Source organism: Microcoleus sp. BR0-C5 (assembly GCF_036705045.1).
Lineage (GTDB): Bacteria > Cyanobacteriota > Cyanobacteriia > Cyanobacteriales > Microcoleaceae > Microcoleus.
In genome coordinates this window covers 92,830-150,500 of the sequence record NZ_JAUBTR010000002.1, presented here as the reverse complement: position 1 = coordinate 150,500, position 57,671 = coordinate 92,830, and the positions used below count along the sequence as shown (strand labels likewise).

The following is a 57,671-nucleotide window of genomic DNA, read 5'->3' as shown; positions in this document are numbered from 1 at the left end:
CGGGATTGCTGCGCGGATCGGCGGAATACAGCCGATCGACATCTGTGAGTACAAACAACCAATCTGCTTCTACCAAACTCGCCACCAGCGCCGAAAGCGTGTCGTTATCCCCAAATTTGAGTTCGTCTACCGCCACAGTATCGTTTTCATTGACGATCGGAATCACGCCCAACCTGAGCAGTTGTTGAAAAGTATTGCAAGCGTTAACATAACCGTTACGCTGCACTAAATCGCCCCTAGTGAGCAATACTTGAGCGATCGGCTGTTGCAGAGTAGTAAACAAGTCATCGTACACCCGCATCAGTCGCCCTTGGCCCACAGCCGCCACAGCCTGTTTCATAGCAATGTTTCGCGGGCGTTCCGTCAAACCCAAGCGCGCGCAGCCAACCCCAACTGCACCCGAAGAAACCAAAACTACTCGATGGCCTTGCTGCCGCAAATCAGCTAAAATTTCGACCAATGCAGCAATAGTTGAAAGAGCTAAGTTTCCTGTAGTCGATCGAGTCAGAGTCGAAGTTCCAATTTTAACAACAATAGTTTTAGTCTGTTGTCTGTTGACTGTTGTCTGTTGACTGTTGACTGTTGTCTGTTGACTGTTGACTGTTGACTGTTGACTGTTGACTGTTGACTGTTGACTGTTGTCTGTTGCCATTAGTTACCAATTCCCAATTCATAATTACCAATTCCCAATGCCCAATGCCCAATGCCCAATGCCCATTTTTAATCTTTAATTTTCAGAGATGCCCCCAAAGCTTGAGAAACCCAAACTTCAAAAGAGCGCACCGGATACTTGCGAAGCGCATACCCAGCATCAACCATTGGTTCCACTAAAATAGTGAACATACCCAAACGATTGCCTGCTAAAACATCAGTAAAAAGTCGATCGCCCACCATCGCCACCTGTTCCACCGGCAAATTCATCGCCGTCACTGCTGTTCGCAACTTGCGGCGCGACGGTTTAGCAGCACCAGTGATGTAAGGTAGATTCAAAGAATCAGCAATTCGACCGATCCGATTTTGACTTAAATTATTGCTTGCCAACCATAGCGATACTACGGGTTTAATTTCTTGTACCCACAAGCTGAGTTCAGGAGAAGCATTCATTGCCGTAATGGGAACAAGAGTTTCGTCCACATCCAACACTAATCCTTTAATCTGATATTTCTCCAGAATATCAGCCGTTAACTTCATGACTGAATCGCCTAGAACTAAGTCAGGCTGTAGTAGTTTACCCCAAGTCATAATGATTTTAGATTTTAGATTTTAGATTTTAGATTGAGAAATAAGAAATTGGGAGTTAAAGATTGAAAAAGTAAAAAATCAAAAGTGAATAATTATTGCTTTTCCTTCGTTACTTTTGACTTTTTACTTTTGTATTAGTCATTGCCCATCTATTGAGTCGAGCGCACTTTTTGGTCAACTTGAGCCACAGCAGCATTGTGTTCGGCCAGAGTGCGACTAAAAATGTGAGTGCCGTCATACCGCGCCATAAAATACAGGTATTCTGTATTTTCCGGAGTCAGAGTCGCTTCCAGACTGGCGATTCCCGGAGATGCGATCGGAGTTGGGGGTAGTCCTGGATTTATATAAGTATTGTAAGGAGAAGGCGTTTCTACTTGCTTAAAAGTCAGAGGCTTTTCCTTAGTTTGCCTGATGCCGAGAGCGTATTCAACTGTCGGGTCAGAGCCCAACGCCATACCCTTTTTCAGACGGTTGTTGAACACTCCAGAAATGCGGTTCCGCTCGGAAGCAACCACAGCTTCTTTTTCTACAATACTGGCCAAAGTCACCCATTCTTTGAGAGAGAGCTTCGTATTATTCTGATTTTTTTGATATACCGGCAAAGCTGTCTGCTCGAAACGGGTGAGCATTTGTGTGATCACAGCTTGAGGAGTAATTCTATCGCCGTCTAGCTGATAAGTATCCGGGTACAAAAAACCTTCCAAATGAGGCAATCCGCTCGGTAGCCAAGGGTATTGAGCGTAAGGAATTTGACTCGCGGCCGCCATAAACTCCTTCGCCGGGAAAAAACCTTGCGCTTCAAAATAAGCGCTCATTTGTTGCAGCGACCATCCTTCTGGAATCGTGAAACTCTGCTGTACGACTTCGCCCTTCCAAATTTTGTCAGCAACTGCACTCAGAGGCTGAGTCGGCGACAGTTGGTAAGTTCCTGCTTGAAAACCTCCCTCGCGGTTTTGCAGAGTCAGCCAGCGGGCCCACATATTCCATGCCGAGCTCGATCGAATCAACCCCGCTGCCTCTAAATCCCGGCCGATTTTTTGACTGGGAGTACCCTCCGGGATTTGGATCGAAATAGCAGCATCCTCTGCCGGATTGCCCGATGAGGATGTGATTTTAGGCGGCGCCGAAGCCCAGCTCCACCAAGCCCAGCCCTGCCAAGCGCAAACTCCCCAGATTGCCGGCAGCAACGCCAGATAAAACAACCATTTAGAGACTTGCGGAGTACCTTTTCGGCTCTCGCGCGCGCTGCCTTTTGTCATTTGTTCTTTATTCATCGAAATTTCTGGGTTTGAAACCCCGTGCTTCTAGCAGGGCTTTACAGATTAATTTGCGGAGCGCCACGAATTGTAAGACAAAAACTTACAATCTGTAGGCGCTGCATTTTGGCACAATCGCTTGCTTGTTTTTAGATCGTGCAAACTAATTGTTTTTCGGTGTGGGTCTTTCTTTGTTGGCGACTCTTGCCAACCCCCAACATAACAGAACCCATATTTAGGGTGTTTAACGATTGAACCGCGCTTAAATTCTGCACTTAAAGTTCCGCCGTACCGAGAGCGGACATGACCAGTGGAATGCTGCAAACGATGGAGCTGTCTGCGATGAAACTCCAAAGGGATTACTTCTATTAGCTTGGCGTTATCGGGCTGGATATGTCCTCCGATATACCAATTAGCTAATACCCAAGAGTCAACGCAATGAGCCTCAAACAAGTTTGACAGCTTTTGTTTAGACTTGAGGAGTCCTAAATCTTGACGCATTTTACAGGTGTCAAAGCCCTGCCTAATTTCCAGGTGAGCAATTTTCTCAATTTCCGAGTAGAACCATCGTTTACCTACCTCCAGAGGACTAAAACTTGTATTCCATTTCTTAGATCCCTTCCAGGTTTTTGCTTTAACGTCTTCTACAACAAATGTCGATATCGGAAACATCAAGGTCAACCATTTGGCAATCCTTAATTTCCACTGCCATCTCGCTTTAGTCGATGGGGGGATGCGATTTTTATTGACCGAGCGATTAGTTCGGTTTTGACGGCAGGGAGTATTGCGAAACCGCCTACCACGTCGCATATTTCGTCTGACCTCAACGCGATCTTTTACCCAATCAATTGCATGGGTTTGGATGTTTAAGTAGGTATGCGTTCTGGATTTAACGGTAAATCCTTCACGCTTACTACCTGGGTCAATGCCAACTGCAATTGGTTGATAGTTGTGGCTTAAAGGTTTTGCATTCAGTCGAACACAAAATACTCCTTTTTTAAAAAACGGCGTAGCTTTGCCCGATTCGATCCAACGTCTAGCCCGAGCAGGGGTAGTTGGCATCAGGGGACGGTTATTGCTGCCTACAACTGGTACAAACATTGACGGTAAGTCCTATTTCTAGGTGTATATTTCCCTTCGCCACTGACCACCAGAGAGGTTAAAAACTAGGGAGGCATTCTTAACGTCTTGCGGGATACCACTCCCAGGCAGTTCAGTAATTGGCTAGACACTTTTTTAGTCCTGAATTAAGAAGGTGGTGAGTCTGCCTCTTTTCAAGCCCCCCGTCTTCAGGCTGGGGTTAGTGACAGTCCGTTGTCCTGGATAAGCGGCGGTTAACTAGCGACTAATGACTGATGACCTGCGATTGATGACCGAAAAGTTACGAATACAAGCCCTTTAAAAGACCCAATTCACGCGGCCCAATTCAAAAGCCCGATCGCGGAGGCAGAAGCTGCCATCTCGAAAAAGTTCGATCGGGCGAGCAGTTTACTTTTTTATAAGATAGTAAAAAATTCTGCTGTTTGCCATCAGGCCTTGTGCCTGCAATTAATATCTAATCAAGCTCGTCAAAGAACTGGTCTTCCAGCATAGGTAACATCGGTTCCAGCCTTTGGAACTCTTCTTCCGAGAGCAATTCTGGCTTGCCGTCGTCATCCATTCTAGCCAAAATAAAGAACGGGTCTAGAGGCGTATAAATCGCATATTCCTGTTCTTCGTGGTAGAAACTGGTCAGCCACATCAGTTCCTCGAACTCCGACTCCTCATCTGGATCGACATCGGATGCCATATCCTCTTCGGGAAATTCCGGCAATTCGCCAACCACAGTCAGCGTCACCGCTGTGCGTCGGAGCGTCAAGTTCTGCTCTTGCAGGACAACTTTAGCTGTCTCAAAAATTTTGTCAATTTCGGTCTCGTCTTCTACAGGAATTGCGGCTTCGTCGTTATCGTCTCCCTGCCAAGTAAAAATTTCTACGGGTGAGTCAATCGGAAGCAGCAAAGCGTATTCTTGACCTTCTAGGTTCATAGAATATTCTATGTTGCAAGTCAGCGATCGCCCAACTTCATCCGTCAGGGTGACGGACTCTTCGTTGGAATTGCCATTCTCTTTTTTGCGGTATGGGGATGAGGACATCGCGTGTATCTTAGTTTTCCGTCAATAATTCAGTAACGTTTGCTTGACAATTGGGAATTTTCGTGGCGATATTCTGGCTAAGTGGGCGATCGCCAGTCCACCAGCTTAAACCGCGAGACTCGCGACCTTTTCCACAGGCGAGGAGTGCAGCGTTTAAATCTCAGTCGAGTCAGCAAGCGACACTGAGGACAAATCACGATTTTGTGCTTCTTCAGTACCGAGGTACAGCAGAATTTTCTCCATTTTGTCAAGGGTTACAGGTGTGCGTAGCAAACTTGCACAACCAGGATATCACGCCTTTGTTACCACCTATCAAGGATTGGGAAGGGCGGAGATATTTTGCCTCCGCTCGTCTAGCCACTGCTGCAAAATCAGGGCTGCTGCTTTGCGATCGATCGCACCCTTATTATTTTGCGACAGCGAAACCCCTGAAGCTTTCATCAATTCCTCTGCCTCAACCGAAGTCAGGCGCTCGTCCACGTATTCTAGGGGGATCTCTAGGGCTGTGGCGATGCGATTGGCATATTTCTGCACCTGTCGGGCTTGAGCGCCCAATTCTCCGCTCAGAGAGTAGGGCAAGCCTGCCACCAAAATTTGCACTCTGCGCTCTCGCACGAGTTCTTGGAGATAAGCTACGTCTCGATCGAAGGACGATCGTACCAGTGTTGTAATTCCCGTAGCTATTAAACCGGTGCCGTCACATCCGGCGATGCCGACTCGTTTGAGGCCGATATCTAATCCCAGTGCTGAAATCCATAATTTATCGTTGGACATTATCAATCAATCAATTTTAGATTTTAGATTTTAGATTTACTGTTTTTTTGCGGAAATAATCTTATTTAACGAACCGCGAAAACGCGAATAACGCAAAATAATAAGAGAATAAACTAAGAAGAAGATAGGTAATCTTAGGTTTGTATCAATAATCAAAAGCAGAAGGGATATTTTGGGATTATGACAGAAAAAATAAATTTATTGGATGACTAATTTTATTTTTTTCTGTCTTATACCTTTTACCTTCTGCTTTCACTTATTAAGAATTGAGTTCTCCGGGCCAGCCCCCGTCTAGAGGCAAATCCGACAAATTTAAAGGCAAAATGCTGCTGCCATCCGTTGCTGCTGATTCGGAATTCTGACCGCCCAAGGGGTTAACTTGATTCGTTTGGCTGTTTCCTGAGTCAGTCAACAGCGGTTTAATCTCAGACGACGCGGGCCCTGCTGTGGCTTCCCCAGCCATCGGGCCGAGCCAGGACATCCGGCCCGGTACTGGTTTGCGAGTTGGCTGGAAGCTTTGCAGCATTTCTGATAGCTGGAGTCCTTCGAGAGAGACCAACTTGGACTCGCGCAATTTGTGCCACACCGATCGCGACATCAGCAAACTGTGTTCCACGCGCACTGCTCCAAATTGCTCTAAATAAGCTTCCCGTTCCGGCTGATAGTCAGCGGAAGCCAGTTGCAGGCTTTGAACTGGGAAATCTTGAACGAGGCGCGCCATCTGGGACAGTAGTTCTGGGTAAAGCCAAGTGTAGGCCGGGTGTACAGTCAACTGGGCGACGTGCGGTTGCTGGCCGTTGCGGGATAGCTGCACCTGAAAATAGCCGATCGCGGCTTTGCGCTGTGGTTCAAACACGTAGCCGCTGACTACCTCGGTTTTGCCCAGCCACTGTCTGACACCTTCGACTAAAGCGCCGAAAAAACTGGTTTTGAAATCTTGAATATGGCGATCGAATACTTGGCGCACCAGCGGCGGCATAGACGCGGTATCCAGTTGGTAGAGCAACTGAGCGTCGGCGTTGCTGACCGGCAGCAGGTTGGGCAAATCTGGCGTCGAGTTGGCCATTTCTTGCAGGCGTTCTGGGGCGATCGTCCAGTAAGTCATCTGGGCCAAAGGCTGAAACCCGTTTTGCCGGTACAAAGCCAAGGAAGTTGTGTCACCGACATTCACTTCCAACAGCCACGTCCGCGCCTCCCAGACTGCCTCAAAGCAGTACCGCAGCAGCATTGAACCAATTCCTTTGCTGCGGGCTTCCGGGTCTACTCCGATGCGATCGATCCGCCAAGTGCTGCGGGTGCGGTTGAAAGGAGAAATCTGAATTATCCCCTTAACGCTCCCCTCTTCTTCGGCAACGTGGGCACGGAACAGGGACTGACAAGGGTTGGGAAACAAGCTAAAAATCTTTAGTAGTCCGTACCAGCGACGAATCTGCTGCAACTTTCTACCTAGTACCACGTCGCAGCTTGCGCCCTTGCGGTTTTCTGGCTCTTCGGCTGTTTCCGCGCACAGTTGTTCCATCACCTCGATGTCGCGATACTGAAACGGGCGAATCACAACCTGGTTTTGGTTTTGGGAGGGAAATGAAGTCATAGCATAAAAGTGGAGAATGGAAATTTAAAAATAAAAATTCAGAAAGGGGAAGAGTTAGAGAAGTTTTGAGTTTTGAATGGGTAAATTTTGAGTTCAAAACTTATAACTTTTGATTCTTCTCCCTTTCTTGCTCGATCGAAAATTAAAAATTTCAAATCATCTTTTTGAATTTTTAATTTTCTGTTTTCAACTCAAGATTTTTGTGGCAGAGGTCGAATTACAACGACTGGTGTTCGCTCGTCAGCATTCCCGGCGGGGTTGCTTCGCAAGGCTTCCTCTAAGAATGTTACCGATAAATCGGAGGTCGCTGCTAATATCTTAACTGCTTTCAAGTCATTAGCGTCTACGATCGCCGCCCCAAGTCCGGTTTCTCGTTGAATTTCTTCTACAACTTGCTGGGGATTGTCCGGGCCGAGGACAATAAATTGGTCGAAGGGAGGCAAAGTCCCGGTAACATCGTCGATCAGCCTTGCTTGTTCCCCTGCTAGTTGGTAAAAGACTCCCGGTTTACCGAATATTTTAGCCACAGCGCCGATCGCAAATGCCGCTACTACGCGCCAAGGGCCTACTACATCAACCAACGTCTGCATTCCGCAAGCCGTGGCCAAACTCGACATCGGCAAGAAAAACAAGCACACTCGCTTTGCCGCCCATCCGGGTTTGACTTCGCTGGGATGGCGATAGCGTCCCTGCATCAAAGCTAGGGGAGTTTCTGCCAGGGCGACAATATCGCCTTTCTGGGCGCGCGGCAGCACGTACCGCTTGACAATTTCGACGGGATTGTCCAATTCCGTCAGGATGTGGGTGCGAATCGGCAAGACTTCTGCAACTCCGACATTTCTGGCGATGGGTACCGTGTCCGAGTTGGGAAATTGTAGGGGAACTACTACGTTACGGACTTTCGGGATGCGGCCGCCTGGGCCGTAGGTGACGTAATGTATTTGCACCCAAGCTGACTGCAATTTGGTTAAATCTTGCCCTTGAATGTCTACAGAAACTTTAATTTTTGTGTTTTTTTGGGCTTTAACAATATAGCCGAACCAGTAATCGTCTGCTCTGGCTGCTGCGTCTTTGTGGCAAGGAATCACCTTTGTCTGGGAGGTAACGCCATCCAAACTTCCGTCTGACAATAGTTTCACCTGTGCCCGCACTTCCGGCAACATAATCTCAAACCGCTGTGTCAGGTTGCGGAACTCCATTTCCCCCACCAAAAGATAGCGGTTGGGTTCGGAGATGGCTAAGTGCCATTCTCCGGCTGTTAGTTCTAGTTTATTTGGACTTCCAGTCCGGCGATAGTTCAACTCTAGGCCCAATCCGCCCAATGCTAGCAGCGAACCGGCTGCTGCGATTCCTGTTGCTAAAGTCTCAATCACTCAAATCACCGCCAATAATATTTTGTGTTTACTGTAGTCGATATCGGGTACTTTGAGCGCTGATCCGGTAGTAATTGGATTTGTGGGGGTTGTTGCGGGCGGGGTTGCGGAGTGGGATGGGCGATCGGTTTTTAACAAAATCAACTAAATGTTAGAATTTTGACAAAGTTCTTCAACCGATTTCATTGGTAGATAAAGCTTCATCGGGTTTTGTTTAAACCTTTGAAAACCATATTTTTGATAGAAATTGGCTGCTGGCTCATCCAGAGCTTCTGCAATGACAGCTAGAGATGCAACTTGTGCAGTTGCCAAGAGTGCTTTTGTCAAAGCATCTATCAGAATCAACTCACCGAGATGTTGACCAAGGTCAAGTACGATCGACTGCCAAACGACCGAGCAATGTAGCAGGTAGAAGGGGATAGCGGGGCAGCTTTTTTGCAAATGCAAAAGATTCATTCAAATCTGCGAGTTCAATGGTGTATGCAGAAAGCGTATAATAGGCAATTACATCAGTGTTGGAAGACTCCACTAAAACGAATACGATTGCGACTTTCTTTTTGAGATCCTGAGAAGCTTGTTTACGGATGTAGTTGTCCAAACTATCTTGTCCACAACAAAAAAGCTCTCTGTGATGTCTGCTGCTATCTAAGAGTTCAATTGTGAGTACCATCGCCCATCACTTGTTTGTAGCGCAAGGCTGCTGCTTTGAGAGCTTGATTCGGCTGGGTTGGATTCAGGAGGGCATTTACGAAAGCCTCGCTGTCGTCAACGTCAAGTTTCAGTCTTTGGTGCTGTTCAATAACTTTGGAAGCGACTGCTTGAACGCTGGCGATGACGAAATCTGTTAAGGTACGTCCTTCTAAGTCAGCGGCTTTTTGCCAAAGGGCTTTAATCTCTGGACTGATACGAGCCTCCAATCGGGCTGACGGTTCCGATTTAGTAGTTTTAGTCATACAAAATACGGTTTATCTCATTTATCCATTGTATACGGCACTTTGCCGTATGTCACGCTAAAAGTTAGGGATCGATCGAACTTATGCAAAATTAGAGGTAAGTGCGATCGCCTCTGGCGGCTAAAGCGGTCAAGTTGCTGTTCCAAGAGATCGTTCGTGAGTTAGATCACTCCCAAATCGGGCGTTGCTTAATCAGGGTATGAAAAAAATCATTTGAAAATCCCCAAGCTGTGTCGATACTGGTTTTTATGACTTGCATATTTAGCCTTTCCTAGCGTAAATCAGCAACATATACAAAACAAATCACTTAATTAAATAATTAAATAGTAGATTTCTTTTTTGTAAATTTAAATATTTTTTTTATATTGACCTCGTGTTTTAAATTTAAGTTCCCACCTGGAAATCACTATTTATTTAAAAGATTTATTGAGAATCATTAAATCAGTAAACAAGTCTGTAGAGATGAGTTATTTTTGGCTCGCTAAGCTAAGACTTTGCCCGATGTCCGCTCGCGCGCCTTCAGCTTATTCAATGTCGAATGAACAGCGAGCCGCTAGCCCCGTAGTGGTCAGTACCTGTGAGAATCTACTTCTTAAGTAACAGTCAAAATCTAATTCTTAGGCAGTAGATTTTCTGAGAAGTATATAGTTAGCCTAGTAAATGTAGCAGTAATACCCAAGGATATCTATGACTGATAATAAACAGCCTTTTAAGCAACCTGAAGCCAATCCTGACTTCCAGAAAAAGAATGTTGACAATAGCGAAAACCAGCAGCTTCAGGCTCAGACTAACGAAAATGCAGAATCACAGGAAGATCAATCATCAGGCTCAGGCATTGGTGCGAGGATAGCTGGAGCAGCAGTCGGTGGTATACTCGGTGCTCGCTCTGGAGGCATTATTGGTGCTGTAGCAGGCTCAGTTGCTGGCGCTATGATTGGTAAAGGTACTGCTGATACTGTGAACCGTGCTGTAGATAATTTAGGGGATGCAGCACACACTGTAGCAGACGGTATTAAACACACTGTAGAAGAGCTAGGAACAGTAGCAAAGGAAACTGCTGAGGAAGTTAAACCATCTATCAAAGCTACAGCAGAAGCAGTCAAGGAGACTGTTGAGGAAACTAAGCCTTCGATTAAAAGTATAGCCGAATCTGTCGATCAGACAGTTAAGGAAGCCAAGCCTTCTGTAGTAGAAGCAGTCAAGAGCGCATCCGAGGAAGTCAAACCTACGATTAGAGAAGTCAAAGATTCTGTCAAGCAGACAGTCGAAGGTATCAAGCCTTCTGTACAAAGTGCAGCGGATTCTATTAAGAGCACTGCCGATGAAATTAAGCCTTCTGCCAAAGCTGTAGCTCAGGAAATTGAGGGGGCAACTAAGGATCTTAGATCGACTGTAAAAGATACAGCGAAAGCAGTTGAGCCATCTATAAAAAGTGCAGCCGAATCGCTTAAGTCATCTGGCAAGAGTGCAGCGGAATCAATGAAGTCATCTGCTCAAAGCGCCGCCGAATCTGCTAAAGGTGCAGCGCAGGATGTTAAGTCATCTGCTCAAAATGCTGCCGAATCTGCTAAAGGTGCAGCGCAGGATGTTAAGCAGGATGTTAAGTCATCTCCCCAAAATGCAACTCCATCTCCTCAAGGTGCAGGGCATGATTTTAAGTCATCTGCCCAAAATGCAGCCCAATCTGCTAAACCTCCAGTGCCTGATTTTAGGTCATCTGCCCAAAATGCAACCCCATCTCCTCAAGGTGCAGCGCATGATTTAAAATCATCTGCCCAAAATGCAGCCGAATCTGCTAAACGTGCAGCGCACGATTTTAAGTCATCTGCCCAATATCTAGCCGAATCCGACGCAGAGGGAAATAAGGATAGCGATATTCACATCTCCGGCAATCCTGAACTCAAGGACAAAGTGGTCATTCATGACAAGAGAATCATTAAGGACTAGGTAAAGTAAGGACTTAACTCTAGCTTGTTAAAGCTAGGGCTAAGAGAGTTTAACAGAGAGTGGATCTGAGAAAAGAGTCCACTCTTTTCTGTGTATGAGAAATGCGATCACCTACGGTTTAACAGAGAGTCTATTTATTGAGGAACTCTCCCCCTGAAGAAGGAGAGATTCCGTTTCTAGACTACTGGCAGAAGTGGTTAAAACGGCTAAAGTTTTTTGTACAAAAAGCTGCTTGATAAATCGAGAAAGAGTTAGGGTTAAGCTGATGTGGCCAGTTCAACCCTTAACTATTTAATATCCAAATTGCAAAGTCACAGAGGCTTCTACCTGCTGTTCCCCCCCCACCACAGGCGTTGTAGCATCAGCAGCAGCCATGCGAGGAGCAGCCAATTGTCGGTACATTGGAGGCGGCGCGATCGCACCGTTGACTTGAATGCCCAGAATGTCTCCCCGCTTGAGGTTCAGGGCGCTCAAGACTGCATCCGCTTGCGATTGAGCATCTTGAGTTGCTTTGCGGAGTGCTTGTTTTCGAGCTTGTTCGATCGCACTGTCGGTAGCGGCAAAACTCACGCCGTCGATGCGTGTAGCCCCAGCATTCACCGCATCGTCGAGCAAAGTGCCAGCAGATGCAGTATTAATCCGAAAACTGACGGTATTCGTCGCTGTATAGCCCGTCAAGCGCTGCTGGTTGTTTTCGTAGCTGTAAGTCGGGCTGAGGGTGATGCCTGCAGTTTCGAGTTTTTCGACTTGGCGCGATCGCAGCAACTCTACCACAGCGGACGATCGTCTCGCCGCTTCCTGCTGCACCTCGGCCGCCGTTTTCCCCTGCACCTCAACCCCCAGCCGCACTTGCGTTTGAGTTGTAGGAATCGCTTCGACACCCCGCCCAGTAACAGTCAGCGTTCTGATCCGCTGTTCTTGAGCAGCCGCCGGATCTAATCTCACGAAACTGACGAGAGTTAAGGTTAAACACAACGCTGTTAGCAGACTACGGAAATTAATGCGATCGCCACGTTGCAAATTTGAACTCATAAACTTGATTCTCCTCACATACAACAGATGCTATACTTTACCTTCCCACTGAAATTGCTAAATATCCGGGTGGTTACATTTTTAGCAACTAAAAAAAGTATTAGTCATTAGTCATTAGTCATTAGTCATTAGTCATTATATGCAATCCTTAAAACAAGTTGCCCGCCGACTAAAAAAAGAGACTTACGCTGTTTATTTAGCCAGTACAGACCAGAGAGTACCTTGGTACGCCAGAATTTTAGCAGGGCTTACGGTGGCCTACGCTTTTAGCCCGATCGACTTAATTCCTGACTTCATACCGATTCTCGGCTACTTGGACGATTTGATAATTGTACCTTTGGGAATTTGGCTGGTACTGAAGATGATTCCGCCACAGGTTTTAGCCGAGTGTCGGGAAAAAGCAGCCGCAGAAATAGAGCGAGGAAAACCGATAAATCGGGCTGCGGCTGTTGTGATTATTGCCATTTGGATTGGCTTGGGAATATTAGCAGCAATTTGGCTGACACGGATATTTAAACGTTAAAAAAAATTACCTATCTATTTATAGTGTAGGGTGCGCGCCGAGCACCTTACCTTAAACAAATCGCGTGACCAAAAAATATTTAAAGTTTAAAAAATCACCATTCTAGTTATAATATAGGGTGCGCTAGGCGCACCTTACGTTAAAAGAACTCCCGGTATCGCATACCAAGTATTATTTACCCCCTTAAAAAATTAAACTAACTTTCTACCTATGACTCAAACCACTGATTTCCTCAGCCACCTCAACCCATCTCAGCGCCAAGCAGTCGCCCATTATAACGGGCCGCTGTTAGTAGTAGCGGGCGCTGGTTCCGGCAAAACCAGAGCTCTAACTTACCGAGTTGCTAACTTAGTTCGCACCCATCGAGTTGATCCTGAAAATATTCTGGCGGTGACATTTACAAATAAAGCCGCCAGGGAGATGAAAGAAAGAATTGAGAAATTGCTGGCAACTCAGCAAGCTGAAGCGGAATATGGCAAACCTTTGGTAGACTTAGCCCCGGATGTACAAACCAAATTGCGATCGCAAATTTACCAAAGAATTACCAAGCACATTTGGATGGGGACTTTCCACTCTTTGTGCGGCCGCATTCTCCGCTACGATATTGAAAAATACCAAGACGAAAAAGGCCGCCAATGGAAGAAAAATTTTTCGATTTTTGACGAGTCAGATGCTCAAACTCTTGTCAAACAAATTGTTACCAAAGTCCTAAATTTAGACGATAAGAAATTTGACCCGCGCAAAGTCCGCTACGTTATCAGCAACGCTAAAAATAAAGGCTTGTCGCCTCAAGAATACCAAGCAGCAGAACCGGATTATCGCGGTCGTGTAATTGCCGATGTTTACAGTCGCTACCAAGATGCTTTAGCAGCCAACAATGCCCTAGATTTTGACGATTTAATCCTTGTTCCCGTTAAACTTTTGAGCCAAAACGAGCAAGTATTAAGTTACTGGCATAAAAAGTTTTGCCATATTTTAGTTGACGAATACCAAGATACTAACCGCACTCAATACGATTTGATTCGGATGTTGGTGACAAATAACGCCGACCCGAAAAACTTCGATAAATGGCAAAACCGCTCGATTTTTGTTGTGGGCGATGTCGATCAATCAATTTACAGTTTTCGGATGGCTGATTATACCATATTGCTGGAATTTCAAGAGGATTTCGGCGATGGTTTGTCAGACGAGAAAACTCGGACAATGGTAAAATTAGAGGAAAATTATCGATCGCGCGAAAACATCCTGCAAGTCGCGAACCACTTGATCGAACACAATACCGAACGCATCGAAAAAATTCTGCGCCCGACTCGCGAACCGGGAGCTCCGATTGTTGTCTGGCGCGCCGACAACGAATTAGATGAAGGGGAATTTGTAGCAGGTCAAATTCATTCCTTAAAGCGCCAAAACTCCGAATACGAAAACGGCAGTAACTTTGCGATTCTCTACCGCACGAACGCTCAATCTCGCTCCTTTGAAGAAGCATTAATGCGTTTAGATATTGCTTACAATATTGTCGGTGGCCTGAAGTTTTACGATCGCAAAGAAATCAAAGATATCCTAGCATACCTGCGGGTGCTTGCCAATCCCGACGATAGCGTCAGCCTCAAACGCATCATCAATAATCCCCGCCGCGGCATTGGCGATACCACATTTTCCAAAGTCGAAGACGCTGCAACTCAATTGGGGATTCCGTTGTGGGAAATCCTCAGCGATGAATCTTCTGTGAATACTCTAGCAGGGCGATCGGCAAAAGCTATTATTAAGTTTGCCGAAATGATTGGTCGTTGGCAATCGCAAGTTGAAACTCTGCCCGCTTCGCAAATTGTCCAAGGAATTATCCAAGATTCAGGCTACATTGAAGATTTGAAAAATCAAGGAACCGAGGAAGCCGAAAATCGCATAGAAAACGTCAGAGAATTGTACAATGCGGTGCTGCAATTTGAAGAACAAAACGAAGAAGCGACGCTGACATCATTTTTAGCAAAAGCATCTTTAGCATCCGATTTAGATGACTTGCAGGAAGAAGATTCCCGCGTATCGCTGATGACGCTGCACTCCGCAAAAGGGCTAGAATTTCCCGTAGTATTTCTAGTCGGAATGGAACAGGGTTTATTTCCGAATTTCCGCAGTTTAGACGACCCGAAAGCGATCGAAGAAGAACGCCGTTTGTGCTACGTCGGCATCACTCGCGCCCAGGAATTGCTATTTCTCACCCACACTCGCGAACGCCGCCTTTGGGGAGGTTTCCGGGAACACTGCACCCCTTCCCTATTCTTAGGGGAATTGCCGACACATTTGCTGGCTGGAAGTGCGAAGAAAACTAAAGCCGGGAAAACGGCTGCATCTAAAGGAAAAACTAATAATTCAGCAGCTAATTCTGGGAATTCTCAATCAGCAGAGTGGAAAACTGGCGAACGGGTTTTTCATCATGCTTTTGGAGTTGGAGAAATTACGCACGTTTTGGGAGAAGGTGATAAAACTAATCTGGCAATTAAGTTTTCCGGTTTGGGTCGAAAAATCATCGATCCGAGGACGGCTAAGTTGCAGCGAGTTTAATTAATAAGCTGTTCTGGAAATAGCTGTATTTTTTGGGGCGGGCTAGAAGCCCACCCCACAATAGTTATTGAAGATGTCTTATAAAAAAGCAGAAATCATATCGTTTCCGGTTGCATCGGAATAATAAAATCGAGTCAACAGTTAACACTCAACCATTCAGTTTTTCGACCCCTCCTTCTACAGTCAACAGTCAACAGTCAACAATCATTCCAGTACAACCGGAATTGATATCAAAACATAAACTCTTATGTCTTACAGTCAATTTACGACAATCGGCAAGGTTAAAGAAGCCTTCAATCTCACAGTAGTGGAAGGAATCAGATTTCTGCCGGAAATCGAACCGATCGCACCCGCAACAGCCTTGCAGACCATGCTGGAGACAAATTTGCCTTGGGCGATAGCCACTAGCACCGAAAAGGCCCGTTCTGAAGCCATTATTAACCCTGTACTGCTGGAAGTTCGCAGGATTCTGAACCAACAAATCAGCGTGTTTTCGGGTGAGGAATTTAATGTTGATGTGGCTGTTGGACTTACAGGAGTTTGCGATTTTATCATCAGCCGTTCCCCGGAACAATTAGACGTTGAGGCCCCGGTAATTGTGATGGTGGAAGCTAAAAAAGGAGATTTGAAAGTAGGTTTGGGTCAATGTATTGCTGAAATGGTGGCGGCCCAGAGATTTAATGAAGCGAAAGGGCGATCGATCTCAGCCATCTACGGCTGCGTTTCCAGCGGCACAGCTTGGCGGTTTCTCAAGCTGGAAGGGCAAATAGTGACGATCGATCTTACCGATTATCCGCTACCTCCCGTAGATAAAATATTGGGATTTTTAGTGTGGATGGTGCGCGAAAATTAGCATTATATCCCCATCGCACCCCGCATTGCTAATAACGCCGTCCCATAAGCAGCCGCAGTATGAATTGGCGTTTCCACAGGGACTTTTAAATAACGCTTTCTAATCGCATTCCAAACCGCATTTTTAGCGCCGCCGCCAGCAGTATAAACCTTTGTCAAAGGAGTTGCACCCAATTCTTGCAATAATTGATATCCCCGCGCTTCAATCCGCGCTATGCTTTCTAGCAAACCGTGCAGAAATTCCACTGAATCAGTTGGACGCGGTTCGAGTCGGGGCTGCAAATTCGGGTCATTAATCGGAAAGCGATCGCCCTTGTTCAACAATGGGTAATAATCCAGCAAACTCTCTTGTGCTGGATCAATTTGTGTGCTATAATTATCTAACTCAGCATCCGTAAAAAAGTTTCGCAGCACCGCACCTCCCGTATTAGAAGCGCCTCCAACTAACCACAAATCGCCTAATTTGTGACTATAAATTCCGTATGTTGAATCATCAACGCGGGTATGACTTAACAGTTTGACTGCTAGTGTAGAACCGAGAGAAGTTACTGCTTCCCCTGGTGAATTGACACCGCTGGCCAGAAATGCTGCAATGCTATCGGTTGTCCCAGCACAAACCATACAATCGCGGGGAAAACCGAAGCGATCGCCCACTTGAGCTTTCACTTCCCCCACAGGCGTGCCCGGTGCGACAACTTGCGGCAATTCAGGAGTTGCAGCGCCCGCAATTCCCTGTGTTAGCCAATTCGGATAGCACAAAGTATCAACATCAAAACCGAGTTTCAAAGCATTGTGATAGTCGCTAATTCCTAATTTCCCGTGCAGCATCCATGCCAGCCAGTCAGCTTGATGCAGGAAAACCGTAGGGGCGGTGCCCCCGTGCCCGCCCCATCCATCGAAGAGGGCGGGCACGGGGGCACCGCCCCTACAAAACCACAAGAGTTTAGCCAGACTGGATGTAGCGCTTAATACTGTGTGGTTGGCAGGGGCGATCGCCCGCAACTTCTCTGTCACCGCTGCACCGCGCGCATCATTGTATAAAATGGGTTCGCATACTGGTATACCGTTGGTATTGCACAGCATGACAGTGGAGGATGTGCCGTCAAGGGCGATCGCGCTTACCTGATTGCGGATGGTTGGGGGGATTTGCTCAATTACAGCCCACAGCGCATTTTGCCACACGGAGGGCAATTCCGACTGTTGTGCGTTGGCAAAAGTATGTTCTGTCTCGCAATGGATTGTACCCTGGGAGTCGATGATTGTCGATCGAGCGCCCGTGGTGCCAAAATCTATTCCCAAATAAAGATTCATTTATAGCAGTTGACAGTTGACAGTTGACAGTTGACAGTTGTTGTAGGGTGTGTAATCAAGAAACCGGGTTTCTGAGATTATCGTGCTTCTACATAGTCACAAAGCGTAGTTGGTTCGGGAATCGGTAAACCTTCTTCTCGCAATCCTGCTAAGTGAAATTCGATCGCTTCTTTAATTTGCTGCTGTACTTCCGCAAGGGTAGCGCCTGTGGCTGCACATCCGGGTAAATCGGGCGCGTAAGCTGAATAGTTATTGGGTGTTTTTTCAATTAGAATGGCATAACGCATTAGTTGATACCCACGGGTGGTCAGAAACCGGGTTTTTACGAACATCTTTCGTTGTCACCCACAGATTAGGCAAAAAACCCGGTTTCTTTGGCCTTAGTTGGTAAGTCGTGTCTTTGTGAAACCCATCCAATTAGCAGGTAATGAAATGACTAAAATCGATAATTTCGTAAAAAAAGGTTCGAGCGAAAAGACTTGAAAAGGGGCTGAAATCGCTATAGATTACAGCTTACAGCTCTCGATGCGAAAGAAGAGAGAACCATACAACCAACCCTAACCACCCCAACACCCCAACAACCCAACCCAATCCTCCTCCCTCCCACGCAAACACACGCGCACACGACGGGAGGTGCCCCCGTGGTGCTTGCTTTAGATTAAACGTCAGGTCATCGTACTTCAACCAATCTTTCCTCCCCTTACTCCTCTTTCGCCAACCGACACGATCGCCTAGCTTGCATTCAGTGTCGTAATCAACTTTACCGCCTATTTCTAACCAGATTTTTTTCTGGACGCTAAAGCCAAATTCACCCTGACTGTATTTTACCCACAATTGGTCGATCGTCCGCAAATCATCGCCAGGAAAATTCTCGATCGAGTCTTTAGTGAAATAACCTTCCTTCTCCCGTCTAGCAGCTTTCAGCATCACTTTGAGTGTTTCGTGATCCGCCTCTTTCCACTTCCCTGCTGCTAATAAATCCCGCAGACGAGTATAGTCAACACCCAGCGCAGATTTAAGGGAGTCTGTTGACGGTGGAGGTGTTTGAGGTGATGATTGAGGTGATGATTGAGGTGATGATTGAGGTGATCGAGTACCAAGAGCCTGCAACACTTCAGTAGCAGATTGATAACGTCGCTTACTAGCAGGTAGTATCATTTTATCTAAAATCACGCCCAGTTCCGAACTGACAGATGCTTTTAAGTGTTCTCGCCACACCCATTCCATCTCGCTTGTATCGAATAAATCAATCGGTTCAACCTGAGTTAACAGATACAGACAAGTGACACCCAGACTATAAATATCACTAGCATAAATGGCTTTGCCCGCGGCTTGTTCCGGTGCCGTATATCCAAGAGTCCCGATCGCAGTTCCCGTTACAGATAAAGCAGTTTGTGTAGCATATTTCGCTGCACCAAAGTCAACTAAAACCAGTTGCCCATCTTGCCTAAGAATAATATTTTCGGGCTTGATATCGCGGTGAATGACTTGGCGAGAGTGAATAAACTCGAAGGTGGGTAGTAAATTATTAAGCAACTCGCGAATCTGCGTTTCCCTAAAATATCCCTGAGATTCTAGTGCTTGGGATAAATTTTCACCGTCGATGAATTCTTGGACTAAATACTGCCGTCCATCTTGACTAAAATATGCTAATAAATCGGGAATTTGAGAATGTTTACCCAACTGTTCTAGGCGTACTGCTTCAAGCTCAAATAACTCAGCAGCTTTCTGGATACTATAAGTGCCTTGAGCTTGGGGGTAAAATTGTTTAATAACGCAGGGTGGTTTTGAGGGTTTATACTCGTCAACAGCTAGAAAAGTGCGCCCAAAGCCTCCTTGTCCAATGATTTTTTGGGCTCGGTAGCGATCGCCCAACAGCAGTTTATTCCCACATTTTTGACAGAATTTTGTATAGCCAGACGGGTTTTGCCATAGGCAGTCAGGGTTTAGACACTGGCTCATAAAATATGCTTATAAATTACAGATTAAAGCTCTCGATGCGATGCCAGCGGAGATGGTTTTCAATGTGAAACAGCAGATCCGGGTAAAGAGACGGCATTGCCGATATGTGTCAACTTAAGTCTGAAACCTTTGTATCTCTCGCTGTTATCCGAGGCCAGATCCCCCCTAGCCCCCCTTAAGAAGGGGGGAACCGGAGCGATCTCAAAGTCCCCCTTCTTAAGGGGGATTTAGGGGGATCTGGCCTCGCCGATAAACAGCAGTCTAGGACTACGTTTGACCTTAAGTTGAGACTAATAGGCACAGCCTAAGTCCCCACTCAAAACTCGTTAAACTTTTGTCCCGCACTCAGGACAAAACTTATTGCTTGAAACATTCTTAGCCCCGCAACTTGGACAATAAATCAACTCCGCAGATTGCAACTTGCTGCGTTCGGGCAAACCAACCATTTGAGCGTTGCTCTTACCTGGAACTACCATCGGATAGCAGTTTTCGTCCCTCGTCACCTTGACGTTCATCAGCACCGGGCCCTGGTGAGCGAGCATTTGCCCGATCGCATCTTTGAGTTCCTCCGGCCGCGAAACCAGCATCCCCTTCACGCCATAAGCTTCAGCCAGCATCACAAAATCCGGCATCCCCACAGTCATATTCGACGACGAATAACGCTCTCCATAGAACGCCTGCTGCCACTGCCGCACCATGCCTTGCCAGCCATTATTTACAATCACAACCTTGACATTAATGCCGTATTGTGCTAAGGTTCCCAACTCTTGAATATTCATTTGCACGCTAGCATCGCCAGCAATACAAATCACTTGCTCATCGGGTAGGGCCATTTTCGCGCCCATCGCCGCCGGCAGCCCAAAACCCATCGTGCCCAAACCAGCGCTGGAAATCCAGCGGCGCGGCCCGTTGTTCAAGAATTGAGCCGACCACATTTGATGTTGACCGACATCTGTTGTGTAGTAAGCATCCGGCGCTTGAGTAGCCAACTCCGAAATCACCTCTTGCGGAGACAAAATGTCTGGGTAATGAGGCACAACTAACGGATAGTCCTCTTTCCAGCGATCGATCCTGTGCAGCCATTCCGCAGTCTGTCCGGTCTTCCCCGAAACTCCAGTTTCCCGACAGCGGCGCAGCAAATCGAGCAAAACTTGGCGGACATCTCCGACAATCGGCACGTCAGGGCCGCGATTTTTGCCTACTTCCGCCGGGTCGATATCGATGTGAATCACCTTAGCGCGCGCGGCAAACTCGTCTAATTTGCCCGTCACGCGATCGTCAAACCTCGCCCCGACAGCAATCAGCAAATCGCACTCGGTAACGGCAAAATTAGCGTAAGCAGTGCCGTGCATCCCCAGCATTTTCACCGACAAAGGATGGTTTTCGTCAAAGGAACCTTTGCCCATCAGCGTTGTCGTGACCGGCAATTGGAAAAGTTCGGCCAGTTCCTTAATTTCCTCGTGGGCCCCCGCTGCGATCGCCCCGCCGCCTACATACAGCAAAGGACGCTTTGCTTCCTGCAGCAAATGAATTGCTTGATTAATTTGCCGAGGATTTCCCTTCACCGTGGGCCTGTAGCCCGGAATTCTCACCGATCCGGGTTCCACGGGCAGATAGTCAAATTCTTCTAAACCCACATCCTTGGGCACATCAACCAAAACAGGCCCCGGCCGCCCTGTACTCGCGATGTGGAAAGCTTCTGCCACAATTCGCGCCATATCTCTCGGGTCGCGCACTACATAGGAATGCTTGACAATTGGCAGGGTAATCCCATAAATATCAGTTTCCTGAAACGCATCAGTGCCGATCGCCGGACGGGGCACCTGACCGGTAATAATTACCATCGGGATCGAATCCATGTGGGCCGTCGCAATCCCCGTCACTAAATTAGTTGCGCCGGGGCCCGAAGTAGCAAAACACACCCCAACTTTTCCGGTAGCGCGGGCGTACCCGTCGGCCGCGTGAGCAGCACCTTGCTCGTGCCGCACCAGAATATGTTTGATAGCGCCAGTTTCTTCTGCGCGGTAGAGTTCGTCGTAAAGCGGCAGAATTGCACCGCCGGGATAACCAAAAATATGCTTGACACCGTGGCGGATCAAGCTGTCAATCAGAGCAAATCCACCAGTTGCACGCCTGATGGTCACTTTAGTTTTTAGTTGCACAGAATTTCCTTCCTTAAACTAATTATGATTTTTAATGAAAGCTTTTATACTACTTTAATCTCAATTAATGAAACTATGAAAATTTAAGTGGTGAGATTTTACAAAAGATTTCGCGATCGCAGAGGGTTCGCCCGATCGAGAAATTGTGGAACAGCAGAGGAAGAAAAGAAACAGAGGAAATAGTGGCCTCCATGCCTGTTTACCACGATCTGACGCTTGTAGAGCATTCGTGATTCGGCATTCGACAAGAAAAACAATCGTTTGAGCAATTAAGAACGTCCTAATCATCAGGGCGGTTGCTATGTTATGGATCGATCGCGAAAAGAAAGCCATTTTCCCTCTTACCATTGGTGTCAACACTAGCCTAAAACCGTTGATAAATCTTGTTGAGACGCGAGTGTCGAGCCCGCTGGCATTCCCGTTAAGAATGGAAACTAAAGAGAATGGTCCGGTTCCCCCCAACTCTCAGGGGATCTGGACAATCATCGTCAAACAGTAGCTCGGTACTAAATTTGACCTTAAGTTGACACCCATCCCCTCTTCCTTCTTCCTTCTTCCTTCTTCCTTCTTCCTTCTTGGCAAAGTTTACAAAACATCCTGCAAGACTTTACGAGTATGTTTCCAAGCTGCCATGCCCATCACCGAGACCAAAAAGCCCAAACTCAGCAACACGATCCGCAAGCCCTTGTCATTCGAGCCGACGGCTTGGCTGACAGCATCAGTCAGCGGGCCAGTAATCGCTAAAGGCAGGCTCAGAGCAATATTAATCGCATTGTTTTCCAATCCAAAGACCTTGCCCCGCATAGATTCTGGAGTTTTTTCTTGAATCAGAGCCTGCATCGGCCCGTTAATTAAGGAAGCACCAAAACCGAACAGAGCGCTCAATCCGAATCCCACCCATAACTGTCGAGTAAAGGCAAACATTGCTAATACAAAACCCATCATCAAGAAACCGATTAAAGGCAGAGGTTTGTGGTGCATTCGATGACCCCAGTGTCCCAAAAAGGCTGCGCCGAAGACCATTCCAACTCCCGCAGCAGCCAGCAAAAAGCCAAATTGAGTTTCTTTGAGACCTATTTTGCCTGAAAGTGCGATCGCCAGCACCTGAAGCGCGGCAAACACGGAATACAAAATGGTCAACTGCACCATTGCGTTGCTGACAAGGTGATTGTGTTTCAAATAGCGCAAACCTTCTTTAAGATCTTGCCAAGGATGGACGTTTTTACCACTGCTGCCGGCATGACCTTCTTTGATCTGCATGGCATAGATCAAACCTGCTGAGATCAGGTACAACCCGCCCAGCAAAAACTCTTGAGAAGCTGCTCCGAAGCTGTGTTTAACCCAACTAAACAGCGGTTCGCCGATCGTCATCCCGACAATAATCCCGCCCATTGTGGACGAGGCGAACAGCGCATTTGCCGACATCAGTCCCTCTCGCCCTACGGTCAGGGGGATTGCAGCCTGCTCTGCCGGAGCAAAAAATTGCGTTACGGTAGAGATTAAAAACGTCATCGTCAACAAAACGACAAAAGCTTTGGGCAAAAACGGCAAAGCTACAATCAACGCGGCTCGAATCACGTTGCAGGCGACCAGCATTTGCTTTTTGGAAAAGCGGTCTACCACGATACCGGCTACGGAACCAAAGACGATCGCTGGCACGGTGTAGGCGATCATCACCGCTGACAGCATAGAATTTTCCGAATGTTGCCAAGAAACCGGCCAGGGTCGGTAGTCGCCGGTTTTCAGCAGAATAATCAGCAATACGTAAAAGATTTTATCCGCCACTTGGGCCAATAACTGGCCCGTCCACAAGGCGAGGAAGGGGCGATTTCTCAGTAGGGCATCAAGCCCGCTGCGGTCAGGGGGAGGGCTGGCTGGGTGCATAAGAATAGTTTAACTGACCGCCTCTGGCAATTATAGTTTTCAGCAATATGTGCAAATCTGACATAGCAAAGCGGAAACTCGGAAAACTCCTGTCTCCTGGGTTCTTTTTCTGTTTTAGCAGATCCGTGGCGGAGGGCTTGGGTCTTTTTCACTCTACCGCGATCTATCGGAGCGGAGATCCCGCGCCTCGGGCCAATGGGAGAATATTGTTAAAGATTGGCGTGCCTCTCATCGCGAGTACAAAATAAGGTAGTATATTTTACAAAATACTTAATACTAGCAGTGATATTAAAAGATGTCACGCGATTTAAGTAATATAACGAAGGTACTAACTGTTAGGAGTGAAAAACTTGAAAAAGGTTGAAGCTATTATTCGCCCCTTTAAACTAGACGAAGTGAAAATCGCACTCGTCAATGCTGGTATTGTGGGGATGACTGTTTCTGAAGTTAGAGGTTTTGGCCGTCAGAAGGGCATGACAGAACGCTATCGCGGTTCTGAGTACACCGTTGAGTTCTTGCAAAAGCTCAAGGTCGAGATTGTTGTGGAAAACGATCAGGTTGACATGGTGGTTGATAAAATTATCGCGGCTTCCCGCACGGGCGAGATTGGCGACGGCAAGATTTTCATCTCTCCTGTAGAACAAATTATTCGGATTCGGACTGGGGAAAAGAACTTGGAGGCAATCTAAGATACTGGGGCATTGGGCATTGGGCATTGGTAATTGGTAATTGGTCATTGGTCATTGGTAACTAATCATTGCCAAGGAAAAACCTCTTTCCTGTTTAGTTCTGATACCTAAGTGTCAATATCCAATGCCACAGTTACCCCCGCTTTTGGCTTTTTTCCTCATTAGGGGTTGACAATGCTCGCCATTTGTGGTATAAGAGCGTGGAAGGCTCGGCCGCGGTGAGAGTGCGATCGCTTGATATCCGGTGTCATTTCTGCAAAAGTCTGTTGCTGTGCGGGTACGTAGAAAATGGGGTCATATCCGAAACCTCCTGTACCGCGAGGAGTGTGGAGAATTTCGCCCCGACAAATTCCTTCTACTTGCAAGGCAATTGTACCGTCGGGACGGGCGATCGCGATCGCGCAAACAAATTGTGCTTCCCGGTTTTGTTCGCGAACCAATTCTTTGAGAAGTCGAGATATCCTGTCAGCATCGGTTTTCCCGTAGCGCGCCGAGTAAATCCCAGGTTGGCCGTCGAGTGCATCTACCATTAAACCAGAATCATCGGCGATCGACCATTCGCCCGTTGCTTTTGCCACTTCAGACGCCTTCAAGCAAGCATTAGCAATAAAAGTTTCGCCTGTTTCCTCGATTTCCAACTCTTCCGGTTTTAGCTGTAATTCCCATCCCAAATCCTGAAGATAAACTTGCATTTCCTTAAGTTTACCCGGATTGCCCGTAGCTACAACTAGCAATTTGCGATCGGTCATTATTTCTCTTAAAACTTACGGATCTATATTAACAAAAGATTGGGAGAAAGGTTGCAACAAAATTCCCAAAATCTTATCAACATCTTGAATATAGTATTCAATCGGATCGATATAAACAGTAGTTTCCTCCAAAATCAAGAATTTCCAGTTAGTACCCGTCGTCACCGCGCCGTAAATGCGATCGACCTCAGTGTCTTGGTTTTGATTGAAACATTGGGCCGCTACCATTGCAGCCACGCATTGACCCAAACCGCCAATAATATCTTCCTTTTTTGCCTCAAAAATTGTTATAACCGGAGCACTGATGAACAATTGTTCTGAAGAACCGCTAATAATATAATCGCAAAATCCTTGCAAACCTCTTTCTGGATCGACAGTAAAATCCTTACCGGAAAAAAGAGAAACTCGTTTTTTTAACAATCTCCGAACTTCTGCTAATATCGGGGCAATCAAAAATTCTGAGCGAGCTTTTTCAGTGGAAATAAAAGTTGCTAGCGGTACATAATCAATCAGGATTGTTGTTAAAATTTCTGATGGTGAAACTGGTTTTGTGTCGGCAAATAAATTGCGAGTTTCATCTAAGGTTAATCCAAAATCTTTTTTGACTCTCGCAAGGCTGAAATCGCTGTATGCCATTTGCTTTTATCCTAAAATTAACCTGATATAGCCGCCCTACTATTTGATTTCTGAACAAGATTTTTTTACCGCAGAGGGCGCAGAGGACGCAGAGAAAGAGAGATTTGAGATCGAGTCATCCGCGTTCATCTGCGTTTATCTGCGGTGGAAAAGTCCGATTAATTATGCGCCCAATTTTTCGCCCAGTTTAAGTTTTGCATGACTTCTTTCAATGTCGCTGCTTCTGAATACAGCCGCAACACGGGTTCGGTGCCACTAAACCGAATTAACAGCCAACTTCCGTCAGCCAAACGGAATTTATATCCGTCAACTTTGTTGCAATCTACAACTGCTTTGCCTGCGATTTCTGTTAAGGGTTGATTTTGCAGCAGCGACAGCAAACGCGACCTTTCTTCCATGTTTGCTAGGTGCAAGTCGATTCTGTCATAAGCTGAGGTAAACCCAGTTTCTTGTTGCAGTCGGCTGTAAATTTCGCTTAAGTCTTCCCCGGATTTGACAACTGCTTCTAATAAGTACAGCGCTGACAGCAAAGCATCTCGTTCGGGGATGTGTGTACCGTAGCCAATTCCTCCCGATTCTTCGCCGCCGACTAAGACTTGGGTGGTTAACATTCGATCGGCTATATACTTGTAACCGATCGGCGTTTCAAATAATGGCAAGTTGTACAGCTTGGCAATTTTGGGAATTATGTCTGAACCGCTAACTGTTTTGATGACTTCCCCGGTCAAGCCGCGCCGTGAAGCTAAATGTTCGATTAAGATGGGAACTAGGATTTGTGAACTGAGGAAGTTGCCGCTAGAGTCAACGGCTGCAATTCGATCGCTATCTCCGTCAAATACAAATCCGATGGACAAACCAGAACTTTTTCGCTGGTGAGTACGCATTACCCGAAATAACTGCGACAGGTAGCGCGGCAAAGGTTCCGGTGCACCGCCACCAAACAGCGGATCTCGATCGCTGTTGACTTCCTGCACTGTTTCTTCTAAAATTTGAGCTAATCCTCCGGCGGCGGCACCGTGCATTACATCTACAAATACTGTAATTTTGCCGCTGGCGATCGCTTCTTTAATCGCCTCAATATCTACCATTTCCCGCAAGGTTTTGCAGTAAGCCGGCCAAGGATTGAAATTCTCCAACTTGCCGGGATTTGCTGAAAGTGCCGCCGGATTTTCGAGTTTTTCTTCTATTTGTTGAGTAACTTCGGGCGAAACTGAACCACCAAATCCGCCCTTGACTTTTAACCCTAAATATGCACCGGGATTGTGGCTGGCTGTCAGAACGATCGCACCCAAAGCATTTAATTGTTTGGCAGCTAAACTGAAAGCGGGAGTGGGGGCGTAGGATTCGCTCAGCAGCACGTCAAATCCTGCGTTTTGGACGGCAATAGCTGCTGTTTTGGCAAATTCTTCAGCCAGAAATCGGCGATCGTAACCGACAATTACGGTACCGCTGCTGCCATCGCTACCGCCGGTTTGTGCGAGAACTTGTGCCGCTAAGGGAGCGACTAACGCTACGCGATCGAATGTAAAATCGTCAGCAATGATGCCGCGCCAGCCATCTGTTCCGAATTTAATAGGATTCATTAGTCACAAGTCATGAGTCACCCGTCTATTTTATGGGTTTATCAGTCGATCGTCATCCGATTTTAGATTTTAGATTTTAGATTTTAGATTGCGACTGCGGATGAATCTGGGGGCTAGTGACCAAATTGCTTAATTGCTAGCCACCAGCCAAAAAGTGATTGGCTAATGACTAATGACTAATGACTAATGACTAATGACTAAAAGAATGCCGGTTGGTGGCGGATCAAATTCAGGAATTCTTCGCGAGTTTTCTGTTCCTCTTGGAACACGCCCAACATTGCACTCGTAACCGTCCAAGCACCAGGTTTTTGCACACCCCGCATCGTCATGCACATATGGCTGGCTTCCATTACTACAGCCACTCCCTTCGGTTCCAATATTGTCTGAACTGCTTCGGCAATTTGGCGTGTCAAGCGTTCTTGCACCTGCAACCGACGGCTGTACATCTCCGAAATTCGGGCTAATTTGCTCAATCCAACTACTTTTTGGTTAGGAATGTAAGCAATGTGAACTCGGCCCATAAACGGCAGCATATGGTGTTCGCACATACTGAATACGCTGATGTCTCGCACCAGTACCATTTCGTTGTGGCCTTCGTCAAAGATAGCGCCGTTGAGGAGTTCTTCGAGGGATTGACTGTAACCACTGGTGAGAAACCGCATTGCTTCTGCTACCCGTTTTGGGGTTTTGAGCAATCCTTCGCGTTCGGGGTCTTCTCCTACTCCCAGCAGCATTGTGCGAACGGCCTCCATCATTTCTTCCATGCCTACTTCTGAGGGTTTGGGCACGCTGGATTCTTGACCGTTCGAGGAATTGCGATCGGGTCGAGTGGGTATGCGCGGGGTGTTGTTGTCTGCGGTTTGTAACAGTTTCATGCTGTCAGTAGAGAGTGAGTTCGAGCCATTGGAATCGGCGGAAGATGCAATTGTCATAACAAGTTGGTGTGAGGGTGAATCGATTTTGGATTGGGGGATATAGCTAGAGATTCAAAGATTGTTGAATTCGAGAAAAATCCAGCAGTCTAAAATCTCAAGTTCACAAAACTCCTGCGTTGGACATGAGCGTGATTTCTTCAATTACTGCACTCGCTGGTAACTGAACTGCGTGCAGAATTGATTGGGCGACAATTTCTGGGGTTAACATGGCGGTGCGATCGAAGTCGGCGTCCACGGTGTCTGTGTCCCACATGGGAGTATTGACAGAACCCGGACAGATTGCTGTTACGCGAATTCCGTGAGCCCGTTCTTCGGCGGCTAAGGTTTTAGACAAAGCCATGAGACCGAATTTGCTGACGCAGTAGGCTCCCCAGTTGGGGAAGGTTTGGCTGCCGGCGATCGAGGAAACGTTGATGATGATTCCCGATCCGCGATCGCGCATCGACGGCAAAACTCCTAGAATGCACTGCCAAACGCTAGTCAGATTGAGGTTTAGAACGTTCTGCCAGTCGGCTAGGGACGTTTCCGTTAAGGAGCCGGTGTAGCCCATACCCGCGCTGTTGACCAGGATATCTACGGCACCCAATTGAGCTGCGATCGCGCTGATGCTGCTTTGCACTTGCTCAATTTTTGCCAAGTCTAAGGGATAAGCTTCTGCTTTCACTCCGACTTCTCGGGCTGCGGCGGCAACGGCTTCTAAGTTTTCCGACTCTCGGCTAACTAAGGCCAGATTTATGCCCTCGGCTGCGAACGCTAAAGCCGTCGCTTTGCCAATACCGCTGCTGGCTCCGGTAATCAGAGCCTGCTTTGTTGTTGGATGGTTCATTCAGTGTCCTAATACTTTCGCTCGGCAACTCCCTACAGCGTTGCAGCCTTCTGAGGCAAATTAGACAACTGTCTGCTGCGGGTGATAACAGTTAATTATGAGATGAACATTAAGAACTGTTAAGCCGGTGTCACCTGAGAAATTATAACACTGCTGACAGAGCCGCAGAATAATGAGCTGTGAGTTATGAGTTTAAAGTAAGAGATTTTTAACTCATCACTCACAGCTCTGAATCGATCGGCTCAAGCCGCAATTTCAGTGAATACGCCGATGTCGCGAAACTTTTGATACCGGATATCGCGTCGCTGCTGGCCAGTAAGCTGTGTCAGTTCTGCTAAGTTTTCTAACAAAGCTTGTTTGAGTATGGAGGCAGCTTTGAGGGGATTCGAGTGAGCGCCACCGATCGGCTCTGGTACTATTTGATCGAGAACGCCGAGGTTTTTCAAATCCCAGGAAGTAATTTTCAGGGCTTCTGCGGCCAAGTTAGCTTTGCCAGAGTCTTTCCAGAGGATAGCCGCACAAGCTTCGGGGGTGGCGACGGTGTAGACGGAATGTTCGAGCATCAACAGCCGCTCGCCGACACCGATACCCAATGCGCCGCCGGAACCGCCTTCGCCGATGACGGTGCAAATAATGGGAACGTCGAGGCGAAACATTTCTCGGAGGTTACAGGCGATCGCCTCTCCCTGTCCAAGCTGTTCTGCTTCTAAGCCCGCCCAAGCTCCGGGAGTGTCGATAAAGGTGAAAATCGGCATTCCGAAGCGATCGGCGTGTTCCATCAACCGCAGGGCTTTGCGGTAGCCGCCGGGAGCAGCCATGCCGAAGTTGCGGGCGATATTGTCTTTTGTGTCGCGCCCTTTTTGATGGCCAATGATGACTGTGGGACGCCCGTCTATGCGGGCAATTCCACCGACGAGGGCCGGGTCGTCTCCGCCGCGCCGATCGCCGTGAAGCTCGATCCACTCGTCGCTAATTGCCTGAATGTAATCGAGGGTGCTGGGGCGGCGCGGGTGACGGGCGAGTTGCAGCCGCTGCATGGGGGACAAGCTGCTGAAGATTTCTTGTCGCAGTTGGGCTGAGCGAGCTTCTAGTTTGCGAATTTCGTCGGTGACATCGACGCTGTTTTCTGCGGCGAGTTCGCGAATCTGGTGAATTCGGGTTTCGAGTTCGGCCAGGGGCTTTTCAAAATCTAAGAGTAAGGGTTTACGGTCTGGGTTTGGCACGCGGATAATTTCTATAAGGTTTTGTCAGGTTTTGTCGATCGACTATTTTCCGATCCTACCCTGTCAGGGGATGCTGAAAAAGAGAGGAAATTTGGAAATTTTGAGTTTTAAATTTTGTATGATATCAAATTGGGTAACATCCTCATTATCATCTAGCGCCAGCTTCCCGCTCGCGCTGCACTCCGAAAAATATTATTCCGATGCCAAAGAAAAAGTCAACTATTAAATTTTCAAATTTAACAGTTGACTTTCAACATCAAACTGACATTAATAAAGGTCGGAAACCGTGCTTGACAGAAATATGACCGATTTGCTCCATCTTTTCCACAGTAATTTGATTCCGTCCCCAAGAAAAATTGGTATACATTTTTTCAAATTCCAGTAGCATTGATTCAGCAAAACAGGCAAACAACTGTCGGCCCGGCACATCCATATTGACAATCTTCATAATTTTCCACTCAATATCGAGGGAATGCTCCACAATGCCGCCATTGAGTACGTAAATTTCTGGATGCTGAACCTGAGTTGCCAGATTTTTCGGATAGCCACCGTCAATCAATAAACAGGGTTGCTTCAAAGTCTTAGGGTCAATTTCTACGCCCTTGGGCATACTGGCTACCCAGACTACAATATCCGCTTGGGGGAGGGCTTCTTCCAAATCCATAATTTTGCCTCGGCCCAATTCCGATTGCAAATCTTGTAATCGTTCTTTGTCGCGGGCAATGAGCAACAATTCTGCTACATTTGTTTTAACATTGAGCCAGCGACACACAGCACTGCCAATATCGCCAGTAGCACCACAAACGGCTACCGTGGCTTTTGAAAGTTCAATCCCCAATTTAGGGGCTGCTTCTTCTACTTGGCGGCAGAGGATGTAAGCTGTGTGAGTGTTACCAGTGGTGAAGCGTTCAAACTCCAACTTGAGATTGCGAATTTGCTTAATTTGCTGCAAGTTGAAAGTCTCAAAAATGATCGAAGAAAAGCCGCCTAAAGCCGTGATGTTAATCCCGTTTTTTTGAGCGTGTGCCATTGCATTAAGGATTTTGCGAGTGGCTGCTTTTATCCGGCGAGTGGCTAGCATTTCTGGCAGAAAACAGGACTCCACATAGCGGCCTTCTATTTTTTGTCCAGTGATGCTTGTTACCGTGATCTGATCAACTATTTGGGGCGGTGCGCTGCACCAAAAATCTAGACCTTGATCGGCATATTCTGGATAGCCCAGCTCGTTAGCTACTGATTGGGCGTGTTCTAAGCTGGTTAAGTGACCGATTAGACCAAACATTAAGTTGTCAAATGAAGGAAGATTGAAGATGGAAAGATGGGAAGATGGGAAGATGGGAAGATGGGAAGATTAAAAATTTATATTTTAAAATGAGGTATCCCATTTTTAATTTTTAATTTTTAATTTTTTTCCCATTCCTTATTTCCAAATTAACTAGGCTGCGAGGCCTTGTGCTGACATCCGCATGATATCGCGGTTGTTAAAGCCTATGTTGCCTAGGGCTTCGCCGTAGGCAATCATAAAGTCTTCGATTAAAGCGTCTTTTTCCATTCCCAAGACGCGGGCATCGTCTGCGACAGAGTTTAGCAGTCTCCAGATGATGGGCAGGTTTTGGCGGTTGGCAGCTTCGAGTTCGCCTTTGGATTCCTCAAAGTGAGCTTGCAGCCAGACTTCCCCAAAGTTGAGGTGGGTGTATTCTTCTTTGACGACGCCTTCGGTGATTTTGCGAGCAAAGTCATCGGCGACGGGGATGTAGATGTTGTAAGCTGCGATCGCAAAACACTCGATAATTAGCGATTGAATCAACAAGCAAGTTACAATCTGACCTTGGGCCGCTGCCGTCTGGAAGTTTTTGTGCAGTTCCGAAAAGAACTGCTTGGCAAATGCCATGTCCGGCGTGACTTTCAGATTCCGGCCACAAGCTTGGAAGCCTTTCATGTGGCGGTTCTCCATCTTGGACAAGCCAATTAACTCTGCTTTTTTGTCAGCCAACAGTTCGGCCAGTGTCAGGTAATTGTCGTGAGCTTCTTGTTCGCCTTCAATCACAATGGCGTTGATGCGGCTGTAAGCATCTTTGTAAGTTTCGGTTTGAAAGTCAATTGTTGGGCTGGCCTCAAGCTGGGGCATAGATATGTAGTCTCCTTATATAAGCTTCCGGGATGTTTGGAAACCCCTTTAAAATGGGGGGTCAGTGACAGTACACTTTACCTATTTTGAACGCACCCCATCTAAATCACAGATTATAGCTGAGGATGCTTTCGACAAAGAACTTTTCTTTGACGTTCCGGGAAAAACTGGCGTCAAGCGTGCGTGTTTGGCGGACTTTTGCCGTCGAACACTCCAGAAAGACTATCGCTAGAATGCTATCTATTTACTAATTACTTGAATTAGTCGTTAGTCGATCTTTTGCCCGGAAATAGATGATAGAAATACGGTCTATGTCTCCACCTTTCAGGGTTTTACAGTACCAACTCTATCTATAACATTATATCCTAATCACAACTTCCTCCCTAGGTACTCCTTCTTTCCTTCTACGACTATTATGTTGTTGTATGGGAATCGGGGATGCGATCTGGTGGGAGAACCTCACAGGCTTATTATTTTAGGTTAATTCACAAATTTATGGGTAAATCCTTTGACAGGTCTCAAGCGCTGGAACTGCTGAGTTTTATTTTGTTGTTGGCGGGTGCTGCGCTGGTGCTGCTGCCGCTGGCTGCTGTATTTTTGGTTTCGGTATCACCATCTGGTGTCGGTGTCAAGGCCACAGGCCTGACTTTTGCGAACTATCAGGAGGCTTGGCGACGGGGCAATTTTTTGTTGGCATTTGTTAATTCTACTCTAGTGGCGATCGCAGTGACGGGTTTTCAGGTTGTGACTTCTGCTTTGGCCGGTTATGCTTTGGCCAGGTTGAAGTTTCGGGGGCGACAGGCCCTAGTTTTGGTGGTTTTGGCGACGCTGGTAATTCCGTTTCAGCTTTTGGTAATTCCCATTTTCATGGTTTTGAAGTGGGGTCATCTACTGAATACTTATGGGGCGCTGATTTTGCCTACGGCGGCTAACGGCTTTGGGATTTTTCTGCTGCGCCAGTATTTTATGACTGTTCCGGTGGAGTTGGAGGAGGCGGCAATGCTGGATGGGGCTAACCGCTGGCAGGTTTTGTGGCAGGTGATGTTACCTTTGGCCCGCCCTGCTTTGGTGACGCTGTTTTTGTTTACCTTTATCGGGGAGTGGAACGATTTGTTTAAGCCGCTGGTGTTTACGACGCGGCCGGAGTTGCGGACTGTGCAGTTGGTTCTGGCTGAGTTTCAGGAACAGTTTACTAGCAGTTGGCAGTTGTTGATGGCGGCGGTGGTAATTGGAACAGTGCCGGTGGTGTTGCTGTTTTTGGCCGGTCAACGGCAGTTTATTCGGGGGATTGCGGCGACGGGGATTAAGAATTGAATTGGAGATGCTTGGCAATTAAGTTTGTAGTCATTTGTTGAACCATTCTCAAGAACAGGCATCTTGCCTGTTCCACAAAGAGTTAACTTTCTTGTGGAACAGGCATCTTGCCTGTTGCTGACTTTGGTACAAGATGTGAATTTGTAGTCACTCGGCGATGGAACTCGCTACTATACAAACGAAGTCCACTCCCAGCCCACAAGCGAGATAAAGGGGATATCAAAGCGGTAGTATGTGAATCTATGCAAAAACTCGGTTTATTTTTATTTATCGTATCTTTTCTACCGTGGTTGGCAGTCTTATTTGTTGTGCCCTTCCTGCCGCTGGACATTACCCAAAAAACTACTTTATCTGTCGTTCTGGCTGTTGGGGCAGAAGTTTGTTTTTGGATTAGCGTAGTGCTGTTGGGGAAAGAAGTAGTTACCAAATATCGGCGTTATTTGCATCCCCGCTATCTTTGGAAAAAAATCAGAAATTTTAACCGCAGATGAACAGGAATCGACGCAGATAATGAGCCTGGAGAGTGGCGTTTATCTGCGGTCAAGATTGAGCTATTCGCTGAAAATTTGCAAGCGAATAGAGCGTTCTCCATCTCCGAAATCCACTTCAATCTTTTCTCCCGAAAGACTGTCCAAGCATCCCAAAAGCAACCGCAAATTGGGTGTGCTTGCTCCTGTATCCACGTACAATCTATCTGCCAAACTGCCTAAACGCTTCCAAATTGTGTAGAGTTTGACTACTGTTTGTTCTAGCTGTGCGGCTTGTTTTACAACGTCGGCGGTTGTTCCCAAACATCCGACTCGCAAAGATTCTTCTAAGGCCATTTCCATGTCTAAATGAGACTGATTGAGAGCTTGCACTTGGGCGGCGGCGTCGAGATATTTTGATAAGTTCTTGGCGTCGGAAGTTAGCTGTTTGACAGTATCTACGTCGGGATTTTCTGCTACTTCTTTTTGAATTTCGCTTTGGTGAGATGGGGAGAGTTTCTCCATTTCTTTGACTAAAGGAGCGAGGTAGCGGGAAGGTAGAGAACCGGTAGATGCTTTTTCTTTGACTTCTTCTGGCAATAAATCTGAGTTCATTGCCATCCATTCGTCGGATAGTTGTTTGACTTCGCGGCGGGTGATGCGATCGCCACTTGCTGCAGCATCTGTTACCATTTGCTGCACTTCGGGAGATGCTTTGGCGGTTTCTACAAAGGCTCTTTTGCTAAAGTTTCTAATGGAATTTGGGTCTAAATCTCCTTGCTGGATCAGAGTGTCGGCACTATTAGCTAATTCTATCAAAGAATAGGCTTGACTTTTGCCAATTTCTCTTTCTTTGAGCCAGTTCAAAAAGCCAGTGCCGCGTCCTTCGCCGCCTTTTTTTTCTCTGTCTCTAACTGTTCGGAGAATGCGTCCCCGCCAGATGTCGGTTTGCAAGTCGAAGCGATCGCACACTTTCCAGGCATTGTCAACCTGATTTTCAAAGTCAAACTCTGGTATTTGTTCGTCTTCGGGGTCTGGCAATTGGAAATTGATATCGGTAAAGCCGTTGAGGGCTTCTGCAAGTTCTGCGGGATTTAGGGGGACTTCAGCCATTAGGAAAAATTTGTGTAGTGCAATAGCCGGTTGAATTGGTAACTTGCACGGGTTGACAGTTGAGACGCTATATGTAGCGGTAAGGTAGGCAAGATTTACCTACTAATAGAGCTTTTGTGCAAGTCATATCATTATTGCACGATGGGGGGCGATCGGGCGATCGCTACCTGCACAAAAAATCTTCTCCGAGAGTGGCCGCACAGCGTCGCAACAATAAAAAAGTCGGTGGCACAGATAGTCGGGTATTTTGAAGCAAGAACCATTAAGGAATGAGAATTAAATAACTTACACAAGGAAAGTGGGGAGTAGGGGTTGGGCGGGACGCCCGCCCTTTTTGGACGGGCGGGACGCCCATCCCACAATAACAATTAAAATTGTAAGTTATTTAATTCGCGATCCTAACCGGATAGTTAAATGAACTAATTACCAACTAAAACGGCGATACTTTATCCCGCTCTACCTCCTAGCCGGGAGTCGTTTTCCCATTCAAAATTGTGCCATCCTCGGGCAGATTTTCTAGTCGATCGCGCTTCTTAAAGCGATCGCGAGCCGAGACAACCACCACATAGAGAACCGGCACCATAAACAAACTCAAGAAAGTAGAAACAACCATCCCCCCCGCGATCGCATTCCCTAGCGATCGGCGGCTCGCTGCACCCGCACCTTCTGGGTTAACTAGAGGAGCAATACCCAAAATGAAAGCCAGAGAAGTCATCAAAATCGGTCGTAAACGCTCTTGAGAAGCCTCAACTGCTGCTTTAGCAATTGGATATCCCCGCTCCCGTAACTGGTTAGCAAACTCCACGATTAAAATCGCATTTTTACTAGCCAATCCAATCAACATCACCAAACCAATCTGGCAATAAACATCATTCGCCAAACCCCGCAACGACTGAGCTAAAAGAGCACCTAAAATCGCCAGAGGCACCGATAGCAAAATAATGAAAGGATCGACATAATTTTCGTACTGAGCAGCCAACACCAAAAACACAAAAATCAGCCCCAAACCGAAAATAATCGGTGCTTGACCGCCGGACTCAATTTCTTCTAAAGAACTCCCCGACCATTCATAGCCAAAACCTCCTGGTAAAACTTGAGTTGCCACCTTTTCCATCGATTTTAGTGCCTGTCCAGAACTCGCTCCCGGAGCCGGAGTGCCAGTAATTTCAATTGACCTATATAAATTGTAGTGGTTAACAGTTTGTGCTCCCACCACCGGAGTTATCTTCACCAAATTGCTCAAAGGAATCATTTCATTCTTTCCAGAACGCACATACAATTTCCCAATATCTTCAGGGTTATCACGAAACTGTTTATCCGCCTGAACATACACCCGATAATTGCGCTGCTGGAGGTTAAAATCATTCACATACTGCGAACCTAGAGCCGTTCTAATTTTACTTGTTTTTCAGATTGCATCAAGGATAGCAAGGTTGTCATCACCAAAAACTGAGATGGCGTCAGGTATTTTTGTAAATGAGTCTGGTAGAATCTTCGTATCATTATTTTTTTGGATAAGCAACAGCAACTGAGTTTGGGTCGTTTTCGGCTATTATACTCCCATCAGAGTGACACAAGAGCAATAAATTGCATATTGAAATTATCGAAAGGGTTGTGGGGTATGAGGTGTAGGGTGTAGGCGTATGCAAATTAAATTCCTATTAACTTATCCTAGGTATCAATGTCGGGAGAAGTCACTATGCTTGGTAAATCAAGGAGGCCCTTATCACTTGGACTTTTCAGAAAAATTCCCCTACAAATAATGCTAATTGTTCCATTTGTTGTCCAAACAGTTGGAGCAGTGGCTGTTGTTGGTTATCTTTCCTATAGAAACGGTCAAAAAGCAGTAAATGATGTAGCTACTCAGTTGCGGAATGATATTAGCGATCGCATCAAGCAAAATCTAACTTATCTGGTTGCTATTCCCTTTCAATCTTTTGAAAACTATGATGCAGCCCTGAGCCAAAACCGCATCGATCTTAATAATGGGAGAGACGTAGAGAAGTTTCTATGGGGACAACTCCCTGCCTTTCCCCTTGTTGCTGCCGCAGCTTTTGTTACCCCCAATCAGGAATTTTTTGCTGGTGAGCGGCAGGATGATGGCACGATCGTCATCCGTACTTCGGAGGTAGAAAATAACCACACTTTGACTACCTATACCGCCAGTCCAGAGGGGGAACGCCGAGAAATTATCAACGCCGGGAAACCTAACTTTGACCCCCGCAAACGCCCCTACTATAAAATTCCAGTCCAGCAAAAGCAAGCTGTTTGGGCAAAACTGTATCCTCACATCACAGGTAAATACCTATACATTGCGGCTGGCAAACCCATATATACCAAGACTGGATCTCTCCAAGGAGTGTGGATGACCAGCTTAAATATGGTAATGTTTGGGAATTTTTTAAGCAAACTCAAAATAGGTAAAACAGGGCAAAGTTTTATTCTGGAACGTTCTGGAGAAATGATTGCCACCTCTACAGGGGAAAAGCCCTTTCAATATTACCCAGACAAGGTTGTCCAACTGCCAGAGCAACGAATTGAACGACTCAAGGTTGTCAATAGTAGCAATGCCATCACCCAAAAAGCGAGTCAAGCTTTGCTAGAGCAGTTTCGTGATTTTCAAAATATCCAAGCATCTCATCAACTGAAATTTACTGTCGATGGTAAAAATTATTTCGCCCAAGTCGATCCTTTTCGAGATAGTAAAGGTATTGACTGGTTGGTGGTGGTGACTATTCCAGAAGCAGACTTTATGAATCAAATTAATGCCAATACTCAGACTACAATCCTGCTCTGTTTAGCAACTTTGATTTTGGCAATTTTATTGGGTATCCTGACTGCTCGCTGGATTATCCGTCCTGTGGAACGGATCACCACTGCTTCGGAAGCGATCGCTGGGGGCAATCTAAACCAACAAGTGGAGGTTAGTTCCATCGTTGAACTTGGCAAATTAGCCAACGTTTTTAACGGCATGACCAGACAACTGAAGGATTCTCTAGATACCATCCATTTGGCAAATGAAGAGTTGGAAGCTAGAGTGGAGCAAAGAACTGGAGAACTGCGCCAAGAAAAAGAAAGGTCAGAACAATTACTTTTGAATATCTTACCTGCGGAAATTGCCGATCGCCTCATGCGGACTAATGAATCCCCTGCTGAACATTTTGAAGAAGCCACGATTTTGTTTGCGGATATAGTAGGTTTTACCAGTATCTCGGCCCGGATAGAGCCGATGCAATTGGTAGCAGGTTTGAACCAAATTTTCTCTGCCTTCGATCAACTCACTGAAAAGCATGGCTTAGAAAAAATTAAAACCATTGGGGATGCCTACATGGTAGTTGGTGGTTTACCCGTTTCTCGACCGGATCATTGCGAAGCGATCGCCAACATGGCGTTGGATATGCAAGCCTATATGCAAGACGTGGAGAATATTTTTGGGGAATCTCTACAAATTCGGATCGGGATTAATACCGGTCCTGTAATTGCGGGAGTAATTGGGATTAAGAAATTTATCTATGACCTCTGGGGTGATGCGGTGAATGTCGCCTCAAGGATGGAATCCCACGGCAAACCGGGATACATTCAAGTCACCGATGCGACTTATCTCAAATTACAGAATAAATACTTACTAGAGCTAAGGGGTACGATCGAGGTTAAGGGAAGAGGAGAAATGATGACCTATTGGCTTTTGGGTCGGCGGGAGGAATATTAGCCACTAGCACTCGATAGCAAAGACGGTCGTTTAATAAACAAGTCTGCAAACATAACTTTGTTATTTGTTAAAGGTATGTTGTTGGGCTTCAGCGCTCTTGAGGGCTCAAGCCCAACAACGTACTTCACTTACTTGAGAACCACTTTATCGCGTTCAATCTCCTCGCGGGGAGCGGTTTTCCCATCTAAATTTGTGTCATCGTGGGGCGGATTTTGAGGGCGATCGCGCTTCTTAAAGCGATCGCGAGCCGAGACAACCACCACATACAGAACCGGCACCATAAACAAACTCAAGACAGTAGAAACAACCATCCCTCCGGCGATCGCATTCCCTAGCGACTTACGACTCGCCGCACCCGCACCTTCCGGATTAATTAGGGGAGCAATCCCCAAAATAAATGATAAAGAAGTCATCAAAATCGGTCGTAAACGCTCTTGAGAAGCCTCAACTGCCGCCTTAGCAATTGAATATCCCTGCTCCCGTAACTGGTTAGCAAACTCCACGATTAAAATCGCATTTTTACTCGCCAATCCAATCAACATCACCAAACCAATCTGGCAATAAACATCATTCGCCAAACCCCGCAACGACTGAGCTAAAAGAGCACCTAAAATCGCCAGAGGCACCGATAGCAAAATAATGAAAGGATCGACATAATTTTCGTACTGAGCAGCCAACACCAAAAACACAAAAATCAGCCCCAAACCGAAAATAATCGGTGCTTGACCGCCGGACTCAATTTCTTCTAAAGAACTCCCCGACCATTCATAGCCAAAACCTCCTGGTAAAACTTGAGTTGCCACCTTTTCCATCGATTTTAGTGCCTGTCCAGAACTCGCTCCCGGAGCCGGAGTGCCAGTAATTTCAATTGACCTATATAAATTGTAGTGGTTAACAGTTTGTGCTCCCACCACCGGAGTTATCTTCACCAAATTGCTCAAAGGAATCATTTCATTCTTTCCAGAACGCACATACAATTTCCCAATATCTTCAGGGTTATCACGAAACTGTTTATCCGCCTGAACATACACCCGATAATTGCGCTGCTGGAGGTTAAAATCGTTCACATACTGAGCACCCAGAGCCGTTTGTAGCGTACTGAAAACATCATTAATGGGAATATCTAGAGCCTTAGCTCGATTGCGGTCAACTTCCACAATTAACTGAGGCGTATTCGCTGCAAATGTACTAAATACCGCCTGCAATCCGGGCGTCTGATTAGCCTGCTTTAAAATCCCGCCCATAGTCTGGACTAAGCCATCTAAGCCGCTGTTACCTTTGCGGTCTTGCAATTGAAATTGGAAACCCCCAAATTGACCTAAACCTTGAATTGCAGGCGGATTCACAGGGAAAATTCTAGCTTCTGGAATCGCGAAAAACTTACCCCGCAACTTACCAATAATTGCTTGTACAGTTTGATCTTCTCCGTGACGTTCTTCCCAGCCTTTAAGCGTAGTAAATATAATCCCCTGGTTGGAACTGTTACCACTAAAACCAAAGCCACCTACAGAAAAAGTCCCCACAACTTCAGGAACTTTGAGGATTTCTTGTTCCACTCTGTCCATCACCTGCTGGGTGTATTGCAGCGAAACGCCTTGAGGCCCTTGAATAATTGTCAGAAAATAACCCTGGTCTTCCTCTGGGATAAATGCTGTCGGTACTGCTAAATAAAGCCAAGCGGTGAATCCCAGAGAAGCGATAAACAACAGGGTAACAAAGGTTTTAAATCGGGTTAAAAATATTAATGAATCTCTATATTTCTTTTGCGTCCAATCCAGAAAAATATTAATCCGGTTAAACACCCAACCCAACGGGCCGCCAAACTTCTTACCTGGGCGCAGTAATATAGCGGCAAGTGAGGGAGTAAGAGTAACCGCCATAAAGGTAGAAAGCAGTACGGAAAAAGCAATTGTTAGGGCAAATTGTTTATAGAGTGCTCCCGTTGTCCCAGGGAAAAATGCCACGGGTACGAACACGGCCATCAATACTAAGGAAGTGGCAATTACAGCGCTAAAAAGTTCCCGCATTGACTCCGAAGCTGCTTGGCGGGCATTCATACCTTGGCGGACTAGACGGTCAATATTTTCGACTACGATGATAGCGTCATCAACCACTAACCCTGTTGCTAAGGTAAGACCAAATAGAGACAAACTGTTAATCGTAAAGCCGAAAGCTTTGATAAAGGCAAATGTCCCAATCAACGAAATCGGAATTGTGAGGGTGGGGATAATCGTAGTGCGCCAATCTTGCAAAAAAACAAAAATAACTATCACCACTAGCAAGACTGCTTCAAACAGAGTTTTGACTACTTCTGCCATTGACTCTTGGACAAATTGAGTCGTATCTAGTGCGATTCTATGTATCACCCCTGGGGGGAAGTTTTTAGCTAATTTTGCCATTTCTGCTTTGACGGCCTGGGCAACATTTAGAGCATTACTTCCGGGTAATTGGTAAATCCCTAAGCCCACCGCGTCATTACCTCGGAACCGCAGGAAAGAGTTATAATTTTCTGCTCCTAATTCTGCTCTACCAACATCTTTTAACTTAACTAAAGTTCCATTTGCTTCGCTTTTAATAACGATGTCTTCAAATTCTGTGGGGCTTTTTAAACGACTTTCTGCCGTCAAATCAATCTGATACATTTGCCCCTCTGGGGCGGGTTCTTGACCAATTCTCCCTACACCAACTTGCAAGTTTTGTTCATTAATTGCTCTTGTTACATCTTGCATTGTTAGATTACGAGCTGCTAATTTATTGGGGTCGATCCACAGGCGCATAGCATAGCGTCTTTCCCCAAAAATTCGCACGTCGCCCACGCCTTTTACTCTCTTTAAAGTATCGGCTAAATACAGGTCTGCGTAGTTGCTTAAAAATATGGTGTCGTATTCTTTATTTTCGGTAAATAATCCTATAGCCAACAGCAGGCTGTTAGATTGTTTTGTAACTGTAACTCCTGTGCGTTGTACGACATCTGGCAGTTGTGGTTGAGCGACTGCAACTCGATTTTGCACATCGACGGCGGCGATATCTTTGTCGCGGGAAGTATCAAAGGTGGCTGTAATCGTGCTAGTGCCACTGTTAGTGCTACTGGAAGTTAGATATTTCAGCCCTTCAATGCCGTTGATTTGCCTTTCTAGGATGTTTGTTACCGCATTTTCGACAACTTCAGCATTGGCACCGCTATAGTTGGCTGTGACGTTGATTTGGGTGGGGCTGATGTCGGGGAAGCGTTCGATCGGCAATGTGGGAATGCTGATTGCGCCTACCAAAACAATAATTAAGGCGCAGACGCTAGCAAAGACAGGTCGTTTAATAAAGAAATCTGCAAACATTATTTGGGTAATGGGTAGTTGTTAGTTGATAATTGGTAATTCCTAATTGCACTTCAGTCAAAAATTAAAATAGCCCCCTTTTTTATAGCGGAGCAATTAAGTAGTTTCAGGTAAGGTACGTAGTTGCGCTTTAGCGCTCTTAATTCACATATCAAGAGCGCTGAAGCGCAACTACATACCTTATTTTTTGCTTTCTACTGGTAATTTTTCCCCGGCTCCTTTCCCTTCTTCTTGAGCCATAATCGGAACACCGTCTGTGAGGTTAAGGATGCCTGCGGTAACAATTTCTTCGCCTGCTTGCAAACCTCCGATAACTTGATAATTATTGCCCTCAATTGCTCCCAATTTCACGGACTTTTGCCGTGCTATTAAAGGCGGCGCTCCAGGTTTTGGCTGTTGTGGCTTTTGAGCTGTGAAGACAAAAGTTTCTCCACCTAAGCGAGTGACTGCTGTTACTGGAACTAAAATTCCGGGGTTCTGTTTCCAGATGACTTTCGCTTTTACAAACTGGAGATTAAGCAGTTCGCCGCTGGGGTTGGGAAAGGTGGCTTTAGCTAAAATTGTTTGGGAATTGGCGCTGACGTTGGGGGAGATAAAACTGATTTGACCTTGGGCGAGCGCCTTACCTTGAGCGTCGAGCATTTGTACTGGCAGCCCTAAGCGTAATTGAGGCTGCCGTTCCAAAGGAATTGATAACCGCAAGTCTAGCAATTGGTTCTCAGTTAAGGTGGCGATCGCATCACCTTTTTGCAAGTAATCACCTACTTTCACTGGTATGTCGCCGATGACTCCCGCGAAGGGCGCGATGACAGCAGTTTCTTGCAGTTGTACTTCAAAGCCGCGCACTTGAGCGGCTGCCTCGGCAACTTGCGCTTCAGCTTGATCGAGCTGTTCTTGGCGAGTGCCGTTGGCTAACTGCGCTAATCTGCTCTTGGCTTGTGCGACTTCTGCTTCGGCTTTGGCTATTTCCTCTGGGCGCGAACCGTTTTGCAATTGCCGCAAAGCTTGCCGCTGCTGTTGCAAGGCTGCTGTGCGGCGCTCGATCTCGGCTTGTCTGTTCTTTTGCCGCTGCTGGAAACGTCTTTGAGCTTCTCGGAGGTTGGCTTTGGCGCTGCCTTCTTTTTGGGTGTATTGCTCAAGGGTGTTGGCGGATTCTGCGCCTTCTTTTGCCAATGCCTGATATCTGGCAAGCTGCTGGCTGGCTAACTTTGCTTCGGCTGTGCTTGCTTCTATTTGCGCTCTTGCTTGGGCGATGTCTTCTAAGAGGCTACCTGTTTGGGCATCGGCGAGGTCGGCTTCAGCTTGGCTAACGCGGGCTTGGGCAACGCCTATTTCTTCTGGCCGAGAGCCCGATCGCAGTTGGGCGAGGTTGGCTTGGGCTTGGGCGACTTGGGCTTGAGCTTGGGCGATTTCTTCGGGCCTGGCTCCTGCTTGCAATTCGGCTAAGTGGGATTGAGCGCGGATCAGGTTGGCTTGGGATTCCCTCAAGTCAGCTTGGGCGCTGTCGCTTTTCATGCGGGCGATGGCTTGCCCTTTGTTTATGAAGTCGCCGGATTTGACAAAAATCTCCGTGACTAGCCCATCGATCTCAGGCTTGATTGCAACTGAGCGCTTGGCCTCTAAGCTGCTGACAAATTCCGAGGCATCTTGGACTGAGCTGGTTTCTACGGCTGCGAGCTTGACTGGTATGGCTGGGGGCTGCGCTGCTGCTGCCGGTTGCTGTGCGCGATTATGACCCGATTGCCACGAGTACCAGCCGAAACCTGCTGCGCCTGTGGCGATCGCGATCGCGGCAATTAGAGGCCAGCGCGATCGTGGTTTACCAACAGGTTCGGGGCGATCATCGGCAACGGGGGGAAAATCCTCTGGTCGATCGCTGTCTGCATCCGTTGGGTGCAGTTCCGGTGCGGGAGATTTTTGCTCTTGGGCTTCAACTACGGATTCTGGGGATTTAGAATAACTCATTGGCAGCACCACTTAGATTTTTTTTTATTTCTGATTTACTGAGACTTGGGCAGAATATTTGATTTTGCGGCGTTACCCTCAAACATGGGGGAATAAGGACAAGCGATTTTAAACAGAATTAAATCGGGAAAGTCACTTTTTAATGGGGTTGGGGTATTTGCAGGGCTTTAGTCTGATCACACTTAGCAAAGCCAAGGAGTGATTTTTTTAGGAAAGGTTCTGGTTATCTCAAAAGTTACGATGGCATGAATGATTACACATCCTTCTTATGACTCACCTGAGTGGGTGAGTTGGAAGGATTTTTCCTGGGAGTCGGCGGATTCAGCGAAGGTTGGGGAGTCGCGCACTTGATCGATCGCGCCTCTTTCTTTGGCTAGTTGCTCGGTTAACCACTCTATCTCTGACGCCAGCACTGACTTGCAGCGATCGCGAGAGGCAAATTGATAGTCGTCGGTTAGTGGATATTCGCTCTTGAGGCTTTCGATGTAGTCTTGCCGGGTGTAACAGGCTCGCAAGCGGTGTTCCAAAAGCTTCAGCCGTTCTGCCGGTTCTAAGTCGCCAAAAAAGAAAAACTTGATTTGGAACCGGGAACCGCTGTTAACCCAGCTTTCTTGAGGGTGTTCGAGCATTTTTTGCCGCCAGAGTTCGCGCCCTTTGGCGGTAATTCCGTAGATTTTGCGCGGACAGCCCGCATCTCCGGCTTCTTCGGCTATTACCGAAATCTCCCCTCGCTCTTCCAAGCGCTTCAGCAGCGGGTAAATCGCTCCGTAGTTGACGCTGATGCAACTGCTCATAAACAGCTCCAGTTGTTGCTTTAGCCGATAGCCGTGCAGGGGTTGCCACTGTAGCAGCCCAAGGGCTGATAATTCAAGCATTTATATCAATTTGATATTATAGTCTGAATTATATCACTAGATCGGACTCAAGGGCGATCGGGTAAATAGCTAGTTTAAAAGAATATTTAGAGTTAGATTCATATTAAATAATATTTGTCAATACCCTTAAGATATACTTTTTAATATTCAGAGTTAATTTTCTTGTGGAACAGGCATCTTGCCTGTTCTTGAGAATGGTGCAATATCTCAGATTTCTGCCACATATCTCTTCTGGGTAAGAGGATCAGAACTTTTATTGGTAGGGGTTGGTTGAATTTTTCAACCCTGACACACTTTGGTATTTATTTATTGAACATTGATTGCAGCCACTGTTTTTTTTGTAGCTAATACTCCTCTTATTTTTATTAAGTATGGCTGCGAAAAAACTGTTGCTTTTGTTTCCAATCGCCCTGTTTGTAATCTACGGATCTGTGAGATTTTCCCTCTTTGTTGAGGCATAAAAAAAAGCAACGCCCCCTACGGGTAGTTAAAGCCAGATGTTTTTCCATGCCCGTAATCCTCCTCAAAGAGGATGTTTTAGGAAAAGTTTCCCCGATTATATGTTATCAATATGAATGGCATAAAGAGAGGGATTTATCTTGCCCATCAAACCCAAGATTAACGCCCTGTAATTACTTGGAATAGCCACCCAAAAAGCATGACGCTCAAGAAAATCACGCCTCCGACAATTAACACCAAACCCAACAGCAAAGCCGCCACAAATAACCAGTCGGCTTTTTTCCCAGGTTCAGGGGAACCTAAATGAGCATCCAGCAAGTCTATATTTTTGACATTAGCTTTCCAAGTAACATCCAACAAATCTCCGGCTACCGGTACTGTACCAGCAACTGTATCAAATACGATATTAGCTGCCATTTGTACTAAAGTCTCTTGAGGCACTCCCATTTGAGCGGATTTGAAGACAACATATCCTGCAAAGATTGAACTGATTAAATCGCCACCGCCCGGTATAAGTCCCAATATCGGATCGAGTCCGATGCGGTATTTTGTGCCGGGAATCGGAATTGCATTGTCTAGTAAATGGCTGACCCGGCGGAGTCGGCGCAAGGATGCTACATGAGATTGGCTGGGAGTATTTGGGGAGGAATTTTGTATAGGAGAACGTGACATTTAATGGCTCTCGATTGCGATATTACTGCTATAGCAATCCTAAATAAGTTGTAAAAATATGTAGGGTAGTGCTAAGAGTGCCTAGCCCAGCTAAGGCGGGGCAACCACGGGGGGTTTGCCCCTACAAGAATTACACAAATCATTTAGGATTGCTATAGTTTATGATATTTGTTGAAGCATATTCTAGTTTTGTCTCTATGCCTCAAGCAAGATTTTTAGTAATTTTAGTCGATCGACTTGGGTTTGTTTTTGAAAGAACAGAAACCCGGTTTCTGTTCAAAACCGGGTTTCTTGCTTCTAGCTGCGGGCTTTTAATTTAGCCTGCTATTTGTTGCCTTCTGTGAAGTCGGCGTCAATCACGTCGTCGCCGCCGCCAGTGGGGCCACCGTCTCCATAGCCACCAGGGCCGCCAGGGCCATCAGTTGGGCCGCCTGCTTGCTGGTACAGGTTGCTGCTGACAGCGTAGAATGCTTGCTGCAACTCTGTTGTTAGGGTTTTGATCCGATCGTCATCTTCACTATTGATCGCCTCGCGCAAGTCTTTGAGCAACCCTTCAATCTTAGTTTTGTCAGCAGGGGGGACTTTATCACCCAATTCTGCCAACTGCTTCTCGATTTGATAGGCTTGAGAATCAGCTTGGTTTTTGCGATCGATCCTTTCGCGACGCTCTTTGTCAGCAGCCGCATTCGATTCGGCTTCCTTCACCATGCGCTCGACTTCATTGCTGGGCAAAGTAGAAGCACCAGTAATGCTAATAGATTGCTCCTTGCCAGTACCTTTATCCTTAGCAGCTACATTCAAAATACCGTTAGCATCGATATCGAAAGTAACTTCAATTTGAGGTACGCCACGGGGGGCTGGTGGAACTCCATCTAAGCGGAAGGTTCCCAAATCCTTGTTATCATTCGCCATTTCCCGTTCGCCTTGCAAAACGTGAATTTCCACGTTTGTTTGGCCGTCTACAGCAGTCGAGAAAGTTTCCGACTTCTTGGTAGGAATAGTGGTGTTGCGAGGAATGATTTTGGTCATCACGCCACCCAAGGTTTCGACGCCGAGAGACAGCGGAGTAACGTCGAGCAACAGGATGTCTTTGACTTCGCCGGAGAGTACGCCGGCTTGAATTGCTGCACCGACTGCGACCACTTCGTCCGGGTTTACGGTTTGGTTGGGGTCTTTGCCAAGGAGTTTTTTGACCAGTTCTTGCACCGCAGGAATACGTGTAGAACCGCCAACTAAGACGACTTCATTAATTGCAGATTTGTCTAATTTGGCGTCGCGGATCGCATTTTCTACGGGGATGCGGGAGCGATCGATCAAATCCGAGCACAGTTCTTCAAACTTGCCCCGCGTCAAAGTCGTGTCCAAGTGTTTTGGCCCGTCTTGAGTCGCGGTAATAAACGGCAGGTTAATTTCTGCTTGGGTAACGCTTGACAGTTCAATCTTGGCTTTTTCGGCTGCTTCCGTCAGGCGTTGCAGTGCTTGTTTGTCTTTGCGGAGGTCAATGCCTTCGGCTCTTTGGAATTCGTTAGCAATGTAATCGACGATTTTTTTGTCGAAGTCGTCACCGCCTAGGTGAGTGTCTCCAGAAGTTGCTAGCACTTCAAATACGCCGTCGCCTACTTCGAGAATAGATACGTCGAAAGTACCGCCACCTAAGTCAAATACGAGGATGGTTTCGTTGCTCTTTTTATCTAACCCGTAAGCTAAAGCTGCTGCTGTAGGTTCGTTAATAATCCGCAGCACTTCTATACCGGCAATTTTTCCTGCGTCTTTCGTAGCTTGGCGCTGGGAGTCGTTAAAGTAAGCGGGAACAGTAATTACCGCTTGGGTAACAGTTTCGCCGAGGTATTTGCTGGCATCTTCTACCAGTTTACGGAGAACTTGTGCAGAAATTTCTTCTGGAGCAAATTGCTTGCCACGGGCGGGACAGTCTAATTTGAGGCTGTTGCCGACTTTGAGAACTTTGTAGGAAACTTCAGTGGTTTCGTGGGTTACTTCATCAACCCGACGCCCGATAAACCGTTTTACTGAGTAAAAGGTGTTTTCGGCGTTCATCACGGCTTGACGCTTGGCGATTTGTCCGACAAGTTGATCCCCATTTTTAGCATATGCTACTACAGAAGGTGTGGTGCGACCCCCCTCGGCGTTGGCTATGACGGTGGGTTTGCCGCCTTCCATAACTGCGACGCAGGAGTTTGTCGTACCTAAGTCAATTCCAACTACTTTTCCCATAGGGGTGTTCCGGCTCCAATCTCTACAAAATTTTGGTGTTTTATCTGTGCGATAGTCTGGTTATTCAGGACTGCGATTTTACCTCGCGGTTTACGGGTAGTGAGTCCTGCTTTAATACAGTCTTCGATAGGGTGCTGATCTCTATACTGCGGGCGGTAGACCTTGCGATGAAGGGGTATTTACCGAACCTGTTGGGGGACGGTTGCATCCGTGAGGCTTGCACCGCTACAGTTGTTGACTGCTTTTCTTTACTCTTCCCAATGTACGGTGTGCGATCGATTCGGGTATTGTGGCAAACCGTATACGTTGTGTTGTATTTGCCGTCTTTGTTGTATAAATTTTGTTTGGTTGGTAGGGGCGATCGGTTTTTTGGCTTCCAATCAGGTTTAATATCAATTCTGAAAAGGGACACGGCATTGCCGTGTCCCTACCCGTTTACTTCCAGGCTGTGCCTGGGAAGGAATATATTGTTGAGGCAGAGCCTCAAGTCTGCCTCCTGGGAATCTCGGAAAATTCCAGAATTTTATAGCTTTTCATTGCTATTTTTTACCTATCAGCAGAGCTGCTGGAAAGTAACTGAGAGCTTCACCAATTGCCAAGGTACCGTTACTTTCTACCGCCTGATTTGTAATTGCATCTTTCCAAACCGACGGCATTTGTTCGGACAATTTCAAATTAGTATCTTTCCAGACTTGTTTGCCGATCGGCATTTCTTCCGGTTTGACAATTCCCGTCAAAAACCGGGGAGCAATGACAATAACTGTAGTCTCTCCAAAGCTTCTGGAAAAGGCAACAACATTATCTTTAAACGTGCCAACTGCTTCCAGGGGCAGATAATCGCCTGATTGAAAAACTTGCAAGTATTTTTTTCTCGCTTCTAGCGCTCTTGCCGTTAAAAACAACTTAATTCTCGCGTCTTCTCGCGTCGCAATCAAATCTTCAACCAGTTGCAAAATATCCGTCTGAGCTTGCTCTTTAATTTCCCGCAAAACCTCGATTCTGCGCTCAAAATCAACGGGACGGCGGTTATCCGGATCGACGTGGCTTAAATCCCAGAATTCCGTCCCTTGATAAATGTCGGGAACGCCCGGAGCCGTGATTTTCAGCAGCGTTTGAGATAAAGAATTGAAAATTCCGTAATTAGCTACTTTTTTACAGAAAGGTATAAATTTGTTGAGAAATGGATTTTGTTCCGAAGGTTCGAGAACGCTATCGACAAAGGTCAGAAAACCAGCTTCGTAGTCGTTATCCGGTCTCAGCCAAGCCGTATAGACTTTGGCTTCGCGGACAGCTTTAATCACATAATCTTTCAGGCGATCGACATAATCAGTGTTTTCAATTCCCTCAAAGGGAAAACTGCCTAGCAGAGTTTGGTACAGGAAGTATTCGTCATTAGTATCGGGAACCATTCGATTCACAAAGTTGACTTTCTTAGAAGAGTTTACCTCTCTCCAAGACCTGACTTGCTGTTCCCATTCATCGGGAATTTCTGACAAAACGTTTATGCGGGCTCGCACATCTTCGCCCCGTTTGGTATCGTGGGTAGCTGTCGCATTCATTTTGTGCGGCCAAGCGGCTTGCTGCTGTTTGTTGAACTCGTGAAAATCTCCCAGCGACACGCCGAACTGACTGGGATTTCCTCCCACTTCGTTGAGGGATAAAAGCCGATAGTAGACGTATAAAAGCGTGTCTTCCACGCCTTTTGCCATTAATGGGCCTGTCAACTGCTGGAGTTTCATTACAAAGTGCCGGCGCTGCTCTTTTTGTTCAGGTGTTAGGGTTTCTTCTTCTTCCAGCAACAACACCGTTTCGATAAAATTAAGTTCCTTGAGGAGTCGCGGTACTTGTTGTTTGGCATGGGCGATCGCATATTTTACGTAAGTGCGATCGGACTCTCTCAAACCGTCTTGATTGATGTAAGTTCGGTAGACTGGAAAAATTGTCAAAACAGCCGCCAATGCTTTTTCCAAACCGGGACGAGTAAAGTCATTTCCCTGTCTCGATTGACCGGAGATATTCTTCAAAAGTTGAGCTAGATTGTCTACGTCTCCCGCCAAGTTTTTCTCAACAATCAGTCCTTTTTTATCTAAAAATAACTGTTCATAGGGAACATTCAAGCGAGTAAATCTCTGATATATTTCGCTAAATTGCTGTTCGCGATCGCACCGACAGAAAACGCCGTTTACGTAGTTCAAAAAGTCGTAGCCGCTCGTTCCCTCAATCGGCCAATATGACGGCAAATCTTCTTCGTGTTCCAGAATTTTTTCAACAGTAATGTAAGTATCTCCGACTTTCTCCCGGAGTCGTTTCAAATATTCTGTGGGGTCGTAAAGTCCATCGATGTGGTCGATTCTCAATCCGGTAAACTTTCCTTCATCAACCATGTCGAATATCAGAGCATGGTTTTTGTGAAAAACTTTAATTTCTTCAACTTTTACCGAAATAAGTTCGTTGACTGTAAAAAACCTTCGGTAGTTAATTTCTTCGGCCCCGACTTTCCAGAAAGCCAGACGGTAAAACTGCTCGGAAAGCAACTCGTCTAGCAAATTAAAGCTTTCGGAATTTCCCTTTTCTCCGCTAAAAACTTTGATATTTTCATCTATAAATTCCTGCACGATGGGATTTTGATTGTAGAGTTCCCACAGCAGTCCTTTGACAAAAGCTATCTGATCGTATCTGGTTTTACCTTTAGTTTCTGAGGGGGTATTTTTAATCAAATAAAGAATTCCTAAAAACTTGATAAAATCTGGATGGCGTCTGCCTAATTCCCTGGCTAAATAGCCCAAATTATGACTGATAAATTTAGCATAAGATTCAATTCTTACTGGCAATTGTAAGCTATAATAATTGATGGTCAGCCCTATTTCGCTGTATTTGAGTTGAATCTCGCCATTTTCCAGACACTCTCCATAAAAATTGCCCAGCAGCGGAGCCAGCACTCGACCTCTGAGATGTTCGTAAGCATGATTCCATTCAATATCGAAGTAATCGAAATAGTCGGAATCTGGCCCGTGTTCCAATACGTCTAACAACAGCAAATTTTGAGTGTCGTAAGCCATGTGGTTCGGAACAATATCTTGCAGCCATCCCATGTTCCGTTTCTTGATTTCGTATGTGAGGCCTTCAAAATTTTCTGAGGTTCCCAAATCGGGATTGAGCTGATTTGAGTCAACGACATCGTATCCGTGAGAGCTGCCTTTTCTGGCTTTAAATATTGGTGAAGCGTAAAGGTCGGTAATTCCTAAATCTTCCAGATAGCTAAGGATTTGTTTGGCGGCTTCAAAGTTAAAACCTCCATGAAATTGAATCCGATAAGTTGTTGTGGGAATTCTCATCATGTTAATTTTACTCCTGGTTTTTAGGGTTTTCTCTTTTAATATATGAGGCAGAGCCTCCTCGACTGCATTCCCCGGCAGAGGCCATTGGTGTCAACTTAAGACTGAAACCCCTGATCGATTTCGCTTTTAACTGAGTCTCGATCCCCCTAAATCCCCCTTAATAAGGGGAGTAGGGGTTGACTTTGAGAAGATTCCTGTCCCCCCCGACCTAGGGGCGGTGCGACCCCTACTCCCCGTGCCCGCCCTTGGCTAGGGGGGATCGATCCCTAATCGTCAGACTGCAGAGCGATACTATGTTTAACGTTAAGTTGTCACCAATGAGCTCGGCCTCGGAACGGCTGTATTTGAGGCTGTGCCTCCCGTTTTAATTACTCTAATTCATAGAGTGCAAAACTATGCGGTTTAATGGTCAATTTTTGCTCTGAAGTTATCTTTTCAGGCAAGCTAGAACCTGAACCAATCCATTTTTCATCAGCAGAGTCTAAAATTTTGTTCCACTTGCCTTGGGGAAGTGCAGCCGTAAAAGCTACCTCTTGCCTGTTGAAGTTTAGAATGCAGAATATCTGGCTGTCATCTGTCCAGCGACGTAGAAATAAGATTTTTTCCGCTTCAAGGCTGGACACTTCTAGACTGTTTTTGTCGAGTTTTTTAAGGGCTGGTATTGTCCGCCGCAGTTGAATCAAATGTTGGTGCCATTCCCAAAGGATTTTGTGTTTGCCTTCGGTTTGTTTTTCCCAGTTTAACTTACACTTATCGAAAGTCTCAGGACTCTGGGGGTCGTGAAACTCGCCTCGGCCTTCAAAGCTTTTAAATTCTTGTTGTTTGTCTTTGCGGATAGCTTCAATTAAATTCTCGTCCGAGTGGGAAACGAAGTAAAAAAACGGTGCTTCTTCTCCGTATTCTTCTCCCATAAAAAAGAAGGGAATGTAGGGAGAAATTAAGACTGTGCCTGCTGCAAGTTTCAATCCTTCAAAGTCAACTATTTTGGAGAGTCTGTCTCCCAAAATGCGGTTGCCGATTTGGTCGTGGGTTTGGGCAAACACCAGAAATTTATGACCAGGTTCATCCTTAACAGAATTGCCGTGTCTCCGCTTTCTGTGGGGCGCGTACTGGCCGGAGTAAACAAAGCTTTCTTTGAAGGCTTTTTCTAAGTGTTCGCACTTGCCGAAATCTTGGTAGTATCGGTCGTCTTCTCCGGTGAGCAAGGCGTGCAGTGCGTGGTGGAAATCATCGCACCATTGGGCGTCTAGTCCGAAGCCACCGAGTTCTTTGGGACGTACAGTGCGGACATCATTTAAGTCACTTTCGGCTATTAAGTAAAGTTGCCGTCCTAGTTCTTGGGAAATATCGGCTGTGGCATCGGATAGTTCTTGTAAAAAAGGTCTGGCGCCTACTTCAAATATTGCTTGAATTGCATCTAATCTCAGGGCATCGATGTGATAGTCTCGAAACCAGTAGAGGGCGTTTTCAATAAAGTAGTTACGCACGCCGTCGCTGTAGGCGTCGTCGAAGTTGAGGGGGTCTCCCCAAATCGAGCCGTATTTGGATGTAAAGTAGGGGCCGAATTGACTGAGGTAGTTGCCTTCGGGGCCGAGGTGGTTGTAAACTACATCGAGAATTACTGAAATGCCGTGTTCGTGGCAGGCGTTGACGAGTGTTTTGAAGCCTTCGGGGCCGCCGTAGGAGTTTTGAACTGCGTAGGGATATACGCCGTCATATCCCCAGTTGCGATCGCCTGGAAATTGGGCTACTGGCATTATTTCAATAGCGTTAATTCCCAATTCTTTAAGTTGTTTTAGTTGGGGAATTATTGCTTCAAATGTTCCGGCTTGGGTGAATGTGCCGACGTGCAGTTCGTAAATAATCATTTCGGCTAGCGGCACGCCTTGCCAATTTGTGTCAGTCCAAGTAAAAATATTTTCATCTATTACTTGCGACGGAGCGTGCACGCCTTGGGGTTGATATTTTGAGGCTGGGTCTGGTCGCTCAGTTTTTCCTTCGATTTGGTAAGTGTAAAGGGTTCCGGGTTCGATGTCTGTAGCTGTGGTTTGCCAATAACCTTCTGCGGATTGTTGCAGGGGTATCAGCCGTTTTTTTGGGGAAACAATTTGGACGGCGATTTGTTTGAGGGTGGGCGCCCAAACGGTAAATTCACATTGGTTATTGCCGAGGTAATTTGCTCCTATCTTCACTTTGAGCTGTTCTCCTTATAAAATAGGTTGGTAGTTCGATCGCCCGACGCGCTATCAAATGCTTGCCCTTAACGTTTAGCGCCTGTTTAGACGGTAATATTACTTAATATAACAAACAACTAACTTTAGACAGAGGCATCAAAGGCTAAAATTGTGTAAGGGGCAAAAGTAGCGGTTAGTTATGTCTAAATTAGAGCAGGACTCGGCACGGGGGCGATCGCCAAATTAACGGCCTGCAAGCGTTAATATTTCTAGTTGATATCATGTGGAAAATCTACCTAAAGGTAGGTTAAAAATCAGCGCGAGTGTGGATTTTATGGTTATGGCTTTTGGACGGGAAATCTGCTGCAATCTCGACTCGGCGGAGTATCGGGAGTGGTTGGTCACAAACGGGATCGGCGGTTACGCTAGCGGCACGATCGCAAATCTCCTCACCCGCCGCTATCACGGCTTGCTGGTAGCAGCCCTCAAACCCCCGCTGGGACGCACTTTGATGCTCGCCAAGCTGGACGAGACGGCTGTATATCACGATCGCCCCTATCCGCTTTATACAAACCGCTGGGCCGACGCCACGATCGAACCCCACGGCTACAACTACATCGAAAGCTTTCACCTCGAAGGGACGACGCCTGTTTGGAGATTTGCTCTCGCCGACGCTATCCTGGAAAAGCGGATTTGGATGCAGCAAGGTGCTAACACAACATATATTCAATACCGCTTGCACCGCGCCTCACAACCGATCGCCCTCGCTGTCAAAGCCCTAGTCAACTACCGCGACTACCACCACACGACAAGCGCCGGCGACTGGCAGATGAGCCTAGAAACCTTGGAACACGGGGTTTGCGTGACTGCATTTCCCAAGGCTGCACCCCTGTACCTGCTAACAGATGCCACACCAGAGGCCACATTTCGAGTCTCTGCGCCCTTATACAATTGGCATTACGGATTGGATCTAGCAGCAGAAAAGCGGCGCGGATTGGACTGCTGCGAGGATCACTTGCACGCGGCGACTTTTCACATGACGATCGCACCGGGAAGTTCTCTCACATTGATAGCGAGCACCGAGAAAAATACCGAACTCAACGGCGGTACAGCTTTAGAAGAGCGCCGCACTTATGACCAACAACTGCTGCAAAACTGGTCAAAAGTGAGCGAATCTCCCGACTGGATCAATCACTTAGTGCTAGCCGCCGACCAATTTATAGTCAGCCGCCCGCTAGCGGAGGAACCCGCAGGCAAAACGATCATCGCCGGATATCCCTGGTTCAGCGACTGGGGGCGCGACACGACGATCGCCCTGCCCGGCCTCACAATCTGTACCGGGCGATGGGATATTGCGCGATCGATTTTGCGGACATTTGCGCGGTATGTCGATCGGGGAATGCTGCCGAACCGCTTCCCGGATGCGGGCGGCGAACCGGAATACAACACCGCCGACGCCACGCTGTGGTACTTTGAGGCAATTCGCGCTTATATCGATGCCACGGGCGACGACGAACTTTTGACCGAACTCTGGCCGGTGTTATGTGAGATTGTTGACTGGCACTTGCAGGGTACTCGGTATAACATCCGCGTCGATCCCGATGACGGTTTAGTCTACGCGGGCGAAACCGGGGTGCAACTGACTTGGATGGATGCGAAAATCGGCGATTGGGTGGTGACGCCTCGGATTGGTAAGCCGATCGAACTCAGCGCGCTTTGGTACAATGCTATACAAGCTATGGCAAGTTTTGCTCGAAAATTGGGCAAGCCTCACAATGAATACCAGCAATTGGGCGATCGAACAGCCGCCGGATTCCCTCGCTTCTGGAATGCCTCAACCGGTTACTGTTACGACGTTCTCGACGGCCCAGACGGACACGATAGCTCCCTGCGGCCCAACCAAATATTCGCCGTATCCCTGCCCCTAGACTCGATTCCTCCTCACTCCGCCAACTCCTTGTCAGCGGGGATGCGCCAGGAAACCCGCTATACACCGTTACTGACGCCCATCCAGCAGCGCGGCGTGGTGGATGCCTGCGCTGAAGGGCTTCTGACTTCTGTCGGCCTCCGCAGCCTCTCGCCGCAGCACCCGCAGTATCGCGGCGCATACGGAGGTGACCAATTGCAGCGTGACAGCGCCTACCACCAAGGCACAGCTTGGGGCTGGCTGATTGGCCCGTTTGTCTTGGCGCACTTGCACGTATACAAAAACCCAGCACAAGCTCGCGAATTCCTCGAACCGATGGCACATCATATAATGGGCGGCGGAGTTGGCAGTCTGGGCGAAATTTTTGAGGGCGACGCCCCCCACTCGCCGCGGGGCTGCACGGCTCAAGCTTGGACTGTGGCTGAGGTGCTGCGGGCTTGGTTGGCAATTAATACTGTGGGTGTTTAAATGGGGAATGTTATCTTTGGTGGAAAAAGAGATTTATGGCATTATTATTAGCGGGCGATATTGGCGGAACTAAGACAATTTTGCGCTTAGTGGAAAGGACTGTTAACGGTGAAATGAACGCTCTTTACGAGTTTCGCTATCCGAGCGGGGAGTTTCCCGATTTAGTGCCGATGGTGCAGCAGTTTTTGACGGAAGCTACTACTAAGTTGAATGTGGCATCTGTGCCAGAAAAAGCTTGTTTTGCGATCGCAGGTCCAGTGGTTAACAACACTGCAAAACTGACTAATTTGCCTTGGATGCTGGAGGCGAAGCGTCTGGAACAGGAATTAGGAATATCACACGTTAGTTTAATTAATGATTTTGTCGCGGTTGGCTACGGCGTGTGGGCTTTGGACGATCGAGATTTGCACACTTTGCAAGTTGGAAAACCTCGCCAACACGATCCAATTGCTGTGATTGGTGCGGGTACTGGTTTGGGAAATTGTTTTGGAATTCCCGAGGCAAATGGCATCAGGGTTTTTTCCTCGGAAGGGGGACACGGTGACTTTGCTCCTCGTTCGGAGTTGGAGTTTCAATTGCTGAAATATTTGTTAGCCAAACACGACATTCCCAGAATATCGATCGAGCGTGTGGTTTCGGGACAAGGGATTGTTTCAATTTACCAGTTTTTGCGGGACAGAAAGTTTGCTCCTGAATCGCCGGAGATAGGGGAAGTTATCAAAAAATGGGAGTCAGAAATCGGTAAAAGCGAGAAGAGTGTCGATCCGGGGGCGACAATTGCACAGGCGGCACTCAAAAAGTGCGATCGGCTTTCGGAACAAACAATGCAAATGTTTGTAGAAGCTTACGGTGCGGTGGCGGGAAATATGGCTGTGTCACTTCTACCTTACGGCGGTTTGTACATAGCCGGCGGCATCGCTGCTAAGATTTTGCCACTAATTCAAGAAGGGGGTTTTATGCGAGCTTTTACCCACAAAGGCCGGATGGATTCGCTGTTAGAAATGATGCCGGTTCGATTGGTTTTGAATGACAATGTAGGGTTAATTGGAGCGGCTGTGTGTGCGGCAGGTCTTTAGGAGAATTTTAAATAGTTTGGGGCGGGCAAGATGCCCACCCCACAATAATTTTTGTGGCACAGGCATCTTGCCTGTGGAAATATTTGGGGCGGGCAAGATGCCCACCCCACAATAATTTTTGTGGCACAGGCATCTTGCCTGTGAAATGCTTGTGGCACAGGCATCTTGCCTGTGAAATGCTTGTGGCACAGGCATCTTGCCTGTGAAATGCTTGTGGCACAGGCAT

General features: G+C 46.8%; 47 protein-coding genes (1 of these 47 running past the window's edge). 12 read left to right on the top strand and 35 right to left on the bottom strand.

Annotated features, from left to right (window positions below; translation table 11 throughout):
* The 11 genes from proB to QUB08_RS01405 form a co-directional block, all read right to left on the bottom strand.
* Positions 1-652: the 5' portion of a glutamate 5-kinase gene (proB, locus tag QUB08_RS01455; RefSeq protein WP_333222816.1), read on the bottom strand. It extends 563 nt beyond the left edge of the window; the window shows 652 of its 1,215 coding nt (coding positions 1-652); the start codon lies at positions 650-652; its stop codon lies beyond the left edge, outside the window.
* A gap of 68 nt (positions 653-720) precedes the next feature.
* Positions 721-1,242, bottom strand: a complete 522-nt coding sequence (locus QUB08_RS01450) for a YqeG family HAD IIIA-type phosphatase (protein ID WP_333222814.1) — start codon at positions 1,240-1,242, stop codon at positions 721-723.
* 149 nt (positions 1,243-1,391) lie between these two features.
* Entirely contained in the window at positions 1,392-2,516 is a 1,125-nt protein-coding gene (gene mltG / locus QUB08_RS01445; protein ID WP_333222812.1) for an endolytic transglycosylase MltG, read from the bottom strand.
* A gap of 48 nt (positions 2,517-2,564) precedes the next feature.
* Complete coding sequence (locus tag QUB08_RS01440; protein ID WP_333222810.1) at positions 2,565-3,599, bottom strand: RRXRR domain-containing protein; 1,035 nt, start codon at positions 3,597-3,599, stop codon at positions 2,565-2,567.
* Between the two features lie 454 nt (positions 3,600-4,053).
* Positions 4,054-4,632, bottom strand: a complete 579-nt coding sequence (locus QUB08_RS01435) for a DUF3727 domain-containing protein (RefSeq protein ID WP_333222808.1) — start codon at positions 4,630-4,632, stop codon at positions 4,054-4,056.
* A 312-nt stretch (positions 4,633-4,944) separates the two neighbouring features.
* The gene (gene ruvX / locus QUB08_RS01430) at positions 4,945-5,406 is read right to left on the bottom strand and encodes a Holliday junction resolvase RuvX (RefSeq protein WP_333222806.1); all 462 of its coding nucleotides are present in this window, start codon (positions 5,404-5,406) and stop codon (positions 4,945-4,947) included.
* Positions 5,407-5,665: 259 nt separating this feature from the next.
* Complete coding sequence (locus QUB08_RS01425) at positions 5,666-6,997, bottom strand: GNAT family N-acetyltransferase (protein ID WP_333222804.1); 1,332 nt, start codon at positions 6,995-6,997, stop codon at positions 5,666-5,668.
* Positions 6,998-7,188: 191 nt separating this feature from the next.
* Positions 7,189-8,370 (bottom strand): F420-0:Gamma-glutamyl ligase, encoded by a 1,182-nt coding sequence (locus tag QUB08_RS01420; RefSeq protein WP_333222802.1) that lies wholly within the window; start codon positions 8,368-8,370, stop codon positions 7,189-7,191.
* Positions 8,371-8,514: 144 nt separating this feature from the next.
* Positions 8,515-8,682, bottom strand: coding sequence for a hypothetical protein (locus QUB08_RS01415; protein ID WP_333222800.1), 168 nt, complete (start codon positions 8,680-8,682; stop codon positions 8,515-8,517).
* Between the two features lie 55 nt (positions 8,683-8,737).
* Positions 8,738-9,040 carry a hypothetical protein gene (locus QUB08_RS01410; RefSeq protein WP_333222798.1) on the bottom strand — a complete coding sequence of 101 codons (303 nt, stop codon included), beginning with the start codon at positions 9,038-9,040 and terminating at the stop codon, positions 8,738-8,740.
* Positions 9,024-9,323 carry a DUF1778 domain-containing protein gene (locus QUB08_RS01405; RefSeq protein WP_333222796.1) on the bottom strand — a complete coding sequence of 100 codons (300 nt, stop codon included), beginning with the start codon at positions 9,321-9,323 and terminating at the stop codon, positions 9,024-9,026. The genes QUB08_RS01410 and QUB08_RS01405 overlap by 17 nt, the downstream gene beginning before the upstream one ends.
* A gap of 687 nt (positions 9,324-10,010) precedes the next feature.
* Here QUB08_RS01405 and QUB08_RS01400 point away from each other — a divergent pair.
* Positions 10,011-11,270, top strand: a complete 1,260-nt coding sequence (locus QUB08_RS01400) for a hypothetical protein (protein WP_333222794.1) — start codon at positions 10,011-10,013, stop codon at positions 11,268-11,270.
* 291 nt (positions 11,271-11,561) lie between these two features.
* On the opposite strand, the gene QUB08_RS01395 is transcribed toward QUB08_RS01400, so the two are convergent.
* The gene (locus QUB08_RS01395; protein WP_333222792.1) at positions 11,562-12,302 is read right to left on the bottom strand and encodes an SIMPL domain-containing protein; all 741 of its coding nucleotides are present in this window, start codon (positions 12,300-12,302) and stop codon (positions 11,562-11,564) included.
* Between the two features lie 139 nt (positions 12,303-12,441).
* On the opposite strand from QUB08_RS01395, the gene QUB08_RS01390 reads away from it, so the two are divergent.
* The 3 genes from QUB08_RS01390 to QUB08_RS01380 all read left to right on the top strand — a co-directional run bounded on the left by QUB08_RS01390 (position 12,442) and on the right by QUB08_RS01380 (position 16,237).
* Complete coding sequence (locus QUB08_RS01390) at positions 12,442-12,825, top strand: YkvA family protein (protein WP_333222790.1); 384 nt, start codon at positions 12,442-12,444, stop codon at positions 12,823-12,825.
* A 210-nt stretch (positions 12,826-13,035) separates the two neighbouring features.
* On the top strand, positions 13,036-15,384 hold the full coding sequence (gene pcrA, locus QUB08_RS01385) for a DNA helicase PcrA (protein WP_333222789.1): 2,349 nt from the start codon (positions 13,036-13,038) through the stop codon (positions 15,382-15,384).
* Between the two features lie 247 nt (positions 15,385-15,631).
* Positions 15,632-16,237 (top strand): hypothetical protein, encoded by a 606-nt coding sequence (locus QUB08_RS01380; RefSeq protein WP_333222787.1) that lies wholly within the window; start codon positions 15,632-15,634, stop codon positions 16,235-16,237.
* 2 nt (positions 16,238-16,239) lie between these two features.
* Here the strand turns inward: QUB08_RS01380 and QUB08_RS01375 are convergent, their stop codons facing one another.
* The 5 genes from QUB08_RS01375 to QUB08_RS01355 all read right to left on the bottom strand — a co-directional run bounded on the left by QUB08_RS01375 (position 16,240) and on the right by QUB08_RS01355 (position 23,555).
* On the bottom strand, positions 16,240-17,547 hold the full coding sequence (locus QUB08_RS01375) for an FGGY-family carbohydrate kinase (protein ID WP_333222785.1): 1,308 nt from the start codon (positions 17,545-17,547) through the stop codon (positions 16,240-16,242).
* A 77-nt stretch (positions 17,548-17,624) separates the two neighbouring features.
* Positions 17,625-17,834 (bottom strand): type II toxin-antitoxin system HicB family antitoxin, encoded by a 210-nt coding sequence (locus QUB08_RS01370; RefSeq protein WP_333222783.1) that lies wholly within the window; start codon positions 17,832-17,834, stop codon positions 17,625-17,627.
* Positions 17,835-18,060: 226 nt separating this feature from the next.
* Positions 18,061-19,509 (bottom strand): serine/threonine-protein kinase, encoded by a 1,449-nt coding sequence (locus tag QUB08_RS01365; protein WP_333222781.1) that lies wholly within the window; start codon positions 19,507-19,509, stop codon positions 18,061-18,063.
* A gap of 326 nt (positions 19,510-19,835) precedes the next feature.
* Entirely contained in the window at positions 19,836-21,671 is a 1,836-nt protein-coding gene (gene ilvB / locus QUB08_RS01360) for a biosynthetic-type acetolactate synthase large subunit (protein WP_333222779.1), read from the bottom strand.
* Positions 21,672-22,256: 585 nt separating this feature from the next.
* Complete coding sequence (locus QUB08_RS01355) at positions 22,257-23,555, bottom strand: MFS transporter (RefSeq protein ID WP_333222776.1); 1,299 nt, start codon at positions 23,553-23,555, stop codon at positions 22,257-22,259.
* A gap of 350 nt (positions 23,556-23,905) precedes the next feature.
* Here QUB08_RS01355 and QUB08_RS01350 point away from each other — a divergent pair, with 350 nt between their 5' ends.
* Positions 23,906-24,244 carry a P-II family nitrogen regulator gene (locus tag QUB08_RS01350; protein WP_006633346.1) on the top strand — a complete coding sequence of 113 codons (339 nt, stop codon included), beginning with the start codon at positions 23,906-23,908 and terminating at the stop codon, positions 24,242-24,244.
* Positions 24,245-24,405: 161 nt separating this feature from the next.
* On the opposite strand, the gene rdgB is transcribed toward QUB08_RS01350, so the two are convergent.
* The 8 genes from rdgB to QUB08_RS01310 form a co-directional block, all read right to left on the bottom strand.
* Positions 24,406-24,993, bottom strand: a complete 588-nt coding sequence (gene rdgB, locus QUB08_RS01345) for an RdgB/HAM1 family non-canonical purine NTP pyrophosphatase (RefSeq protein ID WP_333222774.1) — start codon at positions 24,991-24,993, stop codon at positions 24,406-24,408.
* A gap of 15 nt (positions 24,994-25,008) precedes the next feature.
* Complete coding sequence (locus tag QUB08_RS01340) at positions 25,009-25,629, bottom strand: hypothetical protein (protein WP_333222772.1); 621 nt, start codon at positions 25,627-25,629, stop codon at positions 25,009-25,011.
* Positions 25,630-25,787: 158 nt separating this feature from the next.
* Entirely contained in the window at positions 25,788-27,212 is a 1,425-nt protein-coding gene (locus QUB08_RS01335; RefSeq protein ID WP_333222770.1) for a phosphoglucomutase/phosphomannomutase family protein, read from the bottom strand.
* A 197-nt stretch (positions 27,213-27,409) separates the two neighbouring features.
* Positions 27,410-28,144, bottom strand: coding sequence for a GTP cyclohydrolase I FolE (folE, locus tag QUB08_RS01330; RefSeq protein ID WP_333222769.1), 735 nt, complete (start codon positions 28,142-28,144; stop codon positions 27,410-27,412).
* Between the two features lie 103 nt (positions 28,145-28,247).
* Positions 28,248-28,973: an SDR family oxidoreductase gene (locus tag QUB08_RS01325; protein WP_333222767.1), complete on the bottom strand. Its 726-nt coding sequence runs from the start codon at positions 28,971-28,973 to the stop codon at positions 28,248-28,250.
* A 242-nt stretch (positions 28,974-29,215) separates the two neighbouring features.
* The gene (accA, locus tag QUB08_RS01320; RefSeq protein ID WP_333222765.1) at positions 29,216-30,196 is read right to left on the bottom strand and encodes an acetyl-CoA carboxylase carboxyl transferase subunit alpha; all 981 of its coding nucleotides are present in this window, start codon (positions 30,194-30,196) and stop codon (positions 29,216-29,218) included.
* A 256-nt stretch (positions 30,197-30,452) separates the two neighbouring features.
* Positions 30,453-31,478: a long-chain acyl-[acyl-carrier-protein] reductase gene (locus QUB08_RS01315; protein WP_333080458.1), complete on the bottom strand. Its 1,026-nt coding sequence runs from the start codon at positions 31,476-31,478 to the stop codon at positions 30,453-30,455.
* Between the two features lie 153 nt (positions 31,479-31,631).
* Positions 31,632-32,324: an aldehyde oxygenase (deformylating) gene (locus QUB08_RS01310; RefSeq protein WP_333222763.1), complete on the bottom strand. Its 693-nt coding sequence runs from the start codon at positions 32,322-32,324 to the stop codon at positions 31,632-31,634.
* Positions 32,325-32,388: 64 nt separating this feature from the next.
* Here QUB08_RS01310 and QUB08_RS01305 point away from each other — a divergent pair, with 64 nt between their 5' ends.
* The 3 genes from QUB08_RS01305 to QUB08_RS01295 all read left to right on the top strand — a co-directional run bounded on the left by QUB08_RS01305 (position 32,389) and on the right by QUB08_RS01295 (position 34,129).
* On the top strand, positions 32,389-32,556 hold the full coding sequence (locus QUB08_RS01305) for a hypothetical protein (RefSeq protein WP_333214383.1): 168 nt from the start codon (positions 32,389-32,391) through the stop codon (positions 32,554-32,556).
* Positions 32,557-32,819: 263 nt separating this feature from the next.
* Positions 32,820-33,638: a carbohydrate ABC transporter permease gene (locus QUB08_RS01300; RefSeq protein WP_333222761.1), complete on the top strand. Its 819-nt coding sequence runs from the start codon at positions 32,820-32,822 to the stop codon at positions 33,636-33,638.
* A gap of 242 nt (positions 33,639-33,880) precedes the next feature.
* Positions 33,881-34,129 carry a transporter suffix domain-containing protein gene (locus tag QUB08_RS01295; protein ID WP_333222760.1) on the top strand — a complete coding sequence of 83 codons (249 nt, stop codon included), beginning with the start codon at positions 33,881-33,883 and terminating at the stop codon, positions 34,127-34,129.
* Positions 34,130-34,189: 60 nt separating this feature from the next.
* Here the strand turns inward: QUB08_RS01295 and QUB08_RS01290 are convergent, their stop codons facing one another.
* A complete protein-coding gene (locus tag QUB08_RS01290) occupies positions 34,190-35,218 on the bottom strand; it encodes a hypothetical protein (RefSeq protein WP_333129130.1) in 1,029 nt (342 codons plus the stop codon).
* A 116-nt stretch (positions 35,219-35,334) separates the two neighbouring features.
* Here QUB08_RS01290 and QUB08_RS01285 point away from each other — a divergent pair, with 116 nt between their 5' ends.
* Positions 35,335-35,469: a hypothetical protein gene (locus tag QUB08_RS01285; protein WP_333129126.1), complete on the top strand. Its 135-nt coding sequence runs from the start codon at positions 35,335-35,337 to the stop codon at positions 35,467-35,469.
* Positions 35,470-35,681: 212 nt separating this feature from the next.
* Here QUB08_RS01285 and QUB08_RS01280 read toward each other — a convergent pair whose 3' ends face one another.
* Positions 35,682-36,587 carry an efflux RND transporter permease subunit gene (locus QUB08_RS01280; RefSeq protein ID WP_445300877.1) on the bottom strand — a complete coding sequence of 302 codons (906 nt, stop codon included), beginning with the start codon at positions 36,585-36,587 and terminating at the stop codon, positions 35,682-35,684.
* 393 nt (positions 36,588-36,980) lie between these two features.
* Between QUB08_RS01280 and QUB08_RS01275 the strand changes: the two genes are divergently transcribed.
* Complete coding sequence (locus QUB08_RS01275; protein WP_333222757.1) at positions 36,981-38,927, top strand: adenylate/guanylate cyclase domain-containing protein; 1,947 nt, start codon at positions 36,981-36,983, stop codon at positions 38,925-38,927.
* Between the two features lie 128 nt (positions 38,928-39,055).
* Here QUB08_RS01275 and QUB08_RS01270 read toward each other — a convergent pair whose 3' ends face one another.
* From QUB08_RS01270 to treZ, 7 genes are all read right to left on the bottom strand, one after another.
* A complete protein-coding gene (locus QUB08_RS01270; protein ID WP_333222755.1) occupies positions 39,056-42,259 on the bottom strand; it encodes an efflux RND transporter permease subunit in 3,204 nt (1,067 codons plus the stop codon).
* 180 nt (positions 42,260-42,439) lie between these two features.
* Complete coding sequence (locus tag QUB08_RS01265; protein WP_333222753.1) at positions 42,440-44,224, bottom strand: efflux RND transporter periplasmic adaptor subunit; 1,785 nt, start codon at positions 44,222-44,224, stop codon at positions 42,440-42,442.
* Between the two features lie 266 nt (positions 44,225-44,490).
* Positions 44,491-45,099 carry a PadR family transcriptional regulator gene (locus tag QUB08_RS01260; protein WP_333222751.1) on the bottom strand — a complete coding sequence of 203 codons (609 nt, stop codon included), beginning with the start codon at positions 45,097-45,099 and terminating at the stop codon, positions 44,491-44,493.
* Positions 45,100-45,717: 618 nt separating this feature from the next.
* Entirely contained in the window at positions 45,718-46,230 is a 513-nt protein-coding gene (locus tag QUB08_RS01255) for a DUF4112 domain-containing protein (protein ID WP_333222749.1), read from the bottom strand.
* A 324-nt stretch (positions 46,231-46,554) separates the two neighbouring features.
* A complete protein-coding gene (dnaK, locus tag QUB08_RS01250) occupies positions 46,555-48,462 on the bottom strand; it encodes a molecular chaperone DnaK (RefSeq protein ID WP_333222747.1) in 1,908 nt (635 codons plus the stop codon).
* 539 nt (positions 48,463-49,001) lie between these two features.
* The gene (gene treY, locus QUB08_RS01245) at positions 49,002-51,797 is read right to left on the bottom strand and encodes a malto-oligosyltrehalose synthase (RefSeq protein ID WP_333222940.1); all 2,796 of its coding nucleotides are present in this window, start codon (positions 51,795-51,797) and stop codon (positions 49,002-49,004) included.
* 371 nt (positions 51,798-52,168) lie between these two features.
* A complete protein-coding gene (gene treZ / locus QUB08_RS01240) occupies positions 52,169-53,992 on the bottom strand; it encodes a malto-oligosyltrehalose trehalohydrolase (RefSeq protein ID WP_333222745.1) in 1,824 nt (607 codons plus the stop codon).
* Positions 53,993-54,308: 316 nt separating this feature from the next.
* Between treZ and QUB08_RS01235 the strand changes: the two genes are divergently transcribed.
* A complete protein-coding gene (locus tag QUB08_RS01235; RefSeq protein ID WP_333222938.1) occupies positions 54,309-56,369 on the top strand; it encodes an amylo-alpha-1,6-glucosidase in 2,061 nt (686 codons plus the stop codon).
* 35 nt (positions 56,370-56,404) lie between these two features.
* The gene (locus QUB08_RS01230) at positions 56,405-57,445 is read left to right on the top strand and encodes a glucokinase (protein WP_333222743.1); all 1,041 of its coding nucleotides are present in this window, start codon (positions 56,405-56,407) and stop codon (positions 57,443-57,445) included.
* A 7-nt stretch (positions 57,446-57,452) separates the two neighbouring features.
* On the opposite strand, the gene QUB08_RS01225 is transcribed toward QUB08_RS01230, so the two are convergent.
* Positions 57,453-57,671, bottom strand: a 219-nt coding sequence (locus QUB08_RS01225) for a hypothetical protein (RefSeq protein WP_333222741.1), incomplete at its 5' end; no start/stop codon positions are given.

Coding starts and splice junctions, on each gene's coding strand:
- QUB08_RS01450 (WP_333222814.1), bottom strand. CDS start 1,242: ATGACTTGGGGTAAACTACTACAGCCTGACTTAGTTCTAGGCGATTCA.
- mltG (WP_333222812.1), bottom strand. CDS start 2,516: ATGAATAAAGAACAAATGACAAAAGGCAGCGCGCGCGAGAGCCGAAAA.
- QUB08_RS01440 (WP_333222810.1), bottom strand. CDS start 3,599: ATGTTTGTACCAGTTGTAGGCAGCAATAACCGTCCCCTGATGCCAACT.
- QUB08_RS01435 (WP_333222808.1), bottom strand. CDS start 4,632: ATGTCCTCATCCCCATACCGCAAAAAAGAGAATGGCAATTCCAACGAA.
- ruvX (WP_333222806.1), bottom strand. CDS start 5,406: ATGTCCAACGATAAATTATGGATTTCAGCACTGGGATTAGATATCGGC.
- QUB08_RS01425 (WP_333222804.1), bottom strand. CDS start 6,997: ATGACTTCATTTCCCTCCCAAAACCAAAACCAGGTTGTGATTCGCCCG.
- QUB08_RS01410 (WP_333222798.1), bottom strand. CDS start 9,040: ATGGTACTCACAATTGAACTCTTAGATAGCAGCAGACATCACAGAGAG.
- QUB08_RS01405 (WP_333222796.1), bottom strand. CDS start 9,323: ATGACTAAAACTACTAAATCGGAACCGTCAGCCCGATTGGAGGCTCGT.
- QUB08_RS01400 (WP_333222794.1), top strand. CDS start 10,011: ATGACTGATAATAAACAGCCTTTTAAGCAACCTGAAGCCAATCCTGAC.
- QUB08_RS01395 (WP_333222792.1), bottom strand. CDS start 12,302: ATGAGTTCAAATTTGCAACGTGGCGATCGCATTAATTTCCGTAGTCTG.
- QUB08_RS01390 (WP_333222790.1), top strand. CDS start 12,442: ATGCAATCCTTAAAACAAGTTGCCCGCCGACTAAAAAAAGAGACTTAC.
- pcrA (WP_333222789.1), top strand. CDS start 13,036: ATGACTCAAACCACTGATTTCCTCAGCCACCTCAACCCATCTCAGCGC.
- QUB08_RS01380 (WP_333222787.1), top strand. CDS start 15,632: ATGTCTTACAGTCAATTTACGACAATCGGCAAGGTTAAAGAAGCCTTC.
- QUB08_RS01375 (WP_333222785.1), bottom strand. CDS start 17,547: ATGAATCTTTATTTGGGAATAGATTTTGGCACCACGGGCGCTCGATCG.
- QUB08_RS01370 (WP_333222783.1), bottom strand. CDS start 17,834: ATGCGTTATGCCATTCTAATTGAAAAAACACCCAATAACTATTCAGCT.
- QUB08_RS01365 (WP_333222781.1), bottom strand. CDS start 19,509: ATGAGCCAGTGTCTAAACCCTGACTGCCTATGGCAAAACCCGTCTGGC.
- QUB08_RS01355 (WP_333222776.1), bottom strand. CDS start 23,555: ATGCACCCAGCCAGCCCTCCCCCTGACCGCAGCGGGCTTGATGCCCTA.
- rdgB (WP_333222774.1), bottom strand. CDS start 24,993: ATGACCGATCGCAAATTGCTAGTTGTAGCTACGGGCAATCCGGGTAAA.
- QUB08_RS01340 (WP_333222772.1), bottom strand. CDS start 25,629: ATGGCATACAGCGATTTCAGCCTTGCGAGAGTCAAAAAAGATTTTGGA.
- QUB08_RS01335 (WP_333222770.1), bottom strand. CDS start 27,212: ATGAATCCTATTAAATTCGGAACAGATGGCTGGCGCGGCATCATTGCT.
- folE (WP_333222769.1), bottom strand. CDS start 28,144: ATGACAATTGCATCTTCCGCCGATTCCAATGGCTCGAACTCACTCTCT.
- QUB08_RS01325 (WP_333222767.1), bottom strand. CDS start 28,973: ATGAACCATCCAACAACAAAGCAGGCTCTGATTACCGGAGCCAGCAGC.
- QUB08_RS01315 (WP_333080458.1), bottom strand. CDS start 31,478: ATGTTTGGTCTAATCGGTCACTTAACCAGCTTAGAACACGCCCAATCA.
- QUB08_RS01310 (WP_333222763.1), bottom strand. CDS start 32,324: ATGCCCCAGCTTGAGGCCAGCCCAACAATTGACTTTCAAACCGAAACT.
- QUB08_RS01300 (WP_333222761.1), top strand. CDS start 32,820: ATGGGTAAATCCTTTGACAGGTCTCAAGCGCTGGAACTGCTGAGTTTT.
- QUB08_RS01295 (WP_333222760.1), top strand. CDS start 33,881: ATGCAAAAACTCGGTTTATTTTTATTTATCGTATCTTTTCTACCGTGG.
- QUB08_RS01290 (WP_333129130.1), bottom strand. CDS start 35,218: ATGGCTGAAGTCCCCCTAAATCCCGCAGAACTTGCAGAAGCCCTCAAC.
- QUB08_RS01275 (WP_333222757.1), top strand. CDS start 36,981: ATGCTAATTGTTCCATTTGTTGTCCAAACAGTTGGAGCAGTGGCTGTT.
- QUB08_RS01270 (WP_333222755.1), bottom strand. CDS start 42,259: ATGTTTGCAGATTTCTTTATTAAACGACCTGTCTTTGCTAGCGTCTGC.
- QUB08_RS01265 (WP_333222753.1), bottom strand. CDS start 44,224: ATGAGTTATTCTAAATCCCCAGAATCCGTAGTTGAAGCCCAAGAGCAA.
- QUB08_RS01260 (WP_333222751.1), bottom strand. CDS start 45,099: ATGCTTGAATTATCAGCCCTTGGGCTGCTACAGTGGCAACCCCTGCAC.
- QUB08_RS01255 (WP_333222749.1), bottom strand. CDS start 46,230: ATGTCACGTTCTCCTATACAAAATTCCTCCCCAAATACTCCCAGCCAA.
- dnaK (WP_333222747.1), bottom strand. CDS start 48,462: ATGGGAAAAGTAGTTGGAATTGACTTAGGTACGACAAACTCCTGCGTC.
- treY (WP_333222940.1), bottom strand. CDS start 51,797: ATGAGAATTCCCACAACAACTTATCGGATTCAATTTCATGGAGGTTTT.
- QUB08_RS01235 (WP_333222938.1), top strand. CDS start 54,309: ATGGTTATGGCTTTTGGACGGGAAATCTGCTGCAATCTCGACTCGGCG.
- QUB08_RS01230 (WP_333222743.1), top strand. CDS start 56,405: ATGGCATTATTATTAGCGGGCGATATTGGCGGAACTAAGACAATTTTG.